Here is a 54,277-nt window from a genome sequence, read left to right on the forward strand (position 1 = left end):
GCAACGCAGCCTGATCCCCGACGCCGACAGCCTTCTGATCGAGACCTTCCCGCGCGGCAGCCGGCATTTTCTCGTCGCCTATCCGTTCGAGGGGCGGCTGGCCCATTCGACCCTGTGCATGCTGCTGACGCGGCGGCTGGACCGGCTCGGCGTGGGGCCCCTGGGCTTCGTGGTGACCGATTATTCCTTCGCCATCTGGTCGATCAAGCCGATGGACGGGCTGGACTGGGACGCCCTGTTCCAGCCGGACATGCTGGGCGACGACCTCGAGGCCTGGCTGGAGGAGAGCTTCATGATGAAGCGCACCTTCCGCAATTGCGCCCTCGTTTCCGGCTTGATCGAGCGTCGACAGCCGGGCGCCGAGAAGACGGGGCGTCAGGTGACCTTCTCCACGGACCTGATCTACGACGTGCTTCGCCGCCACCAGCCCGACCATCTGCTGCTCAGAACCGCCCGGTCCGACGCCGCCTCGGGCCTGCTGGACGTCGCGCGTCTGGGGCAACTTCTGTCACGCATTGCAGGCCATATCCGCCATGCGCCGCTGGAAAGGGCCTCGCCCTTCTGCGTGCCGGTGCTGGTGATGATCGGGCGCGAGCGGGTCGGAGGCGACGCCGCCGAAATGATCCTGGACGCCTCCGCCGCCGACCTGATCGCCGAGGTCATGGAAGACGCCCCGCCAGAACTCCAGGGGGCGGCGTGAACGCGGCCTTGCAGAAGACGCTGGCGCCGGCGCGGCGGCCGTGCGGCTCGCTGTCGGTGCGGGTCATGGGGGAGCTGTCCGTGTTGCGCTGTTCCGGGGCGCTGTGGCTGCCGGCCCATGGGACGCTCGTCGCCGGCGACCTCCACCTCGAGAAGGGATCAGCCTTCGCCGCGCGGGGCCAGATGCTGCCGCCCTACGACAGCCGGGCGACGCTGGACAGGCTGGAGGCGGAGATCGTCGATCTCAAGCCCGACCGGGTCGTCCTGCTCGGCGACAGTTTTCACGACAGCAAATCCATCGGGCGGATGGCGGAGGATGACCGGACGCGGCTGGACCGGCTGGCCTTCGGGCGCGGCTGGATCTGGCTGGAAGGCAACCACGACCGGGAGGCCCTGACGGCGGCCGACGCCGATGCGGTCTCGCGCCTTCCGGGGCGGGTGGTCGGCGACCTGCGGCTGGGCGCCCTGTTCCTGACCCACGAGCCGAGGCCGGAGGCCGAGGACGGCGAGGTGGCGGGCCACCTGCACCCCTGCGCCCGGGTCGTCGCCCATGCGCGGATGGTGCGCCGGCCCTGTTTCGTGACGGATGGGCGCAGGCTGATCCTGCCGGCGTTCGGAGCCTTTACCGGTGGACTGAATGTGTTGGACGCGGCGATCGCGGGACTGTTCGCCACGCCGCCGATGGCCGCGGCGCTGGGCAAGGATCGGGTCCATGCCCTCGCCTGGAACGCCCTCGTCTAGAGCAGTTGCATGACGACGCCGAGGCTCAGCGCCGCGCCTGTCGTCGCGATGATCCGCAGATTCCGGTACCAGACAGGCGACGGGCCGAAGTCCCAGTACAGCATGCCGATCAGGCCGAAGATCAGGACCAGCAGTCGAAACTCGACAGGCACGCCCGGTATGAAGGTCAGCCAGGCCGCGACCGGCGGCAGATTGCTGAGGATCAGGGTGGCGGGACGGGGATCGCGCCCGGCGAAGGCCTTGCCCCATCGCGCGCCCGCCAGGAACGACAGGATGATCGCGCCGTAGACAGTCAGCGGTTCCACCCAGCGCTCGCCCTCACGCGGAGCCAGCACGATCCAGGCCGCGAGACCGACGAAGGGAATGAGGCCGGCGAGCGTCAGCGTCCAGGCGGTCAGTCGCGTCCGGTCCATCAGCTTCTCCTGAAGACCCGGCTCGCCAGATACCCCATCCCCCCGGCCAGCAGGACGCACAGGATGCCGTAGCTCCATGGGCGGCGGTGGGCGAACTCGTAGATGTCGCGTTCGAAGCCGACCTTCTCGACCGTCAGGGTCAGGTTCGACACGCCCGCCGGTTCGCCGTCGCGGAACAGCCAGACCTCGGCGTGGTATTCGCCGGTGGGCGCGACGGTGGGCAGTTCGACCTGGGCGCGGAACAGGCCGCGATCGACGAAGGTGACGCCCTCGGGATCGGTGTCGTAGAGGGCCGCCGCCTCCTTCAGCCGGATCACGGCGCGACGCCAGTCGAGGTAGTCCTCGCCCAGGCGCGAGATGACCACGTCGCGCACGCCGTAGCGGGTGACGGTGCGGCTCTCCTCCGGCGCGTCGATGCGCAGGTGATCGACACCGACGCCGAGCCGACGCAGCTGGCCGAAGCCGGCGATGTCCGGCAGGGGCCGGGTCGAGGCGGTCATGTAGAAGCCGGGCGCGCCCTCGAACAGAACGGGGCGGCTGTTCAGCCAGACGCCGAGGCTGCGGGTCTTCTTGACCAGGCGGATCGGGGCGTCGGGACCGCGCACCACGACGACAACATCGGTGGGGTCGTCGGTCGGGTTGAAGACCGCGCCGTAGAGGACGATCGACGCGCCGCGGAAGCTGGAATCCACCTGGACCCGCGCATCGGTCAGGGCGGCGGCGACGCGCAGTTCTCCCTGCGTCCCGACAGACATTTCGGGGCCCGACTCCGCAAGAAGGGGCGCCTCGATCGCGGGTGGCGGAAGGGGCGGCGTCTGGATCATCCGTCCGCGACTCCGGGGGCCAGAAGGAAGATGTCCGAAGGCCGGACGAACAGCTCCAGCCCCATCTGGATGCCGACGAACAGGATCAGCAGGCCGAGCGCCGCGCGCAGGATATCGGCGCGGAACTTGCCGGCGTAGCGGGCGCCGAACTGGGCCCCGACCACCCCGCCGACGAGCAGAAGGGTCGACAGGACGATGTCGACGGTCTGGTTCCGCCCCGCCTGCAGGATGGTGGTGATGGCGGTGGTGATGATGATCTGGAACAGGCTGGTGCCGACCACGACCCCTGCCTTCATCCGCAGGGCATAGAGCATGACGGGGACCAGGATGAAGCCGCCGCCGACCCCCATGATGGCCGACAGAACGCCGGCGAGGACGCCCAGGCCAAAGGGCGGGATCGCGCTGATATAGAGACCGGATTTAGGGAAACGCACCTTCCACGGCAGGCCGTAGAGCCACAGCGGACGACGCCGCTCCTGGTGCGGAGCGATCTCGCCGCGATGACGACGCAGAATCTCGGTCAGGCTCTCGCGCAGCATCAGCAGGCCGATGGCGCCGAGGAAGATCAGATAGGACAGGGCCACGACCAGGTCCGCCTGGCCCAGCAGGCGAAGGTAGCGGAACACCTCGACGCCCCCGAGGGCGCCGACGGCGCCGCCGGCTGCCATGATGCCCCCCATCTTGAAGTCCACCGCGCCCTGGCCGGTGTAGCGGATCACGCCGGAGGTGGAGGAGGCGACGACGTGGCTGGCCTGGCTGGCGACGGCCACGGTCGGGGGAATGCCCATAAAGACCAGCACCGGCGCCATCAGGAAACCGCCGCCGATGCCGAACAGTCCGGACACGAATCCGACCAGCGCGCCCAGCAGAACCAGGAACGGCCAGTTCACCGAAACCTCGGCGATCGGCAGATAGATCTCCAAAGGGCGGGCCTTCCCCTTCTAAAAACGCTCATCCCCGCGAAAGCGGGGACCCAGTGCTTTGGGCGCTCAATGGTCGGGGTTTGAACGGAAGGTCAATCCGACGCACCGAACGGACGAAAGAACTGGGTCCCCGCTTTCGCGGGGATGAGCGGAAATCAAAGCAGGTTTTAGGCGAGCGGTTCCAGGGCGAAGGCCTCGGCCTGGGCGCGGGCGGTCTGGCGGGCGGCGGCCGGAAGGGTCGGGGCCAGCCGGTCGACGGCGGCCTGGGCCTGGGGATCGCCGGCGCGGGCCGCGATCAGGTACCAGCGATAGGCCTGGGTCGGGTTCGGGGCGATGCCCTCGTCGCCGTTCTCATAAATGCGGGCGACATTGTACTGGCTGTCGACGAGGCCGAGGTCGGCGGCCTTCTTGAGCCAGTCCAGGGCCTCGGGTCGGTTGCGGGCGCCGCCGACGCCGTCGAACAGATACATGCCGAAGGCGTGCATGCCCCGCGCGTCGCCGCCCTCGGCGGCGCGGCGGGCCCACAGACGGCTGTCTTCGGCGTCGACGGTCACGCCGTTCTCGCCGGACTGGTAAAGGCTGGCCAGCTTCAGCTGGGCCTGGGGCTCGCCGAGATTGGCGGCGCGGGTCAGGGTCTCAACCCCAGCCGGGTCGTTGCGATCCAGCTGTTCCGTCGCCTGGGCGAACAGGGTCTGGGCCTCGGTCGCATCGGCGGGAGAGGCGTCCAGAGGCGCGTCGGTGGGTGACAGGGCAAGGGCCGCGATGGGAGTGGCTTCGGTCTCGCCGCCCGACTGACCCAGCAGCTGGCGGACGTCCATGATCTCATAGCCCGTCAGGCGACCGGTGGCGTAGAGGCCGCAGACCACGGCCACGCCGGTGACCGAGGCGAGGAAGGCCTTCTTGACCGTGCCGTCGCGCGACGCCTGTTTGTCCAGACGCTCCTGCAGGCGCGACTTGCCGCCCTTTTTCAGACCGCCAAGGCCGAAGCCGGAGCGGGGGGCGACCTCGGCGGCGGCGGCCGGAGTGTTCATGGCGGCGCGGGCGGCCGAAATGGCGTCGCGGGTCGAGGCGGCGCGACCGGTCGCGGCCCCGCCGACCAGACCGGCGCGCAGGCGGCGCGCGTCGACGAACTCGGTTTCGGCGGTGAAGTCGTCGTCGCCGCCATCGAAGGTGCGGGCCGAGGGGAAGGCCTCGGCGACGGGGCCGGCGAAGGCGGGTTGCGGCTGGGGCGCGAACTCGGCGATGGCGTCCAGGGCGTCGGAGACGTCCGCGCCGCCGAAGCCGCCGAAGGGCTGGACCGCCGAACCGAACGGGGTCGGCTCGGGCGCGACCGGTTCGAAACGACGCGGCAGGGCGTCGAAGCTGTCCTCGGCCGGCAGGGTCGCCGCGGCGACCTCGGGGGCGGCGGGCTCGGGCGCGAGCAACGGTTCCGATGGAGCCTCAGGGAAGGGTTCGATGTCGGCGGCGAGGGAATCGATCGACCAGCCGTCCTCCGGCGAGGCGAAGTCCTCGGCCGGGAAGGCGGCGGCGCGCCAGTCGGGCTGGGCGAACTCGGCGGCGGCCGGGGCGACGGGCGGCAGGGACTGGGGTGTCGTGTCGAAGGCGGCCGGCGGGGTCAGACGCTGGTCGAGCGTCTCGCGCGCCTCGGCCAGCAGTTTCGCAGTGCGTTCCTCGGACAGGCGCATCCGCTCGGCCAGTTCGCCCGAGGCGCGGTCGTAGCGTTGCTCAATCCGGTCGGAGCCCTCGACCATCCGGCGACCGATGTCTTCCAGCGCCTGGGCGGACTTGCGCTCCGACTGGGCGATACGGTCGGCGAGGCGGTCGGAGATGCGGGTGATCTCGACGCCCAGCTTCTCGAGGGCGATGGCGTTCTGGTCGTCGGCGCGGTTCAGGCGGTGTTCGATGGCCTGGCCGTAGCGGCCCATGTCCGAGGCGATCCTGTCCGACAGGGTCCGGGTCAGGGCCTGCTCGAACTGGCCCAGACGCGAGTCGCCCGCCGTCTCCATCTTGTCGACGCGGCTATCCAGGTTCTGGGCGATGCGCAGGACCTCGCGGCCCATGGCGTCGATGCCCTGGGCGGAGCGCTGCTCGGACGAACGGGCCTGTTCGCCCAGCGAAGCGATCGTCGCCTCGATGCGGGCCATCCGGCCTTCGCTCTCGGCGGTCTCCAGCCGGCGCATCATTTCGGTGCGGTTGGCGTCGACCTGACGGGACAGGGTCTCGGCCAGCTTCTCGAAGCGGGCGGCCTCGCGCACGCCTTCCGGCTCGACCCGGGTCTCGGCGGCGCGCAGTCGCTGGTCAAGCCCGGCGAAGGAGCGTTCCAGATTGCGCAGGGCTTCGGTCGTCTGACCCTGGGCGGCGTCCAGTCGTTGACCGACGCGGGCCAGGATGTCGGCGCCCGCGCCCGGGCCTGCGGCCTTCTCGACCGCTTCGATGCGCGACAGAAGGGTCTGGCCGTGGGCGCGGTTGCGCTCCTCCAGGTCATAGAGGCGGCTGGTCAGGGCGGCGACGGCCGTGTCGGTCTTGCCCCAGGCGTCGACCTTCTCGACCCCGTCGAGCCGCTGGCGCACCTCCATCAGGCCGGAGCGCTGACGTTCCTCGATGTCATAGAGACGCCCGGCGAGACCGCCGATGGCCTGTTCGACCTTGCCGATGGTCTCGGCGGTCTTCGGACCCGCGTCCTGCTCGAAGCGACGCAGGCGCTTGTGGCCTTCCTTCAGTTCTTCGGAGATGTCGTCGATGCGGCGGCCGTACTGGCCCGCTCGCTGGTCCTGCGACTCCATCTTGCGCACCAGACCGGCGACGGCCTGATCGACACCCTGGATGGCGATGGTCGAGCGACGCTCGGCGGCTTCGAGGCGTGCGGCGATGGCCTCGACCGAGGCGGCGACGCGCTGCAGGGTTTCGTCGTCGCGGCCGAAGTCGCGGGACTGGCCGCGCCCCTCCATCTCGTAGGCGTCGTCCAGCCGGCGCGAACGGCCGCGACGGTCGAACATCTCGGCGGCGTGCGGACGGCGCGGCAACGGGGACACGCCGTCGTCCTCGTCGTCCATGATCATGGTGTTGAGCCACTCGCCCAGCGTCATGCCCGAGCGACGCGCCAGATCCTTGGCCACCTCGCGCGCTTTAGGGTCGATGCCCTTTACGCTCCAAGGCGCAGCGGCTGCGCTCACTGATTCGACTCCCGACCCATAGGCATCACGCTAATCGCCCATATCAGGGGTGTAAACGTGTGGTTAACCCCAACATCTTGACGGGCGCCCATTCACCTGTGGATAGGCCCGCCGCCGACCAATCCATCGCGCCAACGTGGTTAACGAGCGGTGAAGATTAACGCCCCGGAAAGGGTTTGCTTGCGCATGCGGGGGCTTGTCGCCACATCGCGCCCATGTCGATGACCCTGACCCTTTCGCTGCTCGCCGGCGCCCTGATCGTCGGCGTCTTCGCCGGCTGGCGCGGCGCCCGGCCGAGCGATTTCCTCAAGCCCCGCATGGTGCCGTGGCGGTTCATCATGCTGCTGGCCGGGGCCCTGGCCTTCCTGCTGCTGATCCATCTGGGAACCCTGTTGGGCGTGACGCCGCGCGGGAACTGACGGAACGGCGCGACGGCTGGGTGGTTATCCCGGCCGAACCCCCACGCAGGAGCCTGACATGGCCGACGAACACCTCTCCGCCGCCGATGCCGAAAAAGAATTCTGGAAGCATCTGAAGGACTCCAACACCGGCATGCTGGGGATCGACACGCCCGGCTATCACTCGCAGCCCATGACCGCCTATCGCGAGGAGGAGAGCGGCACGATCTGGTTCTTCACCCGCAACGACACCGACCTGGCCCGCGACATCGCCAGGGGCGGCCAGAAGGGCATGTTCACCTATGGCTCCAAGGATCAGGAAGTCTGGGCCTGCTTCCACGGCGCCCTGTCGCTTCAGCGTGATCAGTCCATCATCGACAAACACTGGAACCCGATCGTGGCCGCCTGGTACCCAGACGGCAAGGACGACCCGCACCTGACCCTCATCCGCTTCGACGGCGACGACGGCCGCGTCTGGCTGTCGAAGAAGGGACCCGCCGGCTTCTTCTTCGAGATCGCCAAGGCCAACCTGACGAAGACCATGCCGAACGTCGGCGGCGTGGCCGACGTGAGCCTGGCCTGAAGGCATAAGGGGCGCCGTCTCGCGACGGCGCCCCTTATTCGTTTGCGCGAATCCCGGGCTCAGCCCGCGAAGCACCAGGCCAGGACGGCCTTCTGGGCATGAATGCGGTTTTCCGCCTCGTCCCAGACCAGCGACTTAGGTCCGTCGATCACCGCGTCGGTGACCTCCTCGCCGCGGTGCGCGGGCAGACAGTGCAGGAAGACCGCGTCCTGGTCGGCCAGGTCCATCAGCGCCTCGTCGACCGTGTAGCTCTCGAACGCATGCAGTCGAGCCTCGTAGTCGCTGTCGCCCATTGACACCCAGGTATCGGTGATGACGACGTCGGCGCCCTTGACCGCATCGCGCGGGTCCGAGGTCAATCTGACGGCGTTGCCGCCCTTGGCCAGGTCATGCAGGTCGGGGTGATACTCGGCCGGGCAGGCCACGTTCAGATGGAAACCCAGCTTCGGCGCGGCGTGCATGAAACTGTGGCAGACGTTGTTGCCGTCGCCGATCCAGGCGAGCGTCTTGCCCTCGATCGGACCGCGCTGCTCCTCGATGGTCATGATGTCGGCCAGGATCTGGCACGGGTGGGAGCGGTCGGTCAGGCCGTTGACCACGGGCACGGTGGCGACGCGGGCGAAGCGTTCCACATCTTCATGGTCGTTGGCGCGGATCATCACGGCGTCGACCATTCGCGACAGGACGCGCGCGGTGTCCTCGACCGGCTCGCCGCGACCCAGTTGCATGTCCGAGGCCGTAGCGATGATCGAGGCTCCGCCCAGCTGGCGGATGGCCGCGTCGAAGCTGAAGCGGGTGCGGGTCGAGTTCTTCTCGAAGATCATCGCCAGCACGCGATCCTTCGCGGGCGCATCGGCGTCGACCCAGCCCTGGGGCCTGCCCTTGCGGGCGGCCTTGCGGGCATGGGCGTCGTCGAGGATGGCGCGCAGCTCGACGGCTTCGAGCCGGTGGATGTCGAGGAAATGTCTGACCATCAGGCCGCCGCCTTCGTCTTCGTACGCGCGAACTCGCAGGTCCGTTCCAGCCGTTCGACAGCCTCGCGGGCCTCGTCCAGGGTCAGGTTCAGCGGCGGCAGCATGCGCACACAGTTGTCGCCGCCGCCGGCGATCAGCAGATGCTGTTCGTCACGCGCCCAGCCCATGAAGTCGCGGTTGTTCGGAACCAGTTTCAGCCCGATCAGCAGACCCTTGCCGCGCACGTCCTCGATCACATCAGGGAACCGCTCCTTCAGACCGTGCAACTGCTGCTTCAGGTAGCCGGCGATCTCGTTGACGTTGCCCAGGATCTCCGGCGTGTTGATCGCGCCGAAGGCCGCCTGTCCCACGGCCATCGCCAGAGGATTGCCGCCGAAGGTCGAGCCGTGGGCGCCGACCGTCATCCCCTTGGCCGCGTTCGTGGTGGCCAGGCAGGCGCCGATGGGGAAGCCGCCGCCCAGGGCCTTGGCCACGGCCATGATGTCGGGCTCCATGCCGGCCCATTCGTGGGCCCAGAGCTTGCCGGTCCGGCCCATGCCGCACTGGACCTCGTCGAAGATGATCAGCACGCCATGTTCGTCGCAGAGGTCACGCAAGCCGCGCAGGCAGACGTCGGGCATGGCGCGGCAACCGCCCTCGCCCTGCACGGGCTCGACGATGATCGCCGCCGTCTCCGGCTTGGCGATCGCGGCCTTGAGCGCCTCGTGGTCGCCCCAGGTCAGCTGATGGAATCCTTCCATCTTGGGCCCGAAGCCCTCGGTGTAGTTGGGGTTGGCCGCCGCGTTGATCGCGCCGTAGGTCCGCCCGTGAAAGGCGCCGTCGAAGCCGTAGATGTCGATCCGCTCAGGCTGGCCGTTGGCCGAGTGGAATTTGCGCGCGGTCTTCAGCGCGCATTCCACCGCCTCGGTCCCCGAGTTGGTGAAGAAGACCACGTCGGCGAAGCTGGACTCCGTCAACATATCGGCGAGCGCTTCCTGGCCCGGAATCTTGTAGATGTTCGAGACGTGCCACAGCTTCTCGGCCTGGGCCTTCACGGCCTCGACCAGAACCGGGTGGGCATGGCCCAGGCCGTTGGTCGAGATGCCCTGGACGCAGTCCAGATACTCCGTCCCGTCCGTGGACCACAGACGCGCGCCTCGCCCGCGATCCACTTCCAGCGGCGCGCGATTGTAGACACCCATCAAATGACCGGACACGGACTTACCTCCAAAAGAAACGAAGCCCCGGCGCGGGTGCGACGGGACTTTCAGGAGCGTAGGTTGTCGGATGGGGGGGCGGGCGAGTCAACACACACTCCCTTTGCTTTCGTCATCTTCCGGCAAGGCAGAAACGGCGCAGACCGGATGATGACGAAAGTCAGGTCAGCTCTTCAGCCGCCAGCCCGATTTGAACACCAGCCAGCAGGCGACGGCCATGACCACTGTCAGGGCGGCGCTCATGACGACGCCGATCACGAGGTTGCCCTCGGCCTGACCGATGAACCCGTAGCGGAAACCGTCGATCAGATAGAAGAAGGGGTTCCAGTGGCTGATGGCCGCGAACGGCTCGGGCAGGTTCTCGACCAGATAGAAGGCGCCCGACAGGAAGGTCATCGGCAGGACGACGAAATTCTGGACCGCCGACAGCTGGTCGAACTTCTCGGACCACAGGCCGGCCAGGACCCCGACCATCCCCATCAGCAGGGAGGCGATCAGGCTGAAATAGAGGATGGCCGCAACATGGGTCACGCCCAGTTTCGCGAACGGCATCACGCAGACGGCGGTGACCAGCCCGACGACGATGCCGCGGGTGGCGGCGCCGAGCGAAAAGCCGATGGTCAGTTCCAGGGGGCTCAGCGGCGGCGTCAGAAAGTCAGTCGAGGTGCCCATGATCTTGGCCTGGATCAGGCTGGACGAGGCGTTGGCGAAGGCGTTGTTCAGGATGGCCATCATGATCAGGCCGGGGGCCACGAACTCGGCGAAGGGCGTGCCGTGCAGCGGCGGCCGCGCCCCCTTCAGCGCCACCACGAAGACCAGCATGTAGAGAAGCGTCGTCACCACCGGGGCGGCGACGGTCTGTGCGCCCACCTTCCAGAAGCGACGGACCTCGCGCAGATACAGGGTCTGCACCCCGATCCAGTTGACCCCGGCGTAGTGGCGCGGGGTCGGCAGGCCGGAAGGTCGTGTCGAGGCGAGATCGGTCATGCGCCGTCAGATGCGGCCGCATGACGCGGCACGCAAGGGGCTCAAACGGCCGGATTGGCCTTCCGCCGCGCCTGGTCCGCCTCGGCGATCAGGCGCAGGCCCGAGATCTCTGCGGCGTCCGGTGTCATCGTGATGGCGATCTCCGGCGGATCGACGACCCGAACGCATCCATCTCCCGCCAATGGAGTCAAAGGCTTGCGCGTGATCGGCGGGGCGGCGGCAGACGTATCGGTCATTTAGCCTCAACCCGACCTGACCATGCCTGTTCCGTATCGCGGCGCTTGGGCTGCTCAGCGAACGCCGATTCAAGATGTAGTTCCTGTGGACGACTGATTCGCACATCTTGCGTCTGTTAAGGTCTCGTTTACGATTAGTTGTGGCTGACGGATCCCGGGAGGGGCTCCAGGCGCCAAATGTTGAATCAAAACCGTACCCCGGAGGGTGGCATGACCGCAGGCTGGACAGAAGATCGCGTCGGCGCGCTGAAGAAGCTGTGGCTCGAGGGGCAGTCCGCCTCGCAGATCGCCAAACAGCTGGGCGGCGGCGTCACCCGCAACGCCGTCATCGGCAAGGTCCACCGCCTGGGCCTGTCGGGCCGCGCGACCCCGTCGCAGCCGGCGCGCACCGCCACCACCTTCCGGCCGGCCCGCACCCGCACCACGCCCCCGGCCCAGCCGTCTGCGCCGCGTCGTATCGAGGCCGCGCAACCGCAGCCCCGCCCGGTCGTGGCCGCCCCGTCTCTGCCCGCCGTCGCCGAGATGCCAGGCACCGCCACGGTCATGACCCTGGGCGCCCACATGTGCAAATGGCCGATCGGCGACCCGTCCTCGACCGAGTTCAGCTTCTGCGGCCGCCGCGCCTCGGAAGGCGTCTATTGCGTCGAACACGCCCGCGTCGCCTACCAGCCGCAGATGAAGCGCGGCGGCAAGGAAGAGCTGGCCCGCAGCCTGCGTCGCTACATCTAAGGGCGCTATCGCTCGAGACGCGGTCGCTCACGGCTTGAGCGTAGCGACACGTCGATTGTCATCCCCGCGAAAGCGGGGACGCCTCCGCCTCGCCGGCTTGTCCGGCGAGACCGGGGCGGGGCTGCGGTTATCCGGGTTGACGCAGCCCCCCACCCGACCCCGATCCTCCGCGCAGAGCGACGGAGGATTTTTCAGTTCAGAACCCGACCGCCCGGCACATCCAGGCTGAACGCGGGAATCAGCGCCTCGAACGACCGGCCGGTGGCGTCGGTCATCATGTATGCCCCCTCCATCGAGCCCGAGGCCGTCGGCAGAGGACACCCCGAGGCGTAGGAATAGCTGTCGCCCGGCGCGATCAGGGGCTGTTCGCCGACCACGCCCGGCCCGCGCACCGTCTCCACATGGCCGGTGGCGTCGGTGATGACCCAGCGTCGCGCCATGAGTTGCACGGCCTCGGGGCCCTGGTTCTCGATCTCGACCTGATAGGCCCAGACCCAGCGGCCCTCGTCCGGGTCCGACTGGCCGGCCAGATAGCTGGGCCGAACGCGCACGATGACGCCTTCCGTTTCAGCCACATAGGGTTGGGTGTCGTGCATGACCCATGGTCGCCCGGAGAGGGGATGGTGGCAAGCGCGCTCAAGTAGCGAGCGACCGCGTCGCGAGCGGTAGCGCCTTGAGCCGGACGTGCGTCGGGCGAGATCAATGTGTATGGCGTGGGATATGACTCTTGAATTCCCCACCCCCGGCATCCTGCCCTGCCAGTCCATCGAGGCCCTGATCGCGGGCGGCGCCATCACATCGGCCACGCCTTGGGACGCCGATCAGGTCCAGCCGGCCAGCCTGGACCTGCGGCTGTCCGATCGCGCCTGGCGCGTGCGGGCGTCCTTCCTGCCGGGCCGCCGTCTGGTGTCGGAACGGATCGCCGACGTGGAGATGCACCCGATCGATCTGTCCAACGGCGTCGTGCTGGAAAAGGGCTGCGTCTATATCGCCGAGCTTCAGGAACGGCTGAACCTGCCGAAAGGCCTGATCGCCCGCGCCAATCCCAAGAGCTCGACCGGTCGCGTCGATGTCTTCGTGCGTCTGCTGACCGATCGCGGCGGCGCGTTCGATGACGTGGACGAAGGCTATGAGGGGCCGCTCTATCTCGAGATCGCGCCGCAGACCTTCTCCATACTCGTCCGCCCCGGCACCCGACTGAACCAGCTGCGGCTGAAGGCCGGGGAGCCGCCGAAGCTGGAGACCCGCAGCGTCGGCGTCGACCTGCAGGGTGGCGACATCATCGGCTTCCGCGGCCGTCGCCATGCGGGCGTCGTCGATCTCGACCGGATCGACGGCCACGACCCCAGGGACTTCTGGGAGCCGCTGACCCTGAGGCGCGGCGAACTGCTGCTGGACCCGGGCGAGTTCTACATCCTGGCGTCGAACGAGGCGGTCGAGATCCCGGTCATGCAGGCCGCCGAAATGACCCCCATCGACCCGAGTGTGGGCGAGTTCCGCGTCCACTACGCCGGCTTCTTCGATCCCGGCTTCGGCACGGACGAGGCGCACGGGGCCGGATCGAAAGGCGTGCTGGAGGTCCGCACCCACGACACGCCGTTCCTGCTGGAGCATGGCCAGATCGTCGCTCGCCTCGTCTACGAACCCCTGACCGAACGTCCCTCACGCCTCTACGGCGAGAGCGGCAGCCATTATCAAAGCCAGGGGCTGAAGTTGAGCAAGCATTTCAGGGCTTGGGGATGAGGCCAGGGATTAGGGATTAGCGACTGGGGATCGGGCCCGGTGTTGGCCCCCTGCCAATCCCTGGTCCTTAGTCCCTAGTCCCTCCACTCAAACCAGCTTGTCCGCCTTCCGCAGGCCCGGGAAGAGCTTCGCCCAGACGCCTGTCGCCGCGAGCGCCCCGACCCCGCCGAACACCGCCGCGCCGATGGGCCCGAGGAAGCGGACCATCACGCCGGAATAGGCCTCGCCCAGTTCGTTGGAGGCGCCGATGAACAGCATCGAGACCGAGCTCACCCGCCCGCGCATGTGATCGGGCGTCGACAGCTGGATAAGGGTCTGGCGGATATTGACGCTGACCATGTCGGCGGCGCCGCCGATGAACAGGGCCGCCGCGGAGATCCACACGACCTTCGACAGGCCGAACACGATGGTGCAGACCCCGAACACGGCCACCGAGGCGAACATCAGCATCCCGCCGCGTCCCGGGATCGGATAACGGGCCAGGATCAGGGCCATCATGAAGGCGCCGACACCGAACGAGGCGCGCAGCAGACCGAACCCTTCGGGGCCCACATGCAGGATGTCGCGCGCGAAGATCGGCGTCAGCAGGGCCACGCCTGCGAACAGCACCACGATCAGATCGAGCGAGATGGCGCCGAGCACGATCTTCGTGTCCCAGACGTACTTCAGCCCATCCTTCACGGCCCCCCAACGATCGATGGAGCCCTCGACGGGCGCGGGCTTGCCGCTGGTTCGAATGATCAGGAAACAGATCAGGGCGACGGCGAACAGGGCCAGAGACGTCCCGTAGGCCAGGGGCACATTGACGCCGACGATGACGCCGCCCAGCGCCGGCCCCGCGATGGCTCCGGTCTGGAAGGCGATCGACTGGGCCGCGATGGCGCGCGGCAGGGCGGCGCGCCCGACCACCATGGGCAGATAGGCCTGGCTGGCCGGGGCGAGGAAGGCGCGCGAGGCGCCGAAGCCAACAGCGACCGCCAGCAGTCCCCACAGCGGCGGATTCCCGTGGATGGCCATGGCCAGGAAACTGAGCGCGCACGATCCCTCGGCGATGATGGCCAGGGTCACGGTGCCCCGACGATCGCGCCGGTCCGCCATCTCCCCGGCCGGCAGGGTCAGCAGCAGCAGGGGAATGAACTGCGCCAGACCGACGAGGCCAAGATAAAGGCTGGCCTGCTCGATCGGATGGTCGCGGCGCGCGATCTCATAGACCTGCCACAGCAGGGCCGAGGACTGGATCTGGATCGCCAGCACCGCCGCGATCCGACCCAGCCAGATCAGGCGGAAATCGCGGATAGCCCAGGGGTTGGTCCCGTCGGCCCCCGACGGACCCGCAGCCGGCGCGGCTTCGACGGTCGGCCTGGTGATCGGCTCGGGCGGTTCAGGTGCGTCGGTCATATTTCGGGTAGGGCGTTCCGTCTCGATGGAAATAGCGGTCGCTGCCGCGTGGCAGGACCATGTCGATGTCGGGATAGTCGGCCCCGTCGCCGCCGGGGGTGCGCGTCCCGACCTCCAGCAGAACCGCCTCGGCGCCCGATCGGTTCTCGATCCTGTGCCCGTTCGGGACGCCCGCCTTGAAACCCGCGCAGTCGCCCGCGGTCAGGATCGTCTCACCGTCTTCCTCGATCAGGACGACCTCGCCCGACACGACCCAGACGAACTCGTCTTCGGTCTGATGCCAGTGGCGCTGGCTTGACCACGCCCCGGCGGGCAGCCGCAGCATGTTGACCCCGAACTGATCCAGCCCGGCTGCATCACCCAGCTTCCAGCGGCGGCGCGGCTTGCAGGGTTCGGCGAACTCTTCCGGATAGGCGGTCCCGTGACCGGTCGGTGCGGCATCAAGGTCGATCTTCGGCATGGCGATCCCCTTTCCGGCTGGACGCGATCTCCCTAAAGCATGGCCGTATGAGTCCCGCATCAACTCCTGTCATCGATCCTGTCGAACTGACCCGCGATCTGATCCGCAGGCCGTCCGTCACGCCCGCCGACGCCGGCGCCATGGACACGCTGCAGCGGGTCCTGACCGAGCTCGGCTTCACCTGCCGTCGCCTGGCCTTCGAGGGTCCGGGCGGAGAAGGCAGAGAAGCGCGGATCGAGAACCTCTACGCCCGGCGCGGGACCGCCTCGCCCAACCTCTGTTTCGCCGGCCACACCGACGTGGTGCCGACGGGCGAGGCCACCGCCTGGTCGTCCGGCCCGTTCGAGGCTGAGGTGAAGGACGGCATCCTGTTCGGCCGGGGGGCCGTGGACATGAAGGGCGGCATCGCGGCCTGGGTTGCGGCTGTGTCGCAGATCCTCGCTGACGGCGAGGTCGAGGGCTCACTCTCCTTTCTCATCACCGGCGATGAGGAAGGCCCGGCGCTGCACGGCACCAAACGGGTCGTCGAGACCCTGATGGCCGAGGGGGAGGTCATCGACGCGTGCGTCGTCGGCGAGCCGTCGTCGCAGCAGCAGCTCGGCGACATGATCAAGATCGGCCGGCGGGGCTCGCTGAACACCTGGATCACCGTCCACGGCAAACAGGGTCACGTCGCCTATCCCGACCGCGCCGCCAATCCTGCGCCGGTGCTGGTGCGACTGCTGGCCGCTCTGGACGCCCACGTCCTCGACGCAGGCTATGAGGCCTTCCAGCCGTCCAATCTGGAGATCACCACCGTCGACATCGCCAATCCGGCGACGAATGTGATCCCTGCCGAGGCCCGCGCGCGGCTGAACATCCGCTTCAACCCGGCCCAGACGGGCGACGGTCTGATCGACTGGCTGAACCGTGAGGCAGGCCGCGTCCAGGCCGAGACCGGCCTTCAGATCACCCTCGAACACATGTGTTCGGGCGAGGCCTTCCTGACACCCCACGGCCCGTTCGTGACGGCGGTCCAGGATGCGGTCGAGGCCGCCACAGGCAACCGGCCGGAGGCCTCGACCACCGGCGGCACCTCGGACGCCCGCTTCATTCGGGCCATGTGTCCGGTGCTGGAATTGGGCCTTGTCGGCCAGACCATGCACCAGGTCGACGAGCGGGTGCCGGTCGCCGAACTCGAAGCCCTGACCGCGACCTATCGCCGGGTCATCGAGACCGTGCAGGCCGCCGTCTAGTTCAGCGGACCCGTCGGCGTCGCGGCGGCCAGTTCAAGCCTGGCGATGCGGCGGTCCATGTCGGCCACAACCTCTTCCAGCCGCGTCTTCTCCGACGCCATATCGACCGGCGTGCCGTCATCGTATCTGATCTGTGCACCCTGGGCGATCAGGTCGAGGCGGTGGATGGCCGTGACGCGCGCAGCCTTGAACCGGTCCAGTTCGGTGTCGGGGGAGCTCATCGCCCTCCCCTCGCCGCCCTTGCGTCGGAGGTCAAGCTTCAGGCGAGAACCGCGGCCGCATGGTTCATCATCACCATGGCCCCGCCGATCGTCGCGATGAACGAGGCAAGGAAGAAGAATGTCTCTCGCCAGAGCTCACGGCGCGGCATGGGCTCAATGGCGGGCAGGTGGAAGTTCAGAACCCTCATGGTCGCTCTCCGGGCGTAACTCAGGGAAGGTGCGCCCGCTTTGTTGAGCCTCTGTGCACAAACGTGGCGAACGCCCCGTTGACCCTATTCGCGCTCCAGGAACCGCAGGGCCGAGAGGGCGTGGGTCTTGACCCCCAGGACCAGGACGTCCTCGTTGACGTCGAACTGCGGCGAATGGTTCGGCGCCGTCGTCGCCGGATCGACGCCGTCGGCAGTCCCGCCGAGGTGGTAGAAGACGCCCGGGATTTCGTTCTGGAAATAGGAGAAGTCCTCGGCCACCGTCGTCGGCGGGGTGGCCGGATTGACGTTCCCCTCGCCGGCCGCCTCGGCCAGGACCGGGGCCAGCCAGGCGGACAGTTCCTCGTTGTTGAACACCAGGGCAGCGTTCTGGCGAACCGAGAAGTCGGCGGTCGCGCCATAGGCCTCGGCGACATGGTCGATGGCCGCCTCGGCGCGCTTCACCAGATCGTCGCGCTGGGCCACGTCGAAGGTGCGCAGGGTGCCCGACAACACCGCCTCGTCCGGAATGATGTTGTAGCGGACGCCGGCCTGGACCGTGGCGATGGTGAAGACCGTCGGCGTCGTGGTCGGATCGATGGTGCGCGCCGTCAGGGTGTTGACGGTCTGGATCACCTGGCCGGCCACGGCGATTACGTCGACGCCGCGCCACGGCCAGGCGCCGTGGGTCTGACGCCCGTGCAGGGTGATGTCGACCCGGTCCGATGCGGCCATGAACCCCTGCGGCCGGTAGAAGACCGTCCCCGCCCGGCCCGGCACGACGTGCAGGCCGAAGATGGCCTCGACCTTGGGGTTCTCCAGCGCCCCGTCCTGGATCATCAGCCGGGCGCCGCCCAGAGGCTCTCCCGGAGGGGCCCCCTCCTCGGCCGGCTGGAAGATGAAGACGACGGTCCCCGAGAACCGGTCCTTCATCCCGCTCAGCACCCGCGCGGCGCCCAGCAGCATGGCGACGTGGGCGTCGTGTCCGCAGGCGTGGGCGACCGGCACGGTCTGCCCCTGATAGGTCCCGGTCGCGGTCGAGGCGAACGGCAGGCCCGTCGCCTCCAGCACCGGCAGGGCGTCCATGTCGGCGCGCAGGGCCACGACGTGTTGAGGCCCCGAACCGGTCCCGCGCAGGACGCCGACGACGCCGGTTCGACCCACGCCTTCGCGCACCTCGAGGCCCATGGCGCGCAGGTGTTCGGCGACGAAGGCTGCGGTGCGGGTCTCGGCGAAGCCCAGCTCCGGATGGGCGTGCAGGTCGCGGCGCCAGGCAATGACCTCGGCCTCCAGCGCCTGCGCCGCCGTGGCGATGTCGGCGGCGGGAACCGTCTGGGCGAAGGCGGGAGCGGCCATGAGAGTCAGGGCGGCGGCCCAGATGGCGGAGTGCGCGGTGATGCGGATCATGAAAGCTCCCGGGAAGGTGCGGGATGATGGCGGCCCATCGGCCTCCTGCGCAAGCGCCTTGCATCACGCCGCTCCCTGACCGACATCAGGGCATGGCCATCAAGATCTCGAAGACGAAATGGCGCGACGTCGTCCTGGTCTGCAGGAAGTGCCAGAAGAAGCTCGACGGCGGCTTCGGCCCGCACGGCGACAAGAGCCTGAAGAAGGCGCTGAAGAAATATCTGAAACCCGGGGACGGCAAGGGCCGCAAGGCCGAGCTGGCCGTGATCGAGACCGCCTGTTTCGACGTCTGCCCGAAGAATGCGGTCGTCTGCGTCAACGCGGCCGAACCCAAGGCCCTGCTGATCGTCCCGGTCGGCGCCGACCTGTTCGAGGTCAAGGCGCGGCTGGGTCTCGACGATGGGCGCCGGCTGAAACCGACGTTGACGATCGTCTAGCCGACCGCCTTCTCCATCGCGGCTTTGATCGCATCTGCGCCCGCGTTCATCATCGCCTCGATCCGCTCTCCCGGCCCTTCCGGCAGGAAATCCACCACCCAGACGAACCGGCAGCGATCCTCGCCTTCGGGCACGATCATGTTCGAAGCGCTGTGGTGCTCGAACGTCTCCGCCAGGATCGAATAGACGATGCGGCGGTGCGTATCGTCGATGGCGATCAACCGCTCGCGCAGAACGAGGCCGCCGTCGAAGGTGACGGTTCGCACGTCGCCCTCGACCACCGTATCCAGAATGAAACCCGGCGCGACCTTCGTGTGCAGGGCGCCGAAATCGCGCAACCGGTCCCAGACGAAGTCCGCCGACGCCTCGATGACCCGCTCGATGTGGATGGTGGCCATTTCGTCCTCCCGTTCGCCGGCAAGGTGACGGCCCCGCCTCCCGATGTCTCGCGGCTTTCGGACGGGATCGCCCAATCCTCCCCCGTTGGGGGATGTGGCTCGTAGCGCAGCGAAGAGACGGAGGGGGCAAGCCGCCAGTACGGTGTCCGGAGCCGCCCCCCTTCCACCGCTTCGCGGTCCCCCTCCCCCATCGGGGGAGGATTGCGCTATGCATGCCCAATGTCGCCCCGCTCTCCCGCCTTCATGATCCTGTTCGTCGTCAGTCTGATTGCGACGGCGGGGAATATGGGACTGCAGTCAGTGCTGCCGGCCATCGGGCGGGAGTTTCATCTGGCCGACACCCTGGTCGCCGGGGCCTTCGCCATCTCCGCCCTGATGTGGACGATCGCCTCGCCGGTCTGGGCCCGCTGGTCCGACAAACTGGGACGCAAGAAGGTCATCCTGATCGGCCTGACCGGGTTCGTCGTGTCGATGACCGGCTTCGGCCTGGCCGCGACCTCGGGCATTGAGGGGTGGCTTGGCGCGATGGTCGCCTTCGTCCTGATGGCCACGGCGCGGACCATCTACGGCGTCTTCGGCTCCGCCTCGCCCATCGCGTCCCAGGCCTATGTCGCAGACCGCACCACCCCGGAACAGCGGACACAGGCCATGTCCCTGCTGGCCTCGGCCCAGGGCCTTGGCACCGTCATCGGGCCGGTCCTGTCGCCCTTCTTTATCCTCCCGCTCGTGGGGCTGGCGGGGCCGATGTACGTCTACGCCCTGTTCGGCCTGATCGTCCTGATCGTGGTGTGGAAGAAGCTGCCCAGTGGCGACGTCGTTCGGCAGCCGTCCCCGAGCGGACACCGGGGCGACAAGGGCCTGTGGCGCGATCGGCGCGTGCGCGACTATCTGCTCTACGGCCTGCTGATCGTCAGCGCCCAGGCGGTGAACATCTCGGTCCTCGGTTTCCACATCATCGACGAGATGGCGGCGACCGGACTGGAGGCGCGTCAGGCCCAGCCCTTCATCGGCGTGGCCATGTTCGCCGGCGCCGCCGCCACCCTGATGGTCCAGTGGGGCCTGATTCCGCTGCTGAAGATGCAGCCGCGCGAGCTGATGCGCTGGGGCTCGGCTCTCGCCCTGCTCGGCAATCTGATGAGCATCGTCGCGCCCGGATATTTCGGCGTCGTGGTCGGATACGCCATCGTCTCCATGGGGGTCGGCTTCGCCCGACCCGGCTTCACCGCCGGGTCTTCCATCGCCGTGAAGCCGCACGAGCAGGGGGCGGTCGCCGGGCTGATGATGTCGATCGCAGGCCTGGGCTTCCTCGTTCCGCCCGTGGTCGGCGTGGCCCTGTACGAGTTGACCGAATGGGGCGCCTTCGCGGGCAACGCCCTGCTGCTGCTGGTCGCTGTCGCCCTCGCCTTCCTCAGCCCGGTCCTGCGCTTCGATCCGACGCCGGGCGTCGAGGACAACCCCGCGCCCGACGCCCCGCCCGCGTCCCAGCCGGGGCCGGAAGGGAACCGTTACACTTGCGTCGTTCGAACCGGCTTGCGACATCGTCAGTATGAACTTCAAGATCGAGAAACGCGTCGGCGTCCGCGCCCCCTCCGACAGGATCTGGGAGGTCATCGCCGACCTGCCCGGCTGGGACAGCTGGAACCCGGTCGAGACGGGCGTGAGCGGGACCATCGCCTTCGGCGGCCAGATCAATCTCACCGAAAGCATCGAGGGCCTGCCCGGGCGTCAGGTCACCGGCCGGGTCGCCGACTGGCAGCCGAACGCCCAGCTGGTCTGGACCGAGAGGCGCGGCTGGCTGTTCAACGTGGTCCGCTACTACGAGATCGAGGAGCTCGAGCCCGGCAGCTGCATCATCGCCAACGGCTTCATCTTCTCCGGCTTTCGGGGCGAAGGCTTCCACGACAAGCACCGGAAGACGATCCGGAACGCCTGCGAGGCGATCGGCGAGGCGCTCAGGCTGAAGATCGACAGTCTATAGACGCTATTTTTCGGCGCCCTGTTCGGCCCGGGGCACATCCTTGGCGGCGTTCGAGGCCATGGTGTCCTGGATCTTGATGATCGCCGGACCCAGGATGACAGTGAAGAGCACCGGCAGGAAGAACAGGATCATCGGTACGGTCAGCTGGGCCGGCAAGGCCGCGGCCTTCTTCTCCGCCGCCGAGAGGCGCAGCTCGCGGTTCTCCTTGGCCATCGTTCGGAGCGCCGAACCCAGCGGCGTGCCGTACTGTTCGGCCTGGACCATGGCGGTCGCGACGGCGCGGACGCCCGGGTGGTTGGTCCGTTTGGCCAACCCCTCATAGGCCATGCGGCGTTCGGGCAGATAGCTGAGCTCGGCCGACAGCAGACTGAGTTCCTCGGCCAGGGCGATGGAGGTGGTGCCGATCTCCTGTGCCACCTTCACGATCGCCGACTCGATCGACATGCCCGCCTCGACGCAGATCAGCATCAGGTCGAGCGCGTCCGGGAAGGCCTGCATGATCGATTGCTTGCGCTTGGCGATCACGTTCTGGAGGAACATGTTCGGGGCGTAGAACCCTCCCACGGCGCCCGCCATGACGATCGCCACCTTGACCATCAGCGGCTGGCCGAAGTCGTTGACGAAGAAGATGTAGATGCCCGCCACCAGGAAGCCTACGAACGGCGAGGCGAAGCGGAAGAAGTAGAAGGTCGTCAGCGGCCGCGGTCCGCGGAAGCCGGCCTGGGACATCTGCTCGGCGACCTTGGGGTCCTCGAGCATCTTGGTCAGGTTCAGCCGGTCGACGACCGTCTTCTTGAACCCGTCGTCCGTGTGGCGGAGCCCGCCGCCGCCGGCCGCTATGGCCTGACGCGAACGACGCTTGAGCTCGTCGCGACGAACGGCGACCCCCTTCATCCGCTTTTCCAGGGCCACGCCGCTGCCCATGCCGCCCAGAAGGGTCAGGACCGTCGCGAAGACGAGCAGGGCCACCAGGCCGCTGATCAGGTTCACCGGCTCGACGATGGCGCGCATGATGGATTCCATGTCGCCCTCCTAGAACTTGAACGAGATCATGCGCTTCATCACGAAGATGCCGATCGCCATCCAGGTGGCTCCGCACAACAACATGATCTGGCCGCGGAAGTCGGTGAACATCAGCAGCATGTAGCTGGGGGTCGTGATCGACACGAGGATCATGACCACGGGCGGCATGGAGCCGATGATGCCGGCCGAGGCCACGGCTTCGGATGACAGCGCCTTGATCTTCTCGCCCATCATCCGGCGCGCGCGCAGCACGGTCGACAGGTTGCCCAGGGCCTCGGCCAGGTTGCCGCCGGTCTTCTGCTGGATGGCGATGACGATGGCGAAGAATTTCAGTTCCGGGGTCGGCATCCGCTCGTACATCCGGTCCAGGGCCTGGGACAGGGTCAGGCCCACGCCCAGCCCCTCGACCAGTTTCTGGAACTCGGGACCCAGCGGCGCCGGGCTCTCCTTGCCGATGATCTTGAAACAGTCGTGGACCGGCAGACCGGTCTTGATGCCGCGCACGATGACATCGACGGCGTTGGGGAACTCCGCTGCGAACTTCTTCATCCGGCTCTTGCCGATGAAGCCCACGACCCAGCGAGGCAGGCCGAGACCGGCCACCAGACCCGCGCCCAGGGCGACGAGGACATTGGGACCGAACAGCAGGGCCAGCAGGAAGACCAGGACCCCGGCGCCAATGCTGATGAAGGTGAAGGTCTTGATCGTCATGGCCAGGCCGGCGTGCTTCAGCTTGGCCGCCATGGTCATACGGGCCTTGCGCTCCTTGCGGTCGGCGTCCTTCAGCTGCAGCTCGATGGCCCTGCGCCGGGCCTCGGGCGTATTGGCCTCGGCCTTGGCGGCCTTGGCCCGGGCCGCGTTCGCCGTGGGCGTGGTGAAACCTTCGGCGCGTTTCAGGGCCCTTGCGCTGGAATCGTCGCCGCCGACGAAGGCCCAGCCCAGGCCGCCGATGGTGATGAAGGCGAGCACCGCTGCGAGGATCGGAAGCATCGCCCTACTCCGCCGCGTCGAGGGCTTCCGCCAGCTCGCGTTCCAGGCCGTAGTAACGGGCGCGGTCCCAGAACCGCGGACGGGCGATGCCGGTCGAGCGGTGACGGCCGACGATCTTGCCGTTCTCGTCCTCGCCGGTGATCTCGTAGACGAACAGGTCCTGGGTCACGATCACGTCGCCCTCCAGCCCCACCACCTCGGTGATGTGGGTGATGCGGCGCGAACCGTCTCGCAGGCGGGCGGCCTGGATGATGACGTCGACGGAGCCGACGATCATCTCGCGGATCGTCTTGGACGGCAGGCCGTAGCCGCCCATGGTGATCATGGACTCCATCCGGCTGATGGCTTCGCGGGGCGAGTTGGCGTGCAGCGTGCCCATCGAGCCGTCGTGGCCGGTGTTCATGGCCTGCAGCAGGTCGAAGGCTTCGGGTCCGCGGACCTCGCCGACGATGATCCGTTCGGGACGCATGCGCAGGCAGTTCTTGACCAGATCCCGCATGGTGATCGTGCCCTGGCCCTCGAGGTTGGGCGGGCGGGTTTCGAGACGCACCACATGCGGCTGCTGCAGTTGCAGTTCGGCGGCGTCCTCGCAGGTGATGACGCGCTCGGTGGGGTCGATGAAGGCGGTCAGGGTGTTCAGCAGCGTCGTCTTGCCCGAACCCGTACCGCCGGAGATGACGATGTTGCAGCGGCAGGCCCCGATGACGCCCAGGACGCGCGCGCCTTCCGGGCTGATGGAGGCGTACTCCACCAGGTTCTTCATCGTCAGCTTGTCTTTTTTGAACTTCCGGATCGTCAGGGTCGCGCCGTCGATGGCCAGAGGCGGGGCGATGACATTGACGCGAGACCCGTCAGGCAGGCGGGCGTCGCAGATCGGAGAGCTCTCGTCTACGCGGCGGCCGACTTGGGACACGATCCGCTGGCAGATATTCATCAGCTGCGTGTTGTCGCGGAAGCGGACATTGGTCAGCTGGACCTTGCCGTTCACCTCGATGAAGACCCGGCCGGCGCCGTTGACCATGATGTCGGCGATGTCGTCGCGGCCCAGCAGGGGCTCCAGCGGGCCGTAGCCGAGGACGTCGTTAACGATGTCCTGGACCAGGTGCTCCTGCTCGGCCACCGACATGGAGACGTTCTTGATCGCCACCAATTCGGCGACGATGTCGCGGATCTCTTCTGACGCGGCCTTGGTGTCCAGCTGCGCCAGCTGAGCCAGGTCGATGGTGTTCATCAGGGCGTTGAAGATCGTGGTCTTCGTGGCGTGGTAGTAGTCGCTTTGCTCGCGGACGATCTCGGCGACCGCCTGGGCCTTCTTCAGCTGTTCGAAGCCGGCCGTGGCTTTCGGGCCGGGTCCGGCGTTCGGCGGCGGCGCGGCGGCCGGCCTGGGCCGGGCGGCGAGGGCGTCGAGGCGATCGGCGGCGGGAGACGGCGGAGCCGAAGCCGCACGGCCCGAGGTATGGGCGAAGCCGGTCTCGGCGGGCGGAGCATCGGCGTTGAAGGCGAAGGCCTGGGTCTGCTGACCCTGGGCCGGCTGCGGCGGGAAGGCGTCATCGAACGCGTCAGCCGGTTGAGGCGGCGGCGCGGGGGCGGGCCGGGGCTCGGTCGCCACGCCGCCGGGCTGGGATGTACGCTTGCCGAACACCCGTCAGGTCTTCTTCTTGAACAGGCCGGAGAACATCGACTTCGATTCGCCTTTCGGCGCCTTGCCCGGCGCGGCCAGCATCGGCAGTTCGCGGCGCGAGACGATCTGGGCCAGGGTCTGGAAGGCCTCGGCGGCCTTGGACTTTGCGCCCGCGTCCAGGATCATCTGGCCGTTGTTGGCGGCTGCGCCGAACAGCTTGGCGTCGAACGGGATCGACAGGCTGGGGTGGACGCCCAGGGCCGCGCCGAAGTCCTTGGCCGGGATTTCCGGACGGCCGGGCACGCCGACCTGATTGAGCACCAGACGCGGCGGCGCGTCGTTCGGACGACCCGAGCGGATCAGGTCGATCATGTTCTTGGCGTTGCGCAGGGACGCCAGGTCGGGCGTCGCCACGACCACGACCTCGTCGGCCGAGATAAGGGTCTTTCTCATCCAGCCGGTCCAGATGTGCGGCAGGTCCAGCACCACGAAGGGCGCGGTGCCGCGGATCTGGCTGGTCACCTCCTCGAAGGCGTCCGGCGAGATGTCCCAGTCGTTGTCCAGGGTGGCGGGCGCGGCGAACAGCGACAGCTTGTCGGTGCAGCGGACCATCATCCGGTCCAGCAGGACGGCGTCCAGCCGGTCGGGCTGGCCGAGCGCCTCGGCGATCCCCGAAAGCGGGTCCTGGTTGAAGTCGAGGCCGGCGGTGCCGAACGGCAGGTCGTAGTCGACGATGACGGTGTTGGCGCCGATCCGCTCGGACATCGCATAGGCGGTGTTGTGTGCGACCGAGGACGCCCCCGCCCCGCCCCGCGCGCCGACGAAGGCGATGGAGCGGCCGACGAATGGCTGGGCCGGATCGGAGAACAGGCCGCCGATGGCGGCGATCAACTGCAGCGGCTGGACCGGGGCGACCAGATATTCGCTGACGCCGCGCTTCATCAGCTCGCGGAACAGGATGATGTCGTTGGTCGCGCCGATGACGACGACCTTGGTGCCTGCGTCGCAAACCTCGGCCAGACGGTCGACCTGCCACAGGAGGTTCTGTGGATCCTCCAGGCATTCGACGATGATCAGGGGCGGGGTCGGCTCGTGCGAATAGGCGTCGAGGGCGCCGGGAATGCCGCCGACGCGGATCTGGGTCGTGGCCCGCGACATGCGCCGGTCCTGACCCGCCCGCTCTGCGGCGGCCAGGGTGTCCTGACGCTCGGCGAAGACGTGGATGGCGATACGCGGGACGGTGACCTCGACCTGAAGCCCGCCCGGCTGGGGCGTCAGGGCGGCGGAGGCCCCGGCGACAAGCTCGCCCACGGGATTGAAGCCGGGCGCAGGGCCGGGGCCTTGAGCGACCGGCACGCCGGGGTGGGCCACAACGGCTCCGCCGGAGGCCGGAACCGGAGCGCCGGGCGCCGTGAACTGGAGAGGCTCTCGTGGATTGATGTCACCAGCTGCCACGGGTGCGGCCGCCGGCATGAAGTCGAGATCGGCGTCGAACTCGTCGTCGAGATCGTCGAAGGGGCGGGTGGCGAAGGCGTTGGTCATGTCCCGTCAGTCCACCGCATTCGAGACGCGCCCGCGATCCACAAGCACCTCACGTTCCGCCGCCGTCGGCTGGCCCGCGCGATAGCGGTCGAGGACGACGGTGCGCCGCGCGGCGTCCGACGGAGTCATGGCCCGCGGCGTGACGATGTCGCGCGGGTTGGCGATCTGGGCGGCCAGGTTGGCGTTCACCGAGCAGCCGAAGTTGGCGCTGCCGGCGTTGTTGCCGGTCCGGGCCAGATTGCTCCACTCCTGCCCGCACCGGGGCACGACGGCGCGCACGGTTTCGAAGCCGACCAGCACCGGGGCCCGGGGATCCGGGGCGACATAGGTTACGACACGCACCTGGTAGGGCGGCACGCCGGACGCTTCCAGCGCGCCCTTGATGCGCCAGGCGATGTCCGAGGCCACAGGATCGTCGCCCGACGGCGCCTCGACTGTCAGCATCGGCGCGCCCTCGGCGGCGAAGCGATTAACCATGTCGCGGAGGGCCAGGGTCTGATTTTCGGACAAACCGGTCTCGTGCACGGCGAGGGCCACGCGATCCAGTCCCGGTTCGACCTGCAGGGAGAACCGGGACGTCGGGGTCAATGGCGTCGGCCCCAGGCCCTCGGCCGGAGCGCCCATGCAGCCGGACAGGGCGGCTGCAATGGCAGCGGCGGCGGAAAGAAACAGGGTGCGGGTCATGCTGGTGCTCATGGGCGCGCTCACTCGATCACATAGCCCACCGGCCCCTGCCAGCCGGCGGTCGGCGAGGCGGTGGGGGCGGGCGAGCCGTAGGCCTGGTTCAGCTGGCCGAAGAAGATGGTCTGGGCGTCGGTCGCGATGCGAAGGCCATCGGCGGGCGTCTGCAGCTGATCACGCGACACCGGAGTGACGATGAAGGGTTCGACGATGATTGCGAGCTCGGTCTCGCCGGACAGATAGTCCCGCGAACGGAACAGCTGTCCCAGGACCGGCAGCCCCCCGATACCCGGCAGGCCGTCGATCGTCTGGCGGGTGGATTCCTGAAGGAGGCCAGCGATCATCATCGATCCGCCGGAGGGAATTTCCACCGTGTTCTGGACGCGGCGGACGTTCAGCCCGGCGATATTGAACGCGGAGTCCGTGTCGCCGCCCAGCGTGATGCCGCCGCTCTGCGTCAGCTCGGACACCTCGACCGAGATTTGCAGCGAGATGCGGCCGCCGGAAAGGACGATCGGCCGGAAGGCCAGGTTCACGCCGTAGGGCTTGAACTCGATGGTCACATTGCCGTCCCGGTCGCGGCCGGTCGGAACCGGGTATTCGCCGCCCGCGAGGAAGCTGGCGCTCTCGCCGTTGACCGAGGTGAGGTTGGGTTCAGCGAGGGTCCGGATCAGACCGACCCGCTCAAACGCCTTGATGGTCGCCTCGGCCTGGTTCACGCCGTCCGAGCCCGGGCCGGTGCCCGGCTGGGCTGTGTCCCAGTTGGACGCATCGGCCGGGCCTCTGACCGTATAGTTGCAAAGCACGTCGGGCGGGAATGCTCCGCCGCAGGGTCGCTGCAGCTGGAAATTCTGTGTGGTGTCGCGGCTCGATCCCAGCGACAGCCCCCCCAGCAGCCCGCCATTTGTTGCGAAGCTGGCCGCCTGTCCCAGCAGGAACTGGGTATTGCCGACCTGGCCCAGCACCGCCTCAGTATCGAAGCCCAGTTGCTTGATGGCGTTGCGCTGTACCTCGACGACGCGGACACGCAGAGTGACCTGGTCGGACTGGGCGACCGTCATCATGTTCAGCACCTTCTCAGGCGCGGAGACGAAAGCCCTGGCCAGGGCGACGGCGCGATCCGCCTCCGCCGCGCTGGTCACCAGGCCAGTCAGAACGATGCTGTCATTGACCGCCTCGGCCCGGATCCGGGACCCCGGAGCCACACGGCTGAGGGTGTCCTGAAGCGCAGAGGTGCCGGCGTCGACACGGACGCGCAGGGTCAGAATCTGCCGACCGGCGGCGTCGAGAAAGACCGCGTCGGTCTCGCCCGGCGCGATGCCGATGACGGTGATCCGGCGCGGCGAATGGACGTTGGCCTCGGCCACGGCGGGGTTCGACACGATCACATCCCGCGCATCGGCGGGCAGGTCGACGGCGAAGGAGGTTCCGCGCGGCAGGTTGACCAGCTGCGGACCCGAGCCGGCGGCCACCGTCTGGCGCGCGCCGTAGGTCTGGGCGCTCACGGGCGCGGCGGCGCCGGCGGCGACGAGGCCCGCGCAGGCCAAAGCGACGATACGGTTCAGGGAAGAGCTCATTGGACGCTCACCACTTCGGGCTCTCCGCCGCGGTAGATGCGGACGGTAGCGGGGCGGCTGGCGACCGGCGTCCGGGCCGGGGAGCCGACGCGGCCCGAGGGACCGGCGGTGTCGGCATAGGACCGGAGCGTCAGGGACAGGGTCCCGGCCGCCTTGGCCAGGGCCAGGGTCTCGGTGTCGGTCGGAGCGATTTCCAGGGTGGCGGTCGCGCCGACCACAGCCTGCTGATCGTCCTCGGCGCGTGTCGACTGGTCGATAGCCAGGACCTTGACGTTCTGCAGCACCAGGCGGCTGGCGAACTTGGCGCGGTTAGGTTCGTCGTCCGACGAGCCCTCGAGCTCGACCGTCACGATCACATCGACCCGGTCGCCCGGCAGGATGAAGCCGCCGGCGGCGGTCTCGGTCGAGACGGCGATGGCCATGGCCCGCATGCCGGGTTCCAGATAGGCGGCCATATAGCCGCTGTCTCCGGCGCGCACGATCTTGCGGCCGACGATGGGCTCTCCGGCCAGGATCGGCTCACGAACGACCGATCCGAAATATTCCGACTTGGCCCCGCCGCCGGTCAGCGCCTCGGCGGCGCGGGTGACGCGGGCGACCGTGCCTTCGGGCTTGTCTTCTTCGGCCGGAGAGGCGGCGGCCTCCTCGCCCTCGGCGGGTTCGGCCTGGGGCACAGGGACGGAACCATCGGTGATGAAGGCCGGATTGACCTCGTCAGCGGGCCAGTCCTTCCACTCCAGATCGGTGTCGGTGAGACGCTGGCCGGGCGCGAGATCACGGGCGGCGACCAGAACTTTTGCCATCGGGCGCGCGGGTTCGGCGGCGGCGGCGACGGCCGCGGGTTCGCCCGAGGACGATCCCATGGCGCGCACGACCAGGGCCAGGCCGATGGCGGCCACGGCGGCGATGCAGATTACGGCAATACGGGCGGGCTTCATCGACGGTCTCCGGCGAGACCACACGCGCGAATCGTGACGCTGGCGGGTCTACCGTTAACGACCATGGCGGGCGCGGGTTAACGCGGCCCTAAACGCCGACGTCGGTCAGCCGGCGGCGAATGTCATCAGCAATGCGCTGGACGGGAAGGCCATCAGGGCGCCGGCGCAGATGGCGATGCCGTAGGGGATGTCGCCCTTGGTCTCCAGCAGGGTGTGGACCCAGCCCGGGCCGCCGACGATGTGGGGCGCGACGTCGCGCCGGGCGACGATCAGGGCCAGCGACAGAAGGCCCCCGAACACGGCCGTCCAGAGTACGAATTCGAAAGAGGCCGACGGACCCAGCCACAAACAGGCCGCAGCGATCAGCTTGGCGTCGCCGCCGCCGATGACCCGGAGCGCGAAAAGTCCCATTCCGACCAGAAGGGCGATGACGGCCACGCCGCCGTGCATTCCGACGACATCCAGCGGCAGGCCGACGGCGAAAGCCGCCGGGAAGAAGCCGAGGATCAGCGATCCGGACAGCCAGTTCGGAATCCGCATTGTCGTCAGGTCCGACAGGGCCGCCGCGATGACGAGGCCGGGCAGGACGCTGAGAAGGGCGAGGGAAACAAGATCCATGACGGCATCCTGCATGGGGCGGGTTAAATCCGGGTTGCCGCGCCGACCTGGCCGGAAAAAACAAAGGGCCGGCGTGTTTCCACGCCGGCCCCCGCTTTCAAGACCCGTGAGGGTTTAGCCGAGCTTGGCCGAGACCTTGCCGAACGTGGCCGAAAGGTTGGTGCCGACCAGCTGGACGGCGCCGATGATGACGACGGCGATCAGGGCCGCGATCAGGCCGTACTCGATGGCGGTGGCGCCCGACTCGTCCTTGGCGAAACGCGAAACGAACTTGGTCATGGTGATCTTCCTTGTGAAATCTGTGAAGCGAGCAACGATGGCTGGGAGGCTCGGTCGCCCGCTTGTCCCCCAAACGCATGGGCATATTGGCCCGGATCGGTTAAAACCGGGCTAGAAGGCGTGGTTACCCGCTCGTTTACTGTAAAAAGTTCGCATGATCGCCGCACGCGGACAGCAAAAGCCCCGCCATCATTGAACAAGACGCTGGTTCAGGCCTGCACGACCAAGCTCATCCGTTAACGCTTGTTCAGGCGTCTGAACGAAACATGTCCGAAAGTCTCTCACTTTAGAGTTTGTAGAGGTTTCCAGCCGATCTTCGCGTCTCGCCCTCGCGCGCGCCCGTTCAGAGCTACAAGGACACATAACCATGGCCGGACCGATCGCCGCCCTGCTGCGCCCCGCCCTCCTCGCCGGCCTGTTGCTGGCCGCGGGAGCAGCCCCCCTGAGCCAGGCATGGGCCCAGACACTGAATGTCGAGATCGACCGTTCCACCCGGATCGGCCTGACGGGATCGGCCGCCTCGGTCATCGTCGGCAACCCCGCCATCGCCGACGTGACGGTCGTGGACGCCAACACCCTGTTCGTCACGGGCAAGGGCTATGGCGTAACCGAGGTCGTCGCCGTGGACGGCGTCGGCCGCACCATCTTCCAGGGCGAGATCGTCGTCACCGGCGGATCGACCGGCTCCGTTCGCGTGTGGCGCGGCGCACAGGCGACCGAGATGGCCTGCGCCGCCTCCTGCGCCCCCAGCATCCGCAATGTCTCCGGTCCCGCCACCGCCTCGGCCGGCGCGACCCCGACCCCCTGATCCATGACCCGGTCCCTGTTCCGCAGACGCGGCCGGGCCGCCGTTCGCCCCCGTCGGGAAGGCGCCGCGGCGGTCGAGTTCGCCATGGTCGCCGCCCCGTTCTTCTTCATGATCTTCGCCGTGCTGGAACTCGGTCTGGTCTTCCTGATCGACTCCACGCTCGAGAACGCCGTGCTGAGCGCCAGCAGGCTGGTCCGCACCGGACGCGCCGAGACCGAGGCCGTCAGCGACGCCCAGTTCAAGTCCGCCCTGTGCGCGCAGATGAGCGTGTTTGAAGGCGACTGCATCTCCCGCGCAGACGTGGACGTGCGGATCATGCCCCGGTTCAGCGACGGCACGCCCGACAGTCCGATCCGGAACGGCGTCATGAACACAGGCGATCTCGAATACGACATCGGCGAGCCCGGCGATCTGATGCTGGTGCGCGTCTGGTATTCCCAGCCTCTGGTCACGCCCTTCATGCAACAGGCGATGTCGCGGCTGGACTCGGGCGCGGCGGTGATCTCGGTCGCCACCGCCTTCCGCAACGAGCCCTATCGCGCGCCGAACCCATGAGCCTGGCTCCTTCGACCAGCCTGGGTTTCCTGCGCCGGTTCGGCCGCGACGGCTCCGGCGTGTCCGCCGTCGAATTCGCCCTGCTCGCCCCGGTGCTGATCCTGATCTATTTCGGCCTCGCCGAGTTCTGTCAGGCCTATATGGCCCAGCGCCGCATGGGTCACTCGACCTCCCAGGTCGCCGACATCGTGGCCCAGTACCAGACGGTGGACACGGACCTGATCGACGACACCTTCGCCATCGGCGGGCTGGTGCTGGCGCCCTTCCCCGACAGCGCCCTGAAGCTGCGCGTCACCGCCATCACACGGGGAACCGACGGTGTGGCGCGAGTGACCTGGAGCCGGGGCAGGGGCATGACCGCGCGCACGGGGCTGGTGACCGTCCCCGACGGACTGATCGAGAACGGCGAGAGCGTCATCATGAGCGAGGGGACCTATGACTACGTCTCGCCGCTCAACCAGGTCCTCGGAACCAAGCAGTTCGCCCATACATATTGGCTGCGGCCTCGGTTGGTGAGCACGATCACCTGCTCGAACTGCTAGCGGGCCTGGCCGATCAGGGCGGCCCTGATCGCCGCGATCTTGGTGTCCGTTTCCCGAAGCTCCGAAATCGGATCGCTGTCCGCCACGATTCCTGCCCCGGCCAGGGTCCGGAAGACCCAGACCTCGCCCTCACGCCAGAAAGAGATGGTCCGGATCAGCACCGAGGCCGTCAGCGCGCCGTCGTCATCGAGCAGGAACAGGCTCCCGCACCAGGCGCCGCGCGGCCCTTCGTGTTCCGCGATCACCCGCATGGCCTGATGCTTGGGCGCACCGGTGATCGATCCCGGCGGGAATGACGCCGCCAGCACCTCGGCCGGGCCGATGCCCGGTTCGGTCTCACCGGTTACGGTGGAGACCAGATGGTGGACGGTGGCGAAGCTCTCGAGCTCGAACAGTGTCTCGACCACGACCGAACCCGGCCGCGCGACCCGCGACAGGTCGTTGCGCATCAGGTCGACGATCATCAGGTTCTCGGCCCGATCCTTGGCGCTGGCGATCAGTTCGGCGGCATTGGCGGCATCGATCGCTGCATCGGGGTCACGAGGACGCGTCCCCTTGATCGGCCGGGTCTCGATCCGCCGGCTTGCCGGGTCGAACGTCAGGAACAGTTCGGGGGAGTTTGAGACGAGCACCCGATCCCCGACCCGCCAGAGGGCGCTGTAGGGCGCCGCCCCCGCCGCCAGCCGGACGAAGACGGCGAACGGATCGAACCCGGGTTTGAGCTCGCCCTGCCACGCCCGGGCGATATTGGCCTGGAACAGGTCCCCGGCCGCGATCCGCGCCACGACATCCGCTACGGCGTCGATGTAATCGCGCTCCGGCCGTTCCGGCTCGAAGCGCGCCGCCGGGACCCCGCCGGGCGCGGAAGGCTTCGCCCCATCGATCCAGCCGACGGCCCTGTCCGCCGCCTTGGCCGCCTCGGCCTGGTCCCTTCCCATCCCGACGGCCGAGACCGTCCCTGCCGCATGGTCGAAGACCAGCATGGCCGGGTAACGCGCCAGCATCAGATCCGGCCAGTCGCCCGGCGACTCCCCCCGGTCTCCGGTCGCGGGGCGGGCGCCCGCGTCGTAGGTCGCCAGACCGACGACGAAGCGATCCATGGCCTGCTCGGCCAGGTCGGCGAAGGGCCGGTCCGCCTCCATTCGCGTCGTCACAATCCGGTCAGGCTCGCAAGCGACCCAGGACCGCCCGCCGTTGGAACCGCCATCGGACAGCAGGCACAGGGCCCCCTCGCGATGCGCCTGCCCGGCCGCGACGGCCAGCGGCTCGACCCAGTCGAGGGTTCTGACTGCGCGGACCGTCACGCCGCAAGCCGCTCCGCGATCCGGTCGCGCAGGGCCGCGTCGACGCCGAGCGCCTGTTCCAGATAGCCGTCGATGGAGCCGTGCCGCGCGTCGATCGCGGCGATGGCGGCGTCCAGATAGGCGGGTTCGACCCCCATGAAGGCGACCACGGCGTCGTGCGAGGCGTCGCGTCCGGTGAAGCCCTTCAACTGTTCGGCAATGGCCGGCGCGCGGCCGACCAGATCGACCGCCGTATTGGTCAGGAGGTAGTCTTCCATCAGGTCGTCGTGGCGGACGCCCACGAGATGATGCGTCAGGGCCGCCAGCATGCCGGTCCGGTCCTTGCCCGCCGCACAGTGGATCAGCACGGGCCGGTCGGTCTCGCCCAGCGCATGGAAATAGCGGCTGAACAGATCGATATGGGCCGGGGCGAAGGGCAGTTCGCGATAGGTCGCGGTCATAAATCTGCGACCCGAATCCGGGGTCAGGTCGGCGGTCTTCAGGAAGGTGATGTGCGGCGCCTCGCCCCGCTCGTCGAGATCGCTCTCGAACACCTGGCCGGTGAACCTTGCAGGTCGCCTGGAGGGCTGGCGACGACGTTCGACCGGCCGGCGCAGATCGACGACGACGCCGAGATCCAGCGACGCCAGCTTCGCCAGATCCGCTTCCGACACCGAGGCCTGATGCGCCGACCGGAACAGCCGGCCCGTCTTCAGCACCCGGCCCGCGGCGGTGTCGTAACCGCCGTAGTCGCGGAAGTTGTCGAGGGAGTCGAAGGCGTGGATGCGGGAGGTCATAGCCTCCCTATAGGGGGTTTCAGCGCGGCCCGACCAGCCCGGCCATGGCGTCCAGATAGGCGACGAAGGCCTTCCTGCCGGGTTCGGTCATCGAGGCCTCGGTCAGGGGCTTTCGACCCACAAACCGCTTGGTCACGGCGACGAACCCCGCCTCCTCCAGCTTCCGCAGATGGACCGACAGATTGCCGTCGGTCGTCTGCAGCCGGGCCTTCAGCGTGCCGAAGTCGGCGCTGTCCACGCCGGACAGGGCCGCCATGATGCCGAGCCGGACCCGCCCATGAATGACGTCGTCGATCCGCCCGATGTCGAAATCGTCCGTCATGCTCAGCCCCGCTTCGCGGCGCGCATCAGCAGATAGCCGGGCAGGGCCATCAGCACATAAAGAGCTGCTGCATAGGCCAGATACTGGGCCGTAGAGCCTGATATCAGGGCCAGAACCGGCGCCGCGATGAAGGAGCCGATCGCCAGGTACCACAGCATGCGCTGACGCAGCATGGTCGCGGAGACGGCCCAGCCCATGCCGTAGAAGGCCATGATGATCGAGGGGATGGCCAGCGACCATTCCGCCATGTTCACCTCGCCCGTCCGGCCGACGTCGAGCAGCATCAGGGCCGTGAACAGCGAGAAGATACCCCATCCGAGGGCGGACCAGACGCTGCCGAAGGCGCGGTTGGCCGCCGTCTCGACGCCGCCCTGCGCCTTCAGCCGGCGGAGCAGGACGAAGAGGGTGACAAAGAAGACCAGCAGGGCGGCGCCCCAGATCAGGCCGTAGCCGGCCGGATCGATGGGCAACAGGCCCGTGATGATGAACCAGTGCGCAATGCTCGCCGTGCCCCAGATCAGGCCGGCTGCGAAGAGGATAGCCCCTCCCTGTGGAGGCGTGTTCGCCCCCTCCTCGGCGAGGCTGCGCAGCCAGGCGATGTCGGCGGTGTCGTTGTTCGGATCGGTCATGACGGGTTTCTCCAGCTCGTTTTCTGTAGTCAGCGGGCCCGGCCGAAGGCCAGCACCAGACCGGGGATCAGCGCGGCGCAAACCAGGCCGTAGGCATAGGCGAGATACTGGGTCGGCGTACCGACCAGCGAGGCGACCCCCATCGCTCCGAACAGGGCGCCGGCCGCGACGGCGACCATCCAGCCCGGCCCGCCCCGGAGAGCCGCGACGGCCCAGGCGACGCCGTAGAAGGCGAGACCGACCGGCGACATCCACATCATCAGGGCCCAGTTCTGGGTGACTCCGGATGCGACGGCGAGCGATATCGCCGCCGCGATCTGGAACAGGATCGCCCAGCGCGACCATACGGCCGCCCGCTTCGCCGGCTCTCCGCCGACACTGCGCAGGCGTCGCACGGTGATGATGAAGGCGGCGACGGCCACCGGCCAGCTCACGGACAGCATCGCCGGGTGCAGAGGCAGGGCCCCGGTCACCACGCCCCACTGGAACAGGTTGGCGACTCCGAAGATCGCACCGGCGGCGATCAGATTGCGTCCGGCCGCGACCCGCAGCGTCGGCTGGCCGGGAGCGACGGAAACGGGTTCGAAGATCGTGGCGGTCATCGCGGATTCCTCCGTGGTTGATGCGCCTCGATCCCATATTCACTTTGTGATGTAAAGTTCTTTTTCTCTTCTGGATGCATGGGCGCCGGGCCTCAGCTAGAAGCGACCGATGACGCCGACCTATCACAGCATCGCCTACGCCGGATTCGAGGTCGCCAACCCCGTGACGCTGGACGCCGTCCTGGCCCTTGTCGCCCGGACCGGCCTGCCGGACGCCGCGACGGCGCTGGACATCGGCGCCGGCGCAGGCGGGATTTCGGTCGCCCTCGCGCGCGACTTCGGCCTGCGGGTCCAGGCGATCGAACGCTATCCCGACATGGCCCGGATGATCCGCGACCGCGCGGAAGCGGCCGGGTTCACCGACAAGGTGACCGTGATCGCCGAAGGCTCGGCGACCGCACTCGACCGCCTCGCTCCCGCCGACCTGATCGTGGCGCTCGGCTCGACCGAACCGGCCGGGCCGGGCATCCGGTCTGCGAAGGAGATCTTCGCGCGGTTGGCCGAGCGGCTCACCTCGCCCGGCTGGCTGCTGTGGGGCGACCTGACCTGGAAGGGCGAGCCGCCCGAACCTCTGCGTCAGGTGATCGGAGCCACCGGCGACTACGCCACCCATGAAGGCTGGCTTGCCGCCGCCGAGGCCGCCGGGCTGGAAATCGTCTCGGCGGAAATCGCACCGGACGCCGACTGGGACGCCTTCTTCGGCGGCGCGGACACCCGGGTCCGCGACTGGCTCGCCGCCAACCCCGACGACCTGGCGGCGCCGTCGATCAGCAAGCGCGCCGACCTGTCGAAGGCGACCTTCGACTTCGGTCGGCCCTGGCTCAGCTTCGGCCTCTATCTGTTGCGAAAAAGGTAAACCCTCTCCGGGCGGGAGAGGATTTTCTGCCCCATACCCATCAACACATCCCCCGAATCCGCCTTTGAATTCAAAGACCGGGTCGAACGAAAGGCATTCTATCAGGCGCCCCGTTCAGCCGGGTTACAATGCTCGCGAACCGGGCTTTCGCCTGTCGCCGAGAAAAGGAGATTTCGTCCGTTTCGTCCGTTTCGTCAGGGTGTTTTTCGTCCGGACGAGCCGGACCGATCAGCGGAACGGCGGCTCGTCGAAGGCGCGCAGCTTGCGGGAGTGAAGGCTGGCCCCCTCCTTGCGCAGCAGGTCGATCGCCTGGATGCCGATCTGCAAATGCTCGGAGATCGAGCCTTCGTAGAAACGGTTGGCCTGCCCCGGCAGCTTGATCTCGCCGTGCAGCGGCTTGTCCGAGACGCACAGCAGCGTCCCGTAGGGCACCCGGAAGCGATAGCCCTGGGCTGCGATCGTGGCGCTCTCCATGTCGATGGCAACGGCCCGCGACTGGTTGAAGCGCAGCGCCGACTTGGAATAGCGCAGCTCCCAGTTCCGGTCGTCGGTGGTCACGACGGTGCCCGTCCGAAGGCGGCGTTTGACCTCCTCGCCCGGCGCGCCCGAGACCATCTTGGCGGCGTCATAAAGAGCGCGCTGAACCTCGGCGATCGAGGGAATGGGGATGTCGGGCGGCAGGACCGCGTCCAGGACGTGGTCGTCGCGCAGATAGGCGTGCGCCAGGACGTAGTCGCCGATCGTCTGCGAGGGACGCAAGCCGCCGCAGTGGCCGATCATCATCCAGGCATGGGGCCGGGTGACGGCCAGGTGGTCGCAGATCGTCTTGGCGTTCGACGGCCCCACCCCGATGTTGACCAGGGTGATGCCGTTATGGCCGGGCGCGGTCAGGTGGTAGGCGGGCATCTGGTGCTTCTTCCAGGCCGCGTCCATCACCGCATCGGCGTCAGCCGTCTCGCGCGTGATGACGACGCCCCCGGCGCACGACAGGGTCTCGTAGGCGCTGTTGGGGTCCTTCAGTTGTTCGCAGGCCCAGCGCACGAAGTCGTCGACGTAACGGTTGTAGTTGGTGAACAGCACATAGGACTGGACGTGTTCGACCGGCGTCCCGGTGTAGTGTCGCAGCCGGGCCAGCGAGAAGTCGGTGCGCAGCCCGTCGAACTGCGACAGGGGGAAATCCTCGTTCAGGTCGAACAGGCCGTCGGAGATCTCGTCGCCGATATGGGCCAGGTCCGTGGTCGGGAAATAGCGCGCAATGGCCGCGGTCTGCGACGGGTTCAGCACCACGTCGGACCCGTCGAGCACATAGGGGAAGGGAATCTCCTGCTCCGACGGACCGACCTCGAACGTCACGTCGTAGTCCTGCTGAAGCAACGTCAGCTGCTCCATCAGATAGGGGCGGTAAAGGTCCGGACGGGTGATGGTGGTGGAATAGACCCCCTGGCGCGACATCCGGGCGTAGGACCGGATCGGCAGATTGGTCGGGCGGTCGCCGAACCAGCTGATCTTCAGCGAGGGGTAGGAAAACAGCCCGTTCGCCCGGGCCTCGGGGTCCGCCCGCTCGCCGGTGGCGAGGAAGGTCCGGACGGCGTCCCGCAGCGCGGCGACGGATAGGGTGTAGAGGTGTTCGAGGCGATCCAGCGCCTCGGGCGCCGACAGCGCCCCGTTTTTCTGTTCTGTCATGACCTCCTCTAGCGGATCATCATGGCGCTGGCGAGACAGTGACGCTTCAACACGCCTTTCGGCGCGTTACAGGACGGAGGGCGTTATTCCGCCTTGGCTCGATTGAGCAGGGCCAGGATCGACGCGTTTTCGGCATGGGCGGCGCGCAGGACAGCCTCGTCGGCGCCGAGCGCATCGCAGGCCAGTCGCTCGACATTGGCGGCGATCTCGATGCGGCGGGCGTCGTCGTAGGGCTCCTCGCCCTGCCAGTGCTCGCAATGCTCGCGCCGGGACACCCAGTTCAGAACCTCCGGTTCGACGGTCATGGCGACGTTGAGGATCGCGTCATCGACGGCGACATTGTCGGCCACGAGGGCGTCGCCTTCGATCTTCAGCCCGACATAGACCTCGCCGCCCGTGGCGCAACAGTTGGCGTCGCTCTCCTGCCACAGCGGTGATTCCGCCGACAGCCAGGCCCAGTGGAACTGCGGTCCCTTCCAGACGCCCAGCCCCTCAGGCAAGGCCTCGTCCAGGGCGATCAGCCAGCTCTGGGCGTCGATCTCCGTCGGCGCTGCGTTCGCTCCGTTCCAGCGGAACATCGAGCCCATCCACTGGCTGCCGGTGCCTTGGCCATAGGCCGGCACGGCGACATAGGTTGGACCGGCCTCATCGCCGTCCGTGTTCCGGTAAGTCTCCAGAGGCAGGACGCCGAGCGGTCCGGCCAGCCAGAAGATGGGCTTGAGGCGATCCCCCTCCGCCGCCAGAACCACCATCGCCGTGCTGACGCCGTCGTCGTCGGTGTGGCCGGTCTGCTGCTGGAACCAGATGCTCGCCCCATCGGCCAGGGTCAGCGACCCGGAGTTGTCGATCTCGCAGTTCTGCAGGCCTGTCTTGACGCAGACGCGGGCCAGCTCCGCCAGCGCCAGGCGGTCAGCGCGAACCAAACGGTCCCGCGCGAGCGTGGCCCGCAGTTCCTCGACCCGCGTCTCCTCCATGCTTTCGCGTTCATCGGGATACTCGGTCCACCACCGGGCCCAGTCTTCCTGCGACAACCGCAACAGAACCGGCGTCGGACTTTCGGCCAGCGCCGCCTCATAGGCCGCGTTCACCGCATCCTGGGCCAGGACCGGCGTAGCGAGAAGGCAGGCGGCGAAGACACTGGTAACGACTTGGAACAGACGCATCGAACCCTCCGGAAGCGTGGCCGGACGATGCTACGTCGCGCGCTCTCCGGCTAGTGGCCGACAAGCCTGCGATGGAAAAAGTCAGACACGTCGGCCAGCACGGGCGCCTTCTTGCGGAACAGGGGTGCGAAGGTCGCGATCAGATCTTCGTGGCTGAGACCCGGGTACAGCCTGGCCTCGCAGCGCCCGCCTAGCTCCCGCATCCGCGCCTCGAGCAGGATGGTGTCCTCGTCATGGACGATGACATCGGCGGTTCCGTGCCCGAGCCAGAGGGGCGGGGCGTCGGCGCGGGCGAAATGCAGGGGCTGGGTCTGCTCAGGGTCGGGCGCCTGACCGAAGGCGTTGATCGACGACGCCACGTCGAACGGCAGGAAGTCATAGGGACCGGCCAGGCCTGCCGCCGCCTTGATCAGGTCGGGCTTGCCGACAGCGGTCATGTAGCGCCTGTCCAGCGTGATCATCATGGCCAGATGCGCGCCCGCCGAATGACCGATGACGCCCAGCCGTGTCGGATCGCCGCCCCAGGTCGCCGCAACCTCGGCCACGCGGGCGGTGGCGGCGGCCGCGTCCTCGATGAAGATCGGGAAGAGCACCTGGGGCACGAGACGATAGTCAGCGACCGCAACGACAAACCCCTGAGCCGCCAGAGCCTGTGCCGCCCAGCCATAGAGATCCTTCGATCCCGAATCCCACCCTCCGCCGTAGAAGAAGACAAGCACCGGCAGTGGCGATGCCACGCTGGCCGCGCCGGGCGCGTAGATGTCGAACTTCTGGCGGGGATCAGTCCCGTATTCCAGATCGCGCGCCACACGCCGCACGCCGGGATCGCGCGGAGCCACAGCGTTCAGCACACCCAATGGACTGCAGGCTGCGGCGAGCGACGCGACCATCGCGCCGAGCGCGGGGGCGAACAGGCCTCTTCGGGTCATCGGCACGGCTTTCTCAGGAAGGGGTCGTCGTCAGATACGACCGAACCTGCCGTCCGGCCTCACCGCGCATTGGCGATCAGCGAGCCGCAGTTGGCGTCCTTGGCCAGACCGGGATCGACGAAGGCGAACAGGGCGGCGACCGGGGCGACCACGGCGGCCAGCAGACCGGTCAGCCCGGCCTGGGCCACCAGTTGGCCCACATCGGCGCTCGCACTCGGGGCCGACAGATGACCCCGGACGCGGATCGGGGTCCACAGGCGCAGCAGGCGTGGCTTCTTCGACTCGCCGTCGATCTTCAGGTCGAGGGTCTCCGTCCCGAGATTGATCGTGCCCGACCCTTGGGCCAGCACGACATCCGTATCGACAACGAAGGTCTTTGCCCGGGCCACGCCGTTGGAGACCTCGAAATCGGCGACGGCGCACCGGATCGAACTCCGCGACTGGTCGCCGCTCAGGAGTTTGAGCAGGCCTGCGCTCGCGTTGACGCCAAGCAGTTCGGCAAAGGCGGCGCGCATCTCGCCCTGGGGCACGACCAGGCTCAGCGAACCCCTGGACCCGGCGGCGAAACGATGGATCGAGTTTCCCGGACCCTCCAGACGTGCGCGCCCCAAGGCTCGACCGCTGACCGGGGCGACGCCGCCTTTAGCCGGGATGATGGATTCGAGCGGATAGCCGGCGAGGCGGAAATCCACCGCACTGTAGGGTGTGTCTCGCGTCGCATTGATCCTCGCCGTGCCGTTCAGTTCTCCACGATTGAAGTCAAACGAGACCGGATCGAGATCAAGGATCCCGCCCTCCAGCACGGCGCCCAGATTGACGCGTCGGATGTCCAGATCGTTCGCCTTCACGCTGGTGGCGCGATAGGTCAGCGTGCCGTCCATGGTCCGCAGCCGGTCGACCTGCAGGGTCCCGTCCGGCAACAGCATGGCCGGTCCGGCGCCGGACGCGACGACCGTCGTATTCGTGCCCGCGGCGTTCGTCCGGGTGTCAGCGCCGAGGATCGCCATCATGTCGTCGATGTCGAGCAGGCGGGACGACATCACCGCCTCGACGCGCAGACGCTCGCCGGCGTCGACCGTCATGTCGCCCGACAGGTCCGATGCGCCGACGCGGCCGGTGAAGTCGTTGAACGTCCAGACCGCGTCGTTGCGGGTGAGGGCGCCCGAAAGGCGATAGGGTGGCGTATTGGGCAGGGTCACGCCGGTCAGCAGATAGAGGTCGTTGAGGTCCTGCCCCTGAAGGCTCAGCGTCGATGTGAACTGGCCCAGATCGAACGGGCGGGTGATCGCGCCGTCCACCACGAGCCTCGACCGCGCCCCAGCGAGGGTCGCCTCGAAATGATAGGGGCGGTTGCGCCGGATGTTGACGAAGGCGCCGCCCTCGATCTTGAGGGTCAGAGGCGCACCGTTGACCGAGCCCTCGCCCGTCAGGGTGAACCCCGAGTCGCCCTCAGCCGCGCTGGCTGCCTCTCGGGCCGAAATCGCGGCCTCCAGAGTGATGTCACGATCCCGGGCGTCCAGGGAGATCCGGCCATCCTGGATGATCAGCTGGTTGATGAGCGGCAGCTTCATGCCCTCGCCCGTGTCCGGCTTGTGGGGCTCCAACTCCCAGCTCTGACGACCGTCTTCGGTCGAGATCAGCACGACGTTCGGGCCTGTTATGGCCAGCAGCGGCATTTCGATCTGGCCGGCGAACAGTTTGCGCAGCCGGAAGCGCGCCTCGATGCGTTCGACATTGGCGGTGTCGGCCTCCCGAGCCCAGTCCGGTCCGCCGAACTTCAGATCGTTGACGATGACCGAGGGTGTCCCGCTGAACAGATTGACGTCGAGGTCACCCTGCAGGGCGATCTCGCGATCGTATTTCGCCGAGGCCCAACGACCTATCGGTCCTCTCACCCAGTTCCAGTCGAACAGCAGAAGGAAGGTGGCCACCGCCAGAATCAGCAGCATTGTAACCGAGGCAGCGATCTTTTCCGTCCGGCCCGGCCGGCGGAAGGATCCGTAGACTGGATCGTTGTCAACGACCCAGTCACGCCACTCTCGCACACGAATCCCCGCCGGGACCAGGGCTCGGGTCCGGACGTCCTGCCATTTCGACGGCAGATTCAGGGAGTTGGGTAGAAGGCGCTTCACAAGGGGTCACAACGCGCCAGACGTCAGAAAGGGGCCAAAGCCAAGCGGAGCCATTTGCAGCCAGTCGTCAATTTCATCCGTTTGCAGCGAAGTTGTCTTATTTTCTTTACAGAGACTCGATTGCGCGCATTATTGCTCCGAACCCAGACATCTTTCGGGTCTTTAGGAGGAGCCCGCCATGAACCGTTTCACCACTATCGCCGCCGTCGCGACGCTCGCGGCATCCGTCGCCGCCCCCGCCCTGGCGCAGCAGAACCGCTTGCCGACCGAGGCGCCCGCCGGCGCCCAGCGCATCGTGATGATGTGCACGAATGACGCGGCGACCCGAAGCGCCTTCCGCCGCGAGCACGGCGCGCCGCCGACGTTCGTCACCGCCGATCAGGTGCTTCAGGCCCGCGCGACCGGCGAGACCTGGTCGGCCCCGCGCTGCATGAACGCGCGCGAGCATGGCCGTCTGACCCAGACGCTGAATACCTACGCCGCGGTCCGCTAGGACTTGGCGACAGGGGATGCCTTCAGGATTGGGCGCTGCGGATCGCCGCGGCGCCCGCCGGCGGGGCGATGACGGCCGCGAACAGCACATAGGCCGTCAGCAGCGCCAGCGCGGGCAGCGGGCTCAGCCCCGCCGCGGCCCTGTCGAGCGCCCCCGATCCGAACACCACCGGCGGAATGAACAGCGGAAGGACCACCACCGCGATCAGCAGCCCGCCCCGCCTGGCCCCCAGCGCCAGGGCGGCCCCCAGAGCCCCGGTGAAGGCGAACCCCAGACCTCCGATCAGGGCGGACAGCGCTGTTAACGGCGCCAAGTCGATCGACTGACCGAGGGCGAGTGCCGCCACAGGTGCGGTGAGGGCCAACGGCAGGCCGGTCGCCAGCCACTGACTGAACGCCTTGATCGCGAACACGGCCTCCAGCGGCAGCGGCCCCGTCGTCAGTAGATCCAGCGCCCCGTCCTCCAGATCCCGTTCGAAAAGTCGCTCCAGCGACAACAGGCTCGACAAGGCCAGGGCCAGCCAGGCGATCCCCGCCGCCACCGGCTTCAGCACCTCCGGATCGCCCCCCGCCGCCAGCGGCACGACTGTGGTCAGGCAGGCGAAGAAACCGCAAGCCAGCAAGGGCCCGCCGCCGCCGCCCCAGGCCAGGGCCAGCTCACGTTTGAACAGAACGGAGGCGGCGCTCATCGCCCCGCCCCGAGATCCAGCGGCCGGGCCGGGATCGGCAGAGGATCGTGCACCGCCGCCAGGATCAGGCCGCCGCCCGCCAGATGCCGCGCCATCATCGCCCCGACCGCCTCGCGCCAGCGCGCATCCAGCGGGCTCAGCGGTTCATCCAGCAGCCACAGGGCGCGCGGCGATCCGATCAGCCGGGCGAGCGCCAGGCGGCGTCTCTGACCCGCCGACAGCTTGCGCACTTCCAGATCCAGCAGCGGCTTCAGGCCCAGGATCTCGATCGCCTCCTCGATGCCGTCGTGGCTGTGGCCTAGCCATTGCGACTGGAACATCAGCTCTTCACGCGCTGTCCGCGCGCCCTTCAGGCCGTCCAGGTGTCCCAGCAGATGCACCTCGTGCGCCCGCGCCAGATCGGGCTCGACCAGATCCTTGTCTTCGTCATGAAAGGCGATCTTACCGGCCTCCGGACGGATGAAGCCGGCGACGGCGCGCAGCAGCGAGGTCTTGCCCGCGCCGTTCGCTCCGATCAGCGCCACGGCCTCTCCGGATGACGTCGCGAACGACAGGGCGCTGAACAGGGTGCGTTCGCCCCGGGTGAGCATGAGGTCGCTGACGGACAGCGCGGCGATCATGCTCGCAAGCCCTTCGATTTGCGACCGGTTCTCAATGTCCCCACAGCCGACGTGGATACATGGACGCCCCCCCCAACCACGGCTATATGCGCGGTCGCCGCAGCAGGCTGTCGCCGCGCGCGCAAGGGACCTGTGCGCCCCTGCGATCGCCGCGAGACGGCGCAACCGGATGTCCGGGCGGCTTTGACCAGAGGACCTCTCCCATGCCGTCAGTCGACAGCCTTTCCACCCGTCGCGATCTTTCCGTCGGGCGCAAGAAATACGCCTATTACAGCCTTCCTGCCGCCGAGGAAGCCGGTCTCGCCGGCATCTCGCGCCTGCCGCGCTCGATGAAGGTGCTGCTGGAGAACCTGCTCCGCAACGAGGACGGGGTTTCGGTCACCGAAGCCGACCTGAAGGCCGTCGCCGCCTGGATCGAGAACAAGGGCGCCGTCGAGCACGAGATCGCCTTCCGCCCGGCGCGGGTCCTGATGCAGGACTTCACCGGCGTTCCCGCCGTCGTCGACCTGGCCGCGATGCGCGATGCGATGGCCAAGCTTGGCGCCGACGCCGCCAAGATCAACCCGCTGGTCCCCGTCGACCTGGTCATCGACCACTCGGTCATGGTCGACAACTTCGGCACCTCGAAAGCCTTCGGCCAGAACGTCGAGCGCGAGTACGAGCGCAACATCGAGCGCTACAAATTCCTGCGCTGGGGCTCGTCGGCCTTCAACAACTTCCGCGTCGTGCCCCCGGGCACCGGCATCTGCCACCAGGTGAACCTCGAGAACCTGGCCCAGACCGTCTGGACCGTGGCCGAGGGCAAGGCGACCGTCGCCTATCCGGACACCGTGGTCGGCACGGATTCCCACACCACCATGATCAACGGTCTGGCCGTCCTGGGCTGGGGCGTCGGCGGCATCGAGGCCGAGGCGGCCATGCTGGGCCAGCCGATCCCGATGCTGATTCCGGAAGTCATCGGCTTCAAGCTGACCGGCTCGATGCCGGAAGGCACCACGGCCACCGATCTGGTCCTGACCGTCACCCAGATGCTGCGCAAGAAGGGCGTGGTCGGCAAATTCGTCGAGTTCTTCGGCGACGCCCTGCCGAACATGACGATCGAGGATCAGGCCACCATCGCCAACATGGCCCCGGAATACGGCGCCACCTGCGGCTTCTTCCCCGTCTCGGCCGCCACCATCGGCTATCTGACCGCCACGGGCCGCGACAAGGCGCGGGTCGCCCTGGTCGAGGCCTATGCGAAGGCTCAAGGCCTGTGGATCGACGAAACCTCGGAAGACCCGGTCTTCTCCGACGTTCTGGAACTGGACATCTCGACCGTCGTGCCGTCGCTCGCCGGCCCCAAGCGTCCCCAGGACAAGGTCGAACTGACCATCGCCGCCCCGGCGTTCGAAACCGCGCTCGGTGACGTCTTCAACCGCCCGACCGACGCGCCGCGCTTCCCCGTCGCCGGTGAGAAGTTCGACCTCGGTGACGGCGACGTCGTCATCGCCGCCATCACGTCGTGCACCAACACCTCCAACCCGTCGGTCCTGATCGCCGCCGGTCTGGTGGCCCAGAAGGCCAACAAGCTGGGTCTGAAGACCAAGCCCTGGGTCAAGACTTCGCTCGCGCCCGGCTCGCAGGTGGTCACCGACTATCTGACCGCCGCCGGCCTGCAGAAGGAGCTGGATGCGCTGGGCTTCAACCTCGTCGGCTACGGCTGCACCACCTGCATCGGCAACTCGGGCCCGCTTGCCCCGGCGATCTCCCAGACGATCAACGACAACGCGATCGTCGCCACATCGGTCCTGTCGGGCAATCGCAACTTCGAAGGCCGGGTGAACCCGGACGTCCAGGCCAACTACCTGGCCTCGCCGCCGCTGGTCGTCGCTTACGCCCTGGCCGGTTCGATGCGCATCGACATCACTACCCAGCCCCTGGGCCGGGACAAGAAGGGCAAGGATGTCTTCCTGAAGGACATCTGGCCGACCTCGGCTGAGATCGCCGCCATCCAGAAAAAGTCGGTCACCCCGGCCATGTTCGCCAAACGCTATGCCGACGTCTTCAAGGGCGACGAGCACTGGCAGGGCATCTCGGTCGAAGGCGGCCAGACCTACGAATGGGACGCAGCCTCGACCTATGTCGCCAACCCTCCGTATTTCGAGGGCCTGTCGATGGAGCCGACGCCGGTCACCGACATCGTCGAGGGCCGCGTCCTGGCCATCTTCGGCGACTCCATCACCACCGACCACATCTCCCCGGCCGGTTCGATCAAGAAGACGTCCCCGGCCGGCCAGTATCTGACGGGTCGTGGCGTTGAGGCCGAGGAGTTCAACTCCTACGGCGCGCGTCGTGGCCACCACGAAGTGATGATGCGCGGCACCTTCGCCAACATCCGCATCCGCAACAAGATCACGCCGGACATCGAAGGCGGGGTGACCAAACACTTCCCGTCGCAAGACACGATGTCGATCTATGACGCCGCCATGCGCTACCAGTCGGAGGGTCGTCCGCTGGTCGTCTTCGCCGGCAAGGAATACGGCACCGGCTCGTCGCGCGACTGGGCGGCCAAGGGCACCCGCCTGCTGGGCGTCCGCGCCGTCATCGCCGAAAGCTACGAGCGCATTCACCGCTCGAATCTGGTCGGAATGGGCGTCGTGCCGCTTCAGTTCAAGGCGGACGGCTGGCTGAAACTGGGCCTGACCGGCGAGGAGATCGTAACCATCCGCGGCCTCTCGGACGTCAACGTCGGCAAGCTGCGTCCGCGTCAGGACCTGTGGGTCGAACTGTTCCGCCCGTCGGACGGCAAGATGGCCCGCTTCCCGGTCCGCTGCCGCATCGATAACCAGACCGAGCTCGACTACTTCAAGGCCGGCGGCGTGATGCCGTATGTGTTGCGCAATCTGGCGGGCTGAGCTTCGAAGCCAGACTGAACAAGGGGCCGGCGGAGCGATCCGCCGGCCCCTTTCTTGCGCTCAATCCAGCCGCATCGCCTCCGCAAGCAACCGCGCCTCGGCCGCCCGACTGGAGCCTGTCCGCCACGCCACCACGATCTCCCTCCGTGGAGCCTCGGCCGCGAAGTGGCGGATGACGACGCCCTTGTCGTCCGCGAGACCGGCGCGCACCGCCATCGCCGGCAGGAACGACACGCCCAGCCCCGACGAGATCATCTGCACCAGGGTGTGCAACGAGGTCGCCGCGAACACGTCCTCGCCGCGCGGGGCGTCCATGTCGATGCCGGCCAGGGCCTGGTCGCGCAGGCAGTGGCCGTCCTCCAGCAGGATCAGATCCTCCGCCTTCAGCGCCCCCGGCTGGATATCGCCCGGCGCGGCCAGCGCATGGCCGACGGGCGCCACGGCCAGGATCTCATCGTCGCCGATGTGCGCGTGTTCGATGCCCGACGCCTCATAGGGCAAGGCAATGACGGCGCAGTCCAGCTGCCCCGCCTTCAGCCCGGCGATGAGCCGGGGAGTCAGGTCCTCGCGGATAAACAGCCGCAGCGCCGGGTAGGCCGCCTTCAGTCCGGGCAGGGTCGCGGGCAACAGGAAGGGCGCCACCGTCGGGATGACGCCCAGTCGCAGCCGGCCAGACAGCGGGCGGCCCGCATTCCTCGCCGCTTCGACCAGGTCCTCGGTCCGCGCCAGCACGTCCTCGGCCCGTCGACAGGCCTCGGCCCCGACCGCCGTCAGCTGCACGTTTCCGCGCGTGCGCTCGACAACCGGTGCGCCCAGGACCCGCTCCAGCTCCTGCACGCCCGACGACAATGCGGGCTGGCTGACATGCGCCGCCTCGGCGGCCCGGCTGAACGATCCATGCTCGGACAAAAGCTTCAGATACTGCAGCTGGCGAAGGGTCGGGAGCATAGGCGGCCTCTCTTGAATCCATAGATATTATCTATGGTACGATGGCGTTCTATCGGTTGACTTTGTGCAGCGCAACCGCCATTTCGCACCTGCGGTCGGCCCTCCCCGGCGGCCGCACATAGCGACATCTGTTTATCTCCGGAAGGGATACCCCATGCTCGGCGTCGGCGAAAAATTGCCTGAATTCAAGGTCATCGGCGTTAAGCCGGGCTTCAACTCCCACGAAGAAAACGGCGTCTCGGCGTTCGAAGCCGTCACGAACGAGTCCTTCGAAGGCAAGTGGAAGGTCATCTTCTTCTATCCGAAGGACTTCACCTTCGTCTGCCCGACCGAAATCGCCGAGTTCGCCTCGCTGGCCCGCGACTTCGAAGACCGTGACACGGTTGTCCTAGGCGGCTCGACCGACAACGAGTTCGTCAAGCTGGCCTGGCGCCGCGACCATGCCGACCTGTCGAAGCTGCCGATCTGGCAGTTCGCCGACAACGGCGGCAAGTTCGCCCGTCAGCTGGGCATCCTGAACGAAGAAGAGGGCGTCGCCCTGCGCGCCACCTTCGTCGTCGACCCGCACAACGTCGTGCAGCACGTCTACGTCACCAACCTGAACGTGGGTCGCGCCCCGGCCGACACCCTGCGTGTCGTCGACGCCCTGCAGACTGACGAACTGTGCGCCTGCAACCGCCCCGTCGGCGGCGAGACGCTCGCGGCTTAAGACCCAATGTGAGGGCGGCGGCAGTGATGTCGTCGCCGCTCGCTTTGTTTTTAGGGGCGCTATCGCTCGCGACGCGGTCGCTCACTGCTTGAGCGCGAACGCGTACCAGCCCCCTGTGATCCCCTTCGGCTCAAGTAGCGAGACGCCGCGCGTCGAGCGGTAGCCGACCTCTCCGAAGGAGAACAATCATGTCCATCGACACCCTGCGCGATCTGATGCCCGCCTATGCCAAGGACATCTCGCTGAACCTCGGCTCCCTCGCTTCCGAGACCGTGCTGAACGACCAGCAGAAGTGGGGCTGTTTCCTGGCCTCGGCCCACGCCGTCGGGGTCGCTCCCGTCGTGAAGGCCATCGAGGCCGCCGCCGCCGAGAAGCTGTCGCCCGAGGCGATGGCCGCCGCCAAGGCCGCGGCCGCCATCATGGGAATGAACAACATCTACTACCGCTCGCTGCACCTGATGAAGAATCAGGAATACACGACCATTCCGGCGCGCCTGCGAATGAACATCCTGGGCAATCCGGGCGTGGACAAGATGGACTTCGAACTGTGGTCCACGGCCGTCTCTGCGATCAACGGCTGCGGCGCCTGTATGGACGCCCACGAGAGCGAGTTGCGCAAGCACGGCGTCCCGGCGGCCCAGGTCCAGACCGCGATACGCATCGCTTCCGTGGTCCACGCCGCCAGCCGCATCGCGGCTTCGGAAACCGCACTTCAGGGCTGAGGCGGCTCGCCGTATTCGATCTGATGGACCAGGCGATCGAAGGCCTGGTCCATCACCATGTTCACACCGTCAGCCATAACGCCGAGGCCCGACCCCTCGACCACGAAATCGATCGTGACCAGTCGCCCCCGGTTCTCGGGCCCGGATCCGAAGGTCAGCTCCGCCTTCGTCGCCTTGTCGTGCAGGGGGCCCAGCGGCGCATTCATCGTCACCCGGTCCGCCGTGATCCTCGTCACCATGGCGTGTTCGAAGACGGTCCCGTCGGCGAGTGTTTCGCACCAGCAGCCGCCCGCCTCGAAGGCCAGCGACAGGTTGGCCGGGTCTCCCGTGTAGGTGTGCCCTGGGGCCCACCACTGCGGCAGTTCGGAGACGGCGGCGACCACATCCTCAGGCGCGGCCTCAACCCCCACGGCGAAGCGCAGGACGAAGCCGTCGGCGGACCGCGAGACGACTTCGGCGCGGGCCTCGGTCGTGGCGATCATGGCGGCGAGAAGTGCGAACGCGCCGCATAGCAGCACCCCCACGGCGATCTTGGCGCTACGGATCATGGCAGGTCCTCCCGCCCGCATCGGGCGCCCGGAACCTCGATCCGTCAAGTCAGGCCGCGTCGAAACTCAGCGGCGCGCCCCAGAACTGGCTGACCATGTCCGACTGCGAGCCCGTCTTGCCGGTGGTGAGAAAGTCGCGGCGGCCGGTTTCGCCCAGGCCGTATTCCGGATGCCGTTCGAAATACCGCTCCAGCGCGTCAGCCACGGCCGTCGGCTGGTGGATCAGGGGCGTGCCCGGCGGCAGGTGTCTGGCGAAGATGTCGGCCACGATCTCGTAGTGGGTGCAGCCCAGGATCGCCTTGTCCGGATGGCGGCCGATGCGGCGGCGCAGGGCGTCGACGTGGTCGCCGATCACGACTGTCAGCTCCTCGGCCGGCGCGCCCAGTTCGATCAGGCCGGCCAGGCCCGGGCAGGGCTCGGAGAAGACGGCCAGGTCCTCGCGGCGCTTGTCGATCTCGATCTCGTAGACCCGGCTTATGGCGGTGGCGGCGGTGCAGAACACGCCGGTGATGTCGATGGCCTCGACCTTGTCGCCGCGCCGTTCGGCCTCATAGGTCCAGGGCAGGCCCGTGGCCGCCTCGATGGTCGGGACAATGATACCCAGCACATTGACCGGCCGGCCGTGACGCTTCGACGCCTCGGGCACCCATGTCTGCTGCAGCCGGCGCAGGGCCACGGCCGAGGCCGTGTTGCAGGCCAGGACGATGACACTGGCCCCGGCCTGGAACAGGCGCTCGCACCCGTTGCGGGTGATGTCGACGATCTCCTCACCGGTCTTCGACCCGATCGGGGCGTTCGCCTGATCCGCCAGATAGACGAAGTCCCGCGTCGGGAACCGCCGGGTCAGTTCGCGATGAACGGTCAGACCGCCCACGCCGCTATCGAATACGCCTATCGCCATGGCTCGGGCTTTAGCTCCCGCTTGCGTCCTCGTCCAACGGGATTACTTGCTGTTCAGGTGACGGTCAGGCGACGTGCGCCTAGGGTGCCGCACAACAGAAGACCATGAACAGGAAACTCCCATGCAAAGACGCCAGCTCCTCATCGGCGGCGCGAGCCTGATGGCCCTCGCCGGATGCGCCAGCGCGGGCGCCGGCTCCGCCGGCTTCACCGCCCCGGACGCCGCCTCGGTCGCCGAGGAAGCGCGCATCGCCCGCGCCGTCCTGCCCACCCAGACGCCGCGCGCCGAGCTGCTGCAGCCCTGGACCGGCCCCTACGAAGGCGTGCCGCCGTGGAACGCGATGTCCGCCGACAAGCTGAAGGCCGCGATCATCGAAGGCATCGAGCTGAACCGCGCCGACATCAACGCCATCGCCAACAACCCGGAAGCCCCGACCTTCGCCAACACCATCGTGGCGATGGAGCTGGCGGGCCAGCCCCTGGACCGCGCGGTCAACCTGTACGGCGTCGCCACGTCGAACATCGGCGGCGAAGCCTATGACGCCATGGACACCGAGGTCTCGCCGTTGCTCTCCGCAGCCGGCGACGAGATCACGTTCAACGCCGCCCTGTTCCAGCGCATCAAGACGGTCGCCGACAACGCCGACCGCGACGGCCTGAACGCCCAGCAGAAGCGTCTGGCCGAGCGCAGCCGCGACGCCTTCATCCGTTCGGGCGCCAATCTGGACGCCGCGGGCAAGGCCGAGCTGGGCCGGATCAACACCGCCCTGTCGAACGCCTTCACCGCCTTCGGTCAGAAGGTGGTGGCGGACGAGAACACCTGGACCGTCATCCCCAACGAGGCCGGCGTCGCGGGCCTGCCTGACTCGAACAAGGCCGCCGCCCGCGCCGCGGCCCAGTCGCGCAATCTTCAGGGCTGGGCCATCGTCAACACCCGCTCCAGCGTCGATCCGTTCCTGACCTTCGCCGACGATCGCGCCCTGCGTGAGCAGGTCTGGCGCAAGTTCGTCAACCGCAGCGACAACGGCGACCGCAACGACACCAACGCCACCATCGCCGAGATCGTCCGTCTGCGGAAGCAGCGCGCCACCCTGCTGGGCTACGCCAGCCACGCCGACTGGCGCATGCAGGACACGATGGCCAAGACCCCGGCCGCGGCCCAGTCGCTGATGAACCGCGTGTGGGAGCCGGCCAAGGCCCGCGTGGCCGAGGAGGTCGCCGACATGAAGGCGATCGCAGGCTTCGACATCGAGCCCTGGGACTACCTCTATTTCGCCGAGAAGGTGCGGAAGCAGAAGTACGACCTCGATCAGAACCAGCTGAAACCCTACTTCGAGCTGGGGGCGGTGCGTAACGCGTCGTTCTACATGGCCGAACGCCTGTACGGCTTCGTCTTCACACAGAAGCCCCAGTCGACCGCCCCGGTCTTCCAGGAGGACGTCACCCTGTACGAGGTCACCGACAAGGCCTCGGGCCGACTGATCGGCCTCTACTACGCCGACGACTTCGCCCGCGCCGGCAAGCGCTCGGGCGCCTGGATGACCACCTACCGGTCATTCTCGACGCTCGATGGCTCCAGGCCGATCCTGGCCTCCAACAACAATAACTTCGTGAAACCGGGCGCCGGCGAGCCCCTGCTGATCTCGCTCGACGACGCCGAGACCCTGTTCCACGAGTTCGGCCACGCCCTGCACTATTTCTCGTCGGTCGTGACCTACCCGAGCTTCGGCAACACGCCGCGCGATTTCGTGGAATATCCGTCGCAGGTGCACGAGCACTGGGTGCTGAGCCGGCCGATCCTGGACCGGTTCATGAAACACTACGAGACCGGGGAGCCCATGCCCCAGGCGCTGGTCGACAAGGTCGAGGCCTCGGCCACCTTCAACCAGGGCTATGCGACGGTCAGCTATCTGTCGTCGGCCATGGTCGACATGGACCTGCATACCCAGGCCACGCCGCCAACCGACATCGACGCCTTCGAGAAGGCCTCACTGGACCGTCTGGGGATGCCCAGTGAGATCGTGATGCGGCACCGCCTGCCGCAGTTCAATCACCTGTTCACGTCCGACGCCTACTCGGCCGGCTATTACAGCTACCTGTGGTCGGAAGTGATGGACGCCGACACCTGGGCCTATTTCGAACAGTCGGGCGACGTGTTCGATCCGGATATCGGCGGCCGCTTCAAGTCGATCATCCTGGCGCCGGGCAACACCACCGACCGGGGCGACGCCTACCGCGCCTTCCGCGGTCGCGACCCCGACGTCGCCGCCCTGCTGCGGGTCCGTGGCTTCCCGGTCAGCTAAAAGCGGTCGACAAGCCGATCAGGGCTCATCGCCAGATCGGTCAATATGATCAAGCCGTCGCAGCTCAGGCTGCGGCGGCTTTTTCCTGCGCTGGACGGGCGTATTCCGACAGAGCCGACATCAGGGCGCGCGGATCGATGGGCTTGGCGACATGACCCTGCATTCCGGCCGAGCGGCACTGTTCCATCTGTTCCGGCAAGATGTTGGCGGTCAGGGCGACGATCGGCGTCGCATCACCCAGGGCGCGGATCGCGCGCGCCGCAGCCGGACCGTCCATGACCGGCATCTGCATATCCATCAGGATCAGGTCGTAGGCCGTCGTTGAAGCGGCCAGCACCGCCTCCTCGCCGTTCTCGACCATGTCGAGGGCGACATCCATCGCGCCCAGCAGGGCCGCGACCAGGGTCCGGTTGGCCGGATTGTCTTCGGCCAGCAGGACGCGCAGCGAACGTCCGATGGAATCGCGCGACGCCTCGGACGCCGTTGGGGCCTCATCGGCGGACAGGGTCAGGGGGACGCGGAACCAGAAGTTCGAACCGGT

Annotated in this window: 56 protein-coding genes and 2 pseudogenes (1 of these 58 cut by a window edge); 19 read left to right on the forward strand and 39 right to left on the reverse strand. The window is 67.8% G+C overall.

Going from position 1 to position 54,277, the window contains the following annotated elements; translation table 11 throughout:
* Positions 1-700, forward strand: a pseudogene (locus RMO01_RS08215) (DNA ligase-associated DEXH box helicase); the annotation flags it as partial.
* Complete coding sequence (gene pdeM, locus RMO01_RS08220) at positions 697-1,440, forward strand: ligase-associated DNA damage response endonuclease PdeM (protein ID WP_309628560.1); 744 nt, start codon at positions 697-699, stop codon at positions 1,438-1,440. The pseudogene RMO01_RS08215 and the gene pdeM, both read left to right, overlap by 4 nt.
* Here the strand turns inward: pdeM and RMO01_RS08225 are convergent.
* From RMO01_RS08225 to RMO01_RS08240, 4 genes are all read right to left on the reverse strand, one after another.
* A complete protein-coding gene (locus tag RMO01_RS08225; protein WP_309628561.1) occupies positions 1,437-1,853 on the reverse strand; it encodes a DUF3429 domain-containing protein in 417 nt (138 codons plus the stop codon). The two genes, pdeM and RMO01_RS08225, sit on opposite strands and share 4 nt — an antisense overlap.
* Positions 1,853-2,608 carry a TIGR02186 family protein gene (locus RMO01_RS08230; protein ID WP_309628562.1) on the reverse strand — a complete coding sequence of 252 codons (756 nt, stop codon included), beginning with the start codon at positions 2,606-2,608 and terminating at the stop codon, positions 1,853-1,855. Before RMO01_RS08230 ends, RMO01_RS08225 begins: the two co-directional genes overlap by 1 nt.
* Before the next feature lie 65 nt (positions 2,609-2,673).
* Positions 2,674-3,600: a sulfite exporter TauE/SafE family protein gene (locus RMO01_RS08235; RefSeq protein ID WP_309628563.1), complete on the reverse strand. Its 927-nt coding sequence runs from the start codon at positions 3,598-3,600 to the stop codon at positions 2,674-2,676.
* Between the two features lie 167 nt (positions 3,601-3,767).
* On the reverse strand, positions 3,768-6,773 hold the full coding sequence (locus RMO01_RS08240) for a hypothetical protein (protein WP_309628564.1): 3,006 nt from the start codon (positions 6,771-6,773) through the stop codon (positions 3,768-3,770).
* A gap of 221 nt (positions 6,774-6,994) precedes the next feature.
* Between RMO01_RS08240 and RMO01_RS08245 the strand changes: the two genes are divergently transcribed.
* Positions 6,995-7,192, forward strand: coding sequence for a hypothetical protein (locus RMO01_RS08245; RefSeq protein ID WP_309628565.1), 198 nt, complete (start codon positions 6,995-6,997; stop codon positions 7,190-7,192).
* Between the two features lie 58 nt (positions 7,193-7,250).
* The gene (locus RMO01_RS08250; RefSeq protein ID WP_309628566.1) at positions 7,251-7,754 is read left to right on the forward strand and encodes a pyridoxamine 5'-phosphate oxidase family protein; all 504 of its coding nucleotides are present in this window, start codon (positions 7,251-7,253) and stop codon (positions 7,752-7,754) included.
* A gap of 59 nt (positions 7,755-7,813) precedes the next feature.
* Here the strand turns inward: RMO01_RS08250 and argF are convergent, their stop codons facing one another.
* The 4 genes from argF to RMO01_RS08270 form a co-directional block, all read right to left on the reverse strand.
* Positions 7,814-8,728 (reverse strand): ornithine carbamoyltransferase, encoded by a 915-nt coding sequence (argF, locus tag RMO01_RS08255; RefSeq protein ID WP_309628567.1) that lies wholly within the window; start codon positions 8,726-8,728, stop codon positions 7,814-7,816.
* The gene (locus RMO01_RS08260; RefSeq protein WP_309628717.1) at positions 8,728-9,909 is read right to left on the reverse strand and encodes an aspartate aminotransferase family protein; all 1,182 of its coding nucleotides are present in this window, start codon (positions 9,907-9,909) and stop codon (positions 8,728-8,730) included. Before RMO01_RS08260 ends, argF begins: the two co-directional genes overlap by 1 nt.
* Positions 9,910-10,089: 180 nt before the next feature.
* Positions 10,090-10,911, reverse strand: coding sequence for an ABC transporter permease (locus RMO01_RS08265; RefSeq protein WP_309628568.1), 822 nt, complete (start codon positions 10,909-10,911; stop codon positions 10,090-10,092).
* A gap of 41 nt (positions 10,912-10,952) precedes the next feature.
* The gene (locus RMO01_RS08270; protein WP_309628569.1) at positions 10,953-11,147 is read right to left on the reverse strand and encodes a hypothetical protein; all 195 of its coding nucleotides are present in this window, start codon (positions 11,145-11,147) and stop codon (positions 10,953-10,955) included.
* A gap of 210 nt (positions 11,148-11,357) precedes the next feature.
* Between RMO01_RS08270 and RMO01_RS08275 the strand changes: the two genes are divergently transcribed.
* Positions 11,358-11,876 carry a GcrA family cell cycle regulator gene (locus tag RMO01_RS08275; protein ID WP_309628570.1) on the forward strand — a complete coding sequence of 173 codons (519 nt, stop codon included), beginning with the start codon at positions 11,358-11,360 and terminating at the stop codon, positions 11,874-11,876.
* A gap of 191 nt (positions 11,877-12,067) precedes the next feature.
* Here the strand turns inward: RMO01_RS08275 and apaG are convergent, their stop codons facing one another.
* The gene (apaG, locus tag RMO01_RS08280) at positions 12,068-12,472 is read right to left on the reverse strand and encodes a Co2+/Mg2+ efflux protein ApaG (protein ID WP_309628571.1); all 405 of its coding nucleotides are present in this window, start codon (positions 12,470-12,472) and stop codon (positions 12,068-12,070) included.
* A gap of 124 nt (positions 12,473-12,596) precedes the next feature.
* On the opposite strand from apaG, the gene RMO01_RS08285 reads away from it, so the two are divergent.
* A complete protein-coding gene (locus RMO01_RS08285; RefSeq protein ID WP_309628572.1) occupies positions 12,597-13,619 on the forward strand; it encodes a 2'-deoxycytidine 5'-triphosphate deaminase in 1,023 nt (340 codons plus the stop codon).
* Between the two features lie 87 nt (positions 13,620-13,706).
* Here RMO01_RS08285 and RMO01_RS08290 read toward each other — a convergent pair whose 3' ends face one another.
* The gene (locus RMO01_RS08290) at positions 13,707-15,017 is read right to left on the reverse strand and encodes an MFS transporter (protein ID WP_309628573.1); all 1,311 of its coding nucleotides are present in this window, start codon (positions 15,015-15,017) and stop codon (positions 13,707-13,709) included.
* The gene (locus tag RMO01_RS08295) at positions 15,001-15,477 is read right to left on the reverse strand and encodes a cupin domain-containing protein (RefSeq protein WP_309628574.1); all 477 of its coding nucleotides are present in this window, start codon (positions 15,475-15,477) and stop codon (positions 15,001-15,003) included. Before RMO01_RS08295 ends, RMO01_RS08290 begins: the two co-directional genes overlap by 17 nt.
* A 47-nt stretch (positions 15,478-15,524) precedes the next feature.
* Here RMO01_RS08295 and dapE point away from each other — a divergent pair, with 47 nt between their 5' ends.
* Positions 15,525-16,712, forward strand: a complete 1,188-nt coding sequence (gene dapE / locus RMO01_RS08300) for a succinyl-diaminopimelate desuccinylase (protein WP_309628575.1) — start codon at positions 15,525-15,527, stop codon at positions 16,710-16,712.
* Here the strand turns inward: dapE and RMO01_RS08305 are convergent.
* From RMO01_RS08305 to RMO01_RS08315, 3 genes are all read right to left on the reverse strand, one after another.
* On the reverse strand, positions 16,709-16,933 hold the full coding sequence (locus RMO01_RS08305; protein WP_309628576.1) for a hypothetical protein: 225 nt from the start codon (positions 16,931-16,933) through the stop codon (positions 16,709-16,711). The two genes, dapE and RMO01_RS08305, sit on opposite strands and share 4 nt — an antisense overlap.
* Before the next feature lie 38 nt (positions 16,934-16,971).
* On the reverse strand, positions 16,972-17,121 hold the full coding sequence (locus RMO01_RS08310) for a hypothetical protein (RefSeq protein WP_309628577.1): 150 nt from the start codon (positions 17,119-17,121) through the stop codon (positions 16,972-16,974).
* Positions 17,122-17,205: 84 nt separating this feature from the next.
* Positions 17,206-18,525 (reverse strand): amidohydrolase, encoded by a 1,320-nt coding sequence (locus RMO01_RS08315; RefSeq protein ID WP_309628578.1) that lies wholly within the window; start codon positions 18,523-18,525, stop codon positions 17,206-17,208.
* Between the two features lie 92 nt (positions 18,526-18,617).
* On the opposite strand from RMO01_RS08315, the gene RMO01_RS08320 reads away from it, so the two are divergent.
* The gene (locus tag RMO01_RS08320) at positions 18,618-18,962 is read left to right on the forward strand and encodes a hypothetical protein (RefSeq protein ID WP_309628579.1); all 345 of its coding nucleotides are present in this window, start codon (positions 18,618-18,620) and stop codon (positions 18,960-18,962) included.
* Here the strand turns inward: RMO01_RS08320 and RMO01_RS08325 are convergent.
* Positions 18,959-19,360, reverse strand: a complete 402-nt coding sequence (locus RMO01_RS08325) for an SRPBCC family protein (RefSeq protein WP_309628580.1) — start codon at positions 19,358-19,360, stop codon at positions 18,959-18,961. The genes RMO01_RS08320 and RMO01_RS08325 overlap by 4 nt on opposite strands.
* Before the next feature lie 219 nt (positions 19,361-19,579).
* On the opposite strand from RMO01_RS08325, the pseudogene RMO01_RS08330 reads away from it, so the two are divergent.
* Together RMO01_RS08330 and RMO01_RS08335 are read left to right on the forward strand one after the other, a co-directional pair.
* Positions 19,580-20,650 (forward strand): annotated as a pseudogene (locus RMO01_RS08330) (MFS transporter); the annotation flags it as partial.
* Between the two features lie 256 nt (positions 20,651-20,906).
* Positions 20,907-21,338: an SRPBCC domain-containing protein gene (locus RMO01_RS08335; RefSeq protein ID WP_309628718.1), complete on the forward strand. Its 432-nt coding sequence runs from the start codon at positions 20,907-20,909 to the stop codon at positions 21,336-21,338.
* Positions 21,339-21,341: 3 nt separating this feature from the next.
* On the opposite strand, the gene RMO01_RS08340 is transcribed toward RMO01_RS08335, so the two are convergent.
* The 9 genes from RMO01_RS08340 to RMO01_RS08380 all read right to left on the reverse strand — a co-directional run bounded on the left by RMO01_RS08340 (position 21,342) and on the right by RMO01_RS08380 (position 30,607).
* Entirely contained in the window at positions 21,342-22,361 is a 1,020-nt protein-coding gene (locus RMO01_RS08340; RefSeq protein WP_309628581.1) for a type II secretion system F family protein, read from the reverse strand.
* A 9-nt stretch (positions 22,362-22,370) separates the two neighbouring features.
* Complete coding sequence (locus tag RMO01_RS08345) at positions 22,371-23,351, reverse strand: type II secretion system F family protein (protein WP_309628582.1); 981 nt, start codon at positions 23,349-23,351, stop codon at positions 22,371-22,373.
* Positions 23,352-23,355: 4 nt separating this feature from the next.
* Positions 23,356-24,993 carry a CpaF family protein gene (locus RMO01_RS08350; protein WP_309628583.1) on the reverse strand — a complete coding sequence of 546 codons (1,638 nt, stop codon included), beginning with the start codon at positions 24,991-24,993 and terminating at the stop codon, positions 23,356-23,358.
* A gap of 3 nt (positions 24,994-24,996) precedes the next feature.
* The gene (locus RMO01_RS08355) at positions 24,997-26,514 is read right to left on the reverse strand and encodes a CpaE family protein (protein ID WP_309628584.1); all 1,518 of its coding nucleotides are present in this window, start codon (positions 26,512-26,514) and stop codon (positions 24,997-24,999) included.
* 6 nt (positions 26,515-26,520) lie between these two features.
* Positions 26,521-27,210 carry a CpaD family pilus assembly protein gene (locus RMO01_RS08360; RefSeq protein ID WP_309628585.1) on the reverse strand — a complete coding sequence of 230 codons (690 nt, stop codon included), beginning with the start codon at positions 27,208-27,210 and terminating at the stop codon, positions 26,521-26,523.
* 8 nt (positions 27,211-27,218) lie between these two features.
* Positions 27,219-28,772 carry a type II and III secretion system protein family protein gene (locus RMO01_RS08365; RefSeq protein WP_309628586.1) on the reverse strand — a complete coding sequence of 518 codons (1,554 nt, stop codon included), beginning with the start codon at positions 28,770-28,772 and terminating at the stop codon, positions 27,219-27,221.
* Positions 28,769-29,710 (reverse strand): Flp pilus assembly protein CpaB, encoded by a 942-nt coding sequence (cpaB, locus tag RMO01_RS08370; protein WP_309628587.1) that lies wholly within the window; start codon positions 29,708-29,710, stop codon positions 28,769-28,771. The genes RMO01_RS08365 and cpaB overlap by 4 nt, the downstream gene beginning before the upstream one ends.
* 105 nt (positions 29,711-29,815) lie before the next feature.
* Entirely contained in the window at positions 29,816-30,328 is a 513-nt protein-coding gene (locus tag RMO01_RS08375; RefSeq protein ID WP_309628588.1) for a prepilin peptidase, read from the reverse strand.
* Positions 30,329-30,442: 114 nt separating this feature from the next.
* Complete coding sequence (locus RMO01_RS08380) at positions 30,443-30,607, reverse strand: Flp family type IVb pilin (protein WP_298159380.1); 165 nt, start codon at positions 30,605-30,607, stop codon at positions 30,443-30,445.
* 367 nt (positions 30,608-30,974) lie between these two features.
* Between RMO01_RS08380 and RMO01_RS08385 the strand changes: the two genes are divergently transcribed.
* From RMO01_RS08385 to RMO01_RS08395, 3 genes are read left to right on the forward strand one after another with little or no spacing between them, the layout of a single operon-like run.
* On the forward strand, positions 30,975-31,415 hold the full coding sequence (locus RMO01_RS08385) for a pilus assembly protein N-terminal domain-containing protein (protein WP_309628589.1): 441 nt from the start codon (positions 30,975-30,977) through the stop codon (positions 31,413-31,415).
* 3 nt (positions 31,416-31,418) lie between these two features.
* Positions 31,419-31,970, forward strand: coding sequence for a pilus assembly protein (locus RMO01_RS08390; protein ID WP_309628590.1), 552 nt, complete (start codon positions 31,419-31,421; stop codon positions 31,968-31,970).
* A complete protein-coding gene (locus RMO01_RS08395) occupies positions 31,967-32,512 on the forward strand; it encodes a pilus assembly protein (RefSeq protein ID WP_309628591.1) in 546 nt (181 codons plus the stop codon). The genes RMO01_RS08390 and RMO01_RS08395 overlap by 4 nt, the downstream gene beginning before the upstream one ends.
* On the opposite strand, the gene RMO01_RS08400 is transcribed toward RMO01_RS08395, so the two are convergent.
* Genes RMO01_RS08400 through RMO01_RS08420 form a run of 5 tightly spaced genes read right to left on the reverse strand, consistent with a single transcriptional unit; the run spans position 32,509 to position 36,145 of the window.
* Complete coding sequence (locus RMO01_RS08400) at positions 32,509-33,816, reverse strand: anthranilate synthase component I family protein (protein WP_309628592.1); 1,308 nt, start codon at positions 33,814-33,816, stop codon at positions 32,509-32,511. The two genes, RMO01_RS08395 and RMO01_RS08400, sit on opposite strands and share 4 nt — an antisense overlap.
* Positions 33,813-34,592, reverse strand: coding sequence for a tyrosine-protein phosphatase (locus RMO01_RS08405; protein ID WP_309628593.1), 780 nt, complete (start codon positions 34,590-34,592; stop codon positions 33,813-33,815). The genes RMO01_RS08400 and RMO01_RS08405 overlap by 4 nt, the downstream gene beginning before the upstream one ends.
* A 19-nt stretch (positions 34,593-34,611) precedes the next feature.
* A complete protein-coding gene (locus RMO01_RS08410) occupies positions 34,612-34,914 on the reverse strand; it encodes a transcriptional regulator (protein ID WP_309628594.1) in 303 nt (100 codons plus the stop codon).
* A gap of 2 nt (positions 34,915-34,916) precedes the next feature.
* Positions 34,917-35,543 (reverse strand): hypothetical protein, encoded by a 627-nt coding sequence (locus RMO01_RS08415; RefSeq protein ID WP_309628595.1) that lies wholly within the window; start codon positions 35,541-35,543, stop codon positions 34,917-34,919.
* A 29-nt stretch (positions 35,544-35,572) separates the two neighbouring features.
* Positions 35,573-36,145 carry a hypothetical protein gene (locus RMO01_RS08420; RefSeq protein ID WP_309628596.1) on the reverse strand — a complete coding sequence of 191 codons (573 nt, stop codon included), beginning with the start codon at positions 36,143-36,145 and terminating at the stop codon, positions 35,573-35,575.
* A gap of 109 nt (positions 36,146-36,254) precedes the next feature.
* Here RMO01_RS08420 and RMO01_RS08425 point away from each other — a divergent pair, with 109 nt between their 5' ends.
* Positions 36,255-37,001, forward strand: coding sequence for a methyltransferase domain-containing protein (locus RMO01_RS08425; RefSeq protein ID WP_309628597.1), 747 nt, complete (start codon positions 36,255-36,257; stop codon positions 36,999-37,001).
* 228 nt (positions 37,002-37,229) lie between these two features.
* On the opposite strand, the gene RMO01_RS08430 is transcribed toward RMO01_RS08425, so the two are convergent.
* The 4 genes from RMO01_RS08430 to RMO01_RS08445 form a co-directional block, all read right to left on the reverse strand.
* Complete coding sequence (locus RMO01_RS08430; RefSeq protein WP_309628598.1) at positions 37,230-38,684, reverse strand: AMP nucleosidase; 1,455 nt, start codon at positions 38,682-38,684, stop codon at positions 37,230-37,232.
* Between the two features lie 83 nt (positions 38,685-38,767).
* A complete protein-coding gene (locus tag RMO01_RS08435; protein ID WP_309628599.1) occupies positions 38,768-39,847 on the reverse strand; it encodes a hypothetical protein in 1,080 nt (359 codons plus the stop codon).
* Positions 39,848-39,897: 50 nt separating this feature from the next.
* Complete coding sequence (locus tag RMO01_RS08440) at positions 39,898-40,776, reverse strand: alpha/beta hydrolase (RefSeq protein ID WP_309628719.1); 879 nt, start codon at positions 40,774-40,776, stop codon at positions 39,898-39,900.
* A gap of 59 nt (positions 40,777-40,835) precedes the next feature.
* Entirely contained in the window at positions 40,836-42,908 is a 2,073-nt protein-coding gene (locus RMO01_RS08445) for an AsmA family protein (RefSeq protein WP_309628600.1), read from the reverse strand.
* Between the two features lie 178 nt (positions 42,909-43,086).
* On the opposite strand from RMO01_RS08445, the gene RMO01_RS08450 reads away from it, so the two are divergent.
* Positions 43,087-43,401: a hypothetical protein gene (locus tag RMO01_RS08450; protein WP_309628601.1), complete on the forward strand. Its 315-nt coding sequence runs from the start codon at positions 43,087-43,089 to the stop codon at positions 43,399-43,401.
* A gap of 22 nt (positions 43,402-43,423) precedes the next feature.
* Here the strand turns inward: RMO01_RS08450 and ccmB are convergent, their stop codons facing one another.
* Both ccmB and ccmA read right to left on the reverse strand, forming a co-directional pair.
* Entirely contained in the window at positions 43,424-44,089 is a 666-nt protein-coding gene (ccmB, locus tag RMO01_RS08455) for a heme exporter protein CcmB (protein WP_309628602.1), read from the reverse strand.
* Positions 44,086-44,709, reverse strand: coding sequence for a heme ABC exporter ATP-binding protein CcmA (gene ccmA, locus RMO01_RS08460; protein WP_309628603.1), 624 nt, complete (start codon positions 44,707-44,709; stop codon positions 44,086-44,088). Before ccmA ends, ccmB begins: the two co-directional genes overlap by 4 nt.
* Before the next feature lie 203 nt (positions 44,710-44,912).
* On the opposite strand from ccmA, the gene acnA reads away from it, so the two are divergent.
* Entirely contained in the window at positions 44,913-47,606 is a 2,694-nt protein-coding gene (gene acnA, locus RMO01_RS08465) for an aconitate hydratase AcnA (protein ID WP_309628604.1), read from the forward strand.
* A gap of 60 nt (positions 47,607-47,666) precedes the next feature.
* On the opposite strand, the gene RMO01_RS08470 is transcribed toward acnA, so the two are convergent.
* Positions 47,667-48,554 (reverse strand): hydrogen peroxide-inducible genes activator, encoded by an 888-nt coding sequence (locus tag RMO01_RS08470; protein ID WP_309628605.1) that lies wholly within the window; start codon positions 48,552-48,554, stop codon positions 47,667-47,669.
* Between the two features lie 154 nt (positions 48,555-48,708).
* Here RMO01_RS08470 and RMO01_RS08475 point away from each other — a divergent pair, with 154 nt between their 5' ends.
* Positions 48,709-49,263 (forward strand): peroxiredoxin, encoded by a 555-nt coding sequence (locus RMO01_RS08475; RefSeq protein WP_309628606.1) that lies wholly within the window; start codon positions 48,709-48,711, stop codon positions 49,261-49,263.
* A 188-nt stretch (positions 49,264-49,451) separates the two neighbouring features.
* Positions 49,452-49,985 (forward strand): carboxymuconolactone decarboxylase family protein, encoded by a 534-nt coding sequence (locus tag RMO01_RS08480; RefSeq protein ID WP_309628607.1) that lies wholly within the window; start codon positions 49,452-49,454, stop codon positions 49,983-49,985.
* On the opposite strand, the gene RMO01_RS08485 is transcribed toward RMO01_RS08480, so the two are convergent.
* Together RMO01_RS08485 and RMO01_RS08490 are read right to left on the reverse strand one after the other, a co-directional pair.
* Positions 49,976-50,533 (reverse strand): hypothetical protein, encoded by a 558-nt coding sequence (locus RMO01_RS08485; protein WP_309628608.1) that lies wholly within the window; start codon positions 50,531-50,533, stop codon positions 49,976-49,978. The genes RMO01_RS08480 and RMO01_RS08485 overlap by 10 nt on opposite strands.
* A 49-nt stretch (positions 50,534-50,582) precedes the next feature.
* On the reverse strand, positions 50,583-51,434 hold the full coding sequence (locus RMO01_RS08490) for an aspartate/glutamate racemase family protein (RefSeq protein ID WP_309628609.1): 852 nt from the start codon (positions 51,432-51,434) through the stop codon (positions 50,583-50,585).
* A 121-nt stretch (positions 51,435-51,555) separates the two neighbouring features.
* Here RMO01_RS08490 and RMO01_RS08495 point away from each other — a divergent pair, with 121 nt between their 5' ends.
* Complete coding sequence (locus RMO01_RS08495) at positions 51,556-53,736, forward strand: M3 family metallopeptidase (RefSeq protein ID WP_309628610.1); 2,181 nt, start codon at positions 51,556-51,558, stop codon at positions 53,734-53,736.
* Between the two features lie 64 nt (positions 53,737-53,800).
* Here the strand turns inward: RMO01_RS08495 and RMO01_RS08500 are convergent, their stop codons facing one another.
* Positions 53,801-54,277 carry the end of an ATP-binding protein gene (locus RMO01_RS08500; RefSeq protein WP_309628611.1) on the reverse strand. Its footprint extends 1,467 nt past the window's final position, so 477 of the gene's 1,944 nt are visible here — the last part of the coding sequence; its start codon lies off the right edge, out of view; the stop codon is at positions 53,801-53,803.

The sequence above is a fragment of the Brevundimonas sp. genome (assembly GCF_031412435.1).
Taxonomy (GTDB): domain Bacteria; phylum Pseudomonadota; class Alphaproteobacteria; order Caulobacterales; family Caulobacteraceae; genus Brevundimonas.

Excerpts from the sequence above, each read along its gene's own strand:
- RMO01_RS08225 (WP_309628561.1), bottom strand. The coding sequence starts at position 1,853 with ATGGACCGGACGCGACTGACCGCCTGGACGCTGACGCTCGCCGGCCTC.
- RMO01_RS08230 (WP_309628562.1), bottom strand. The coding sequence starts at position 2,608 with ATGTCTGTCGGGACGCAGGGAGAACTGCGCGTCGCCGCCGCCCTGACC.
- RMO01_RS08245 (WP_309628565.1), top strand. The coding sequence starts at position 6,995 with ATGACCCTGACCCTTTCGCTGCTCGCCGGCGCCCTGATCGTCGGCGTC.
- RMO01_RS08250 (WP_309628566.1), top strand. The coding sequence starts at position 7,251 with ATGGCCGACGAACACCTCTCCGCCGCCGATGCCGAAAAAGAATTCTGG.
- argF (WP_309628567.1), bottom strand. The coding sequence starts at position 8,728 with ATGGTCAGACATTTCCTCGACATCCACCGGCTCGAAGCCGTCGAGCTG.
- RMO01_RS08260 (WP_309628717.1), bottom strand. The coding sequence starts at position 9,909 with ATGGGTGTCTACAATCGCGCGCCGCTGGAAGTGGATCGCGGGCGAGGC.
- RMO01_RS08265 (WP_309628568.1), bottom strand. The coding sequence starts at position 10,911 with ATGACCGATCTCGCCTCGACACGACCTTCCGGCCTGCCGACCCCGCGC.
- RMO01_RS08270 (WP_309628569.1), bottom strand. The coding sequence starts at position 11,147 with ATGACCGATACGTCTGCCGCCGCCCCGCCGATCACGCGCAAGCCTTTG.
- RMO01_RS08275 (WP_309628570.1), top strand. The coding sequence starts at position 11,358 with ATGACCGCAGGCTGGACAGAAGATCGCGTCGGCGCGCTGAAGAAGCTG.
- apaG (WP_309628571.1), bottom strand. The coding sequence starts at position 12,472 with ATGCACGACACCCAACCCTATGTGGCTGAAACGGAAGGCGTCATCGTG.
- RMO01_RS08285 (WP_309628572.1), top strand. The coding sequence starts at position 12,597 with ATGACTCTTGAATTCCCCACCCCCGGCATCCTGCCCTGCCAGTCCATC.
- RMO01_RS08290 (WP_309628573.1), bottom strand. The coding sequence starts at position 15,017 with ATGACCGACGCACCTGAACCGCCCGAGCCGATCACCAGGCCGACCGTC.
- RMO01_RS08295 (WP_309628574.1), bottom strand. The coding sequence starts at position 15,477 with ATGCCGAAGATCGACCTTGATGCCGCACCGACCGGTCACGGGACCGCC.
- dapE (WP_309628575.1), top strand. The coding sequence starts at position 15,525 with ATGAGTCCCGCATCAACTCCTGTCATCGATCCTGTCGAACTGACCCGC.
- RMO01_RS08305 (WP_309628576.1), bottom strand. The coding sequence starts at position 16,933 with ATGAGCTCCCCCGACACCGAACTGGACCGGTTCAAGGCTGCGCGCGTC.
- RMO01_RS08310 (WP_309628577.1), bottom strand. The coding sequence starts at position 17,121 with ATGAGGGTTCTGAACTTCCACCTGCCCGCCATTGAGCCCATGCCGCGC.
- RMO01_RS08315 (WP_309628578.1), bottom strand. The coding sequence starts at position 18,525 with ATGATCCGCATCACCGCGCACTCCGCCATCTGGGCCGCCGCCCTGACT.
- RMO01_RS08320 (WP_309628579.1), top strand. The coding sequence starts at position 18,618 with ATGGCCATCAAGATCTCGAAGACGAAATGGCGCGACGTCGTCCTGGTC.
- RMO01_RS08325 (WP_309628580.1), bottom strand. The coding sequence starts at position 19,360 with ATGGCCACCATCCACATCGAGCGGGTCATCGAGGCGTCGGCGGACTTC.
- RMO01_RS08335 (WP_309628718.1), top strand. The coding sequence starts at position 20,907 with ATGAACTTCAAGATCGAGAAACGCGTCGGCGTCCGCGCCCCCTCCGAC.
- RMO01_RS08340 (WP_309628581.1), bottom strand. The coding sequence starts at position 22,361 with ATGGAATCCATCATGCGCGCCATCGTCGAGCCGGTGAACCTGATCAGC.
- RMO01_RS08345 (WP_309628582.1), bottom strand. The coding sequence starts at position 23,351 with ATGCTTCCGATCCTCGCAGCGGTGCTCGCCTTCATCACCATCGGCGGC.
- RMO01_RS08355 (WP_309628584.1), bottom strand. The coding sequence starts at position 26,514 with ATGACCAACGCCTTCGCCACCCGCCCCTTCGACGATCTCGACGACGAG.
- RMO01_RS08360 (WP_309628585.1), bottom strand. The coding sequence starts at position 27,210 with ATGAGCACCAGCATGACCCGCACCCTGTTTCTTTCCGCCGCCGCTGCC.
- RMO01_RS08365 (WP_309628586.1), bottom strand. The coding sequence starts at position 28,772 with ATGAGCTCTTCCCTGAACCGTATCGTCGCTTTGGCCTGCGCGGGCCTC.
- cpaB (WP_309628587.1), bottom strand. The coding sequence starts at position 29,710 with ATGAAGCCCGCCCGTATTGCCGTAATCTGCATCGCCGCCGTGGCCGCC.
- RMO01_RS08375 (WP_309628588.1), bottom strand. The coding sequence starts at position 30,328 with ATGGATCTTGTTTCCCTCGCCCTTCTCAGCGTCCTGCCCGGCCTCGTC.
- RMO01_RS08380 (WP_298159380.1), bottom strand. The coding sequence starts at position 30,607 with ATGACCAAGTTCGTTTCGCGTTTCGCCAAGGACGAGTCGGGCGCCACC.
- RMO01_RS08385 (WP_309628589.1), top strand. The coding sequence starts at position 30,975 with ATGGCCGGACCGATCGCCGCCCTGCTGCGCCCCGCCCTCCTCGCCGGC.
- RMO01_RS08390 (WP_309628590.1), top strand. The coding sequence starts at position 31,419 with ATGACCCGGTCCCTGTTCCGCAGACGCGGCCGGGCCGCCGTTCGCCCC.
- RMO01_RS08395 (WP_309628591.1), top strand. The coding sequence starts at position 31,967 with ATGAGCCTGGCTCCTTCGACCAGCCTGGGTTTCCTGCGCCGGTTCGGC.
- RMO01_RS08405 (WP_309628593.1), bottom strand. The coding sequence starts at position 34,592 with ATGACCTCCCGCATCCACGCCTTCGACTCCCTCGACAACTTCCGCGAC.
- RMO01_RS08410 (WP_309628594.1), bottom strand. The coding sequence starts at position 34,914 with ATGACGGACGATTTCGACATCGGGCGGATCGACGACGTCATTCATGGG.
- RMO01_RS08415 (WP_309628595.1), bottom strand. The coding sequence starts at position 35,543 with ATGACCGATCCGAACAACGACACCGCCGACATCGCCTGGCTGCGCAGC.
- RMO01_RS08420 (WP_309628596.1), bottom strand. The coding sequence starts at position 36,145 with ATGACCGCCACGATCTTCGAACCCGTTTCCGTCGCTCCCGGCCAGCCG.
- RMO01_RS08425 (WP_309628597.1), top strand. The coding sequence starts at position 36,255 with ATGACGCCGACCTATCACAGCATCGCCTACGCCGGATTCGAGGTCGCC.
- RMO01_RS08430 (WP_309628598.1), bottom strand. The coding sequence starts at position 38,684 with ATGACAGAACAGAAAAACGGGGCGCTGTCGGCGCCCGAGGCGCTGGAT.
- RMO01_RS08435 (WP_309628599.1), bottom strand. The coding sequence starts at position 39,847 with ATGCGTCTGTTCCAAGTCGTTACCAGTGTCTTCGCCGCCTGCCTTCTC.
- RMO01_RS08440 (WP_309628719.1), bottom strand. The coding sequence starts at position 40,776 with ATGACCCGAAGAGGCCTGTTCGCCCCCGCGCTCGGCGCGATGGTCGCG.
- RMO01_RS08450 (WP_309628601.1), top strand. The coding sequence starts at position 43,087 with ATGAACCGTTTCACCACTATCGCCGCCGTCGCGACGCTCGCGGCATCC.
- ccmB (WP_309628602.1), bottom strand. The coding sequence starts at position 44,089 with ATGAGCGCCGCCTCCGTTCTGTTCAAACGTGAGCTGGCCCTGGCCTGG.
- ccmA (WP_309628603.1), bottom strand. The coding sequence starts at position 44,709 with ATGATCGCCGCGCTGTCCGTCAGCGACCTCATGCTCACCCGGGGCGAA.
- acnA (WP_309628604.1), top strand. The coding sequence starts at position 44,913 with ATGCCGTCAGTCGACAGCCTTTCCACCCGTCGCGATCTTTCCGTCGGG.
- RMO01_RS08470 (WP_309628605.1), bottom strand. The coding sequence starts at position 48,554 with ATGCTCCCGACCCTTCGCCAGCTGCAGTATCTGAAGCTTTTGTCCGAG.
- RMO01_RS08475 (WP_309628606.1), top strand. The coding sequence starts at position 48,709 with ATGCTCGGCGTCGGCGAAAAATTGCCTGAATTCAAGGTCATCGGCGTT.
- RMO01_RS08480 (WP_309628607.1), top strand. The coding sequence starts at position 49,452 with ATGTCCATCGACACCCTGCGCGATCTGATGCCCGCCTATGCCAAGGAC.
- RMO01_RS08485 (WP_309628608.1), bottom strand. The coding sequence starts at position 50,533 with ATGATCCGTAGCGCCAAGATCGCCGTGGGGGTGCTGCTATGCGGCGCG.
- RMO01_RS08490 (WP_309628609.1), bottom strand. The coding sequence starts at position 51,434 with ATGGCGATAGGCGTATTCGATAGCGGCGTGGGCGGTCTGACCGTTCAT.
- RMO01_RS08495 (WP_309628610.1), top strand. The coding sequence starts at position 51,556 with ATGCAAAGACGCCAGCTCCTCATCGGCGGCGCGAGCCTGATGGCCCTC.